Origin of the sequence: Allolucifera butyrica (assembly GCF_900476375.1) — a bacterium.
GTDB lineage: Bacteria > Bacillota > Negativicutes > Sporomusales > UPPP01 > Lucifera > Lucifera butyrica.
Genome location: NZ_UPPP01000134.1, coordinates 1 through 57671, shown reverse-complemented (window position 1 = coordinate 57671; position 57671 = coordinate 1). Strand labels below are relative to the sequence as shown.

The following is a 57671-nucleotide window of genomic DNA, read 5'->3' as shown; positions in this document are numbered from 1 at the left end:
CGTCTTACTGATAGCGGCCGCCGCTTTTCTGCTGCTAAACCCCAGCAAGAAAAAGAACGGAACCGGCGAAGTCAAAAAAAATTTCGTTACCCGGACGCTTGTGGACGCGGAAGGCATGGAATACATTTTTTCCTTTAACCCCGTAATCGGTGTGGTCCTCAGCGTATTTGTCGGCTATTTGTCCAGCCTGCTCGGCATCGGCGGTGGAATTATCCATGTACCGGCCCTGGTTCATCTGTTAAACTATCCCGTTCACATCGCCACGGCTACTTCCCACTTTATTTTGGCAATTATGGCCTTATCCGGAACCGCCGTTCATCTGGCGACCGGCGTGCTGGCCACCAGCGCCTTCCAAACCATCGCCTTGTCAATCGGCGTCTTGTTCGGTGCCCAGTTGGGCGCCAAATTGTCCCAGAAAGTGAAGGGAACGGCAATCATCCGCAGTCTGGCCATCGGCCTCGCTCTTGTCGGCGTCCGGATCTTCATGATGGCATTTTAACACCGGCCAACAGGGTATCGATCATGTGTGCCACGCCGTCCGCATCATTGGCAGGCGCTATATAGCGGCAAATTTTCTTCACGGCTTCCTCGGCATTGCCAATGGCCACACTGATCCCCACCCGGCTCAACATGGAAATATCGTTATAATTGTCACCGAAAGCCATAACCTCGCTCAGCCCGATACCCAGATAAGCGGCCAGCTTCTCGAGCGCGTTGCCTTTGGAAACAGCCGGAGCAATCATTTCAAAAATTTCACGGCCGGCAATCGTCATGGCCATCCCTTCATACTTGCCAAAAAAGTCCCGTCCCCGCTGTAATTTTTCCCGGTTGAACGTAATCGCGCTTACATTGCCAAAAATCAAATCCTGTTGGCGCCAAATCGCTTCAAAAGGCTCGGCGAAAACCACACCGTCCGCCGACAACAATCTATTGATTTCCTGCCGGGCCGTTTCGGCCGTTAATTCCCGCTCAATCGTTCCGGCCGCCGCCGCGCTTTCAAAATCCTGCAGCAGCACTTCCCGGGCGTTGGGCGGGATAAACATATGCCGGTCGGTACAAACATCATAAAAATAGCCGTTCCCCTGCAGCCATTCAACCGCCTGCAGGGCTTTTTTCTTATCCAGACCGGCTGCCTGGATTAACCGGCCGTCTTTGGTGTAAACAAAGGCGCCGTTGTTGGAAATAATATGCGGTGTCAATCCGGCCCGCCGGCAGACCGCCAGGGCATTGCCATAAATCCTTCCGGTGGCTACGGCAATTTCGATTCCCCGGCGCTGCGCCGCCAGCAGGGCCGCCGCATTCACCTTGCTGACCTCCCGCCGGGAATTCAGCAAAGTACCATCCAGATCGGAAACAATCAGCTTCACATTTCATTCACCCTTTTCCCTATAGAATTCCTCGCTTTAATTTATATTTAGCAAGATCAAAAACAAGATTTCCGTCCGCCCTGATTTCGATGCCCGTTGAACGGACCTGCGGAAACACCCTGGCCGTAAAAACAACGGTCCCGTCATTAATAAACACTTCGGCGATACTTTGATCAACGACTATTTTAACAGCCAGCCTTTCCGCCGGCATAAACAGCGCAGTCCTTACCGGGCCGACCGGGGCGGTAAAATTGTTGAGAAAGCTCCGCCGGTCAAGAGACACAACCCCGTTTACCTGGTCAAAACGAAGCAGCAGCCTTTCTTCCTCCGATTTAAATAATTCTATCATAATATCGCGGCTTTGAATATCCGTAAAATCGATATCCAATTCATAAAGATTGCCGTCATTGGCAATACTTACGGAGTTACCCGTCAAACAGCCCCGCAGGGAAAAGCAGTCCGTCCGCAGTACCTGGCACTCCCTGGCCGGCATTTGCCTTAATACCCCGTCCTGCAGCCGTAACTGCCGCGGTAAGGTCAGACAATGGGCCCACTGATTTTTATCGGAGGGATATTCCGTTTCGCTCATACCTGCCCAGCCCAGAAGCAATCTCCGTCCGGCAGGGTCCTGAAATGTCTGGGGCGCATAAAAATCGAAGCCTTTATCCAATTCCCGGACGCATTCCGTCTCAAAGGTCAGATTCGCCAAATCCAGTTTGCCGACGGCATAAATTACATTGTAGAGATTCTGGTAATCATGGCCGGCCGGTGCCAGACCCTGGGGACAAAACAGCAGGATATCCCGGCCGTCAAGCCGGAAGTAATCCGGACATTCCCACATATAGCCGAAGTTTATCATGGGCGTCTTTAATTCGCCCCGTAATTTCCATTGCAGCGCATCCTGGGATTCATAAACAAGCAGTGTTCCGGTGCGGTTTTTCCTTTGCGCTCCCAGAAAAATACAGTATTTTCCATCCTCGTCCTGCCAAATTTTCGGATCACGCACATGGCCGGTGTAGCCTGCCGGCACGCCTTCAATCAACGGATTCGCCACAGCCTTGGTTATGCCATAATTTTTATCCATTCTCGCCATACACAGATTGGCGCTTCTCGCTTCATCCGCATAGCGGATGTTACCGGTATAAAAAAGCAATAACTCCCCGTCCTTCTCCAGGGCACTGCCCGAATAAGCCCCGTGCGATTCATAGTCCTCCGTGGGAATGATGGCCACAGGCATTCTTTTCCAGTGAACCAGGTCCCCGGATTTAACATGAGCCCAGTGTTTCATGCCATGGATTACTCCGAAGGGATACCATTGATAAAAAACATGATATTCCCCGTTAAAATAGGCAAGCCCATTTGGGTCGTTCAGCAAGCCGCACTCGGGATGAATATGGCAAACCGGTTTCCATGGGTCCTTTTGAGCGAGCTCCTTTAAAGCTTCCAGTTCACCGGCCCTGGCGGTTAAAATGGTCCGGAATTTAGAGTCTCTTAGTTTTTCCAAATTTCTGCCCTCCCTGTTCCTTGTCTTAGACTTGTTTACCCCCTGGTTCCACACGGAGCCAGGGGGTATTGCTCAAATCCGGTAATTTTTCACTTCGCCTTACAGCGTCACTCCCTGGCCGGTTTCTTCCGTTTCCTTGCCGGTCGTTTCATATTTTCTGGCCAGCAGGAGGGTCAGGCTAAAAGCCACGGTGAAAGAAATCGCCATGCCAATTACGTAATGGAAAATGCCGTCCGGCCGGATGGAGATAATCCCCGGCAGCCCGGCCGCGCCCAACGCCACCGCCAGCGTTTTATACAGGCTGATATAGGCGGAAGCGATCGCCGAACCGGTTATGGCGGCCATAAACGGATATTTTAGCTTCAAATTAACCCCGAACATAGCCGGTTCAGTAATCCCCAACAAGGCGGAAATGCCGGCGGCCGAGGCAACCCCTTTCAGCTTCCGGTTGCGGGTAACAAAGAACACGGCCAGCGTAGCCGCCCCCTGGGCCACATTGGACATGGCCGCAATCGGAAAAATGAACGTCCCGCCCGTTTTCGCCATATTTGCCAGCAGCTGCGTTTCCACGGCAATAAAACTGTTATGCATGCCGGTAATAACAATGGGCGCATAAACCAGTCCGAACAGGCCGCCGCCGATAAATCCCGCCGAGCCGTACAGCCAGACGAGGCCGTCGGTCAGCAGATTGCCCGCCAGCCGGGTAACCGGGCCGACAAGCGTAAAGGTCAGTAACCCCGTAATAAAAATGGATAAAAGGGGAGTCAGTAGGATATCCAACGCCGCAGGCACGACCCGGCGCAAAAACTGCTCGATTTTGGCCAATAAGAAGCTCGCTGCCAAAACCGGCAGCACCGATCCCTGATAGCCCACCTTTTCAATGGTAAGACCGAAAATATTCCATACCGGAGCGGCCACCTTGCCGTAACTGTAGCCATTCAGCAAAGCAGGGTGGACCATCAGCATGCCCAGGGCCGCCCCCAGGAACGGATTGCCGCCAAACCGCTTCGCCGCGGAAAAACCGATCAGCACCGGCAGAAACACAAACGCAGCGTTGGCAAAGGTATTAATCATGTCCGCCAAATCCTTCGTCTGCGGATAGGCCTCTACCAGCGATTTTCCGGCAACAAGAAGATCTTTGGCGGTTAATACGTTATTCAGTCCCATCAATAAACCGCCGGCAACAATCGCGGGAATGATTGGCACAAAAATATCGGAAAGCATTTTGACAAACTGCTGCAGCACATTTAATTTTTTCGCGCCCGCCGCTTTTACCTCCTGGGTAGACATTTCCCGGATTCCCGCCAGGGCTGCCAGCGCCTCATACACCAAATTCACCGTTCCGGTTCCCAAAATCACCTGATATTGCCCGCCTGTGGAAAAAGTTCCTTTCACCGCCTCCATCCTGTCTAAAGCGGCCTGGTCCACTTTCGATTCATCCTGTAAAACAAGCCGCAGCCGGGTGGCGCAATGGGCCGCCGCCGACAGATTCTCCCTGCCCCCGACCGCCTCCAGGATCTCCTGGGCAACCTTTTTGTAATCCACGCTAAATCCTCCCCCTCTCATTTATGGGAACGGTTCCACACTGGATAAAAAAATAAATAATATTATCGCAATTGGCAAAATTCAACTTTATGGGAACGGTTCCACATCTTTATTATAGCTTTCAAAAATTCAATTTGTCAACGCTTTCCCGTTCGATGATTTGATAATCGCAAACAATTAACCGTTGAACCGTTTCTCCCTGGAGCAGCCTGACCAGATTGCCGGCGGCCGTAAACCCGGCCTGATAATAATCGAACCTGGCCGTAGTCAGTCCCGGATGAACCACCGCCGAAACATTATAGTCGCCAAAACCAACGACGGAAATGTCGGCAGGAATTTTCAGCCCCTGGGAAAACACACTCTTCATCGCCCCCAGGGCAATATTGTCGGTAGCGCAAAACAGGAGCGACGGCCTCGTTTCCCGGATAATCCGAGCGGCCGCGTCAATGGCGTCTTCAATCGCAAAACTGGTCGTATGATACGATATATCCAGTCCTTCCGCCTCACCGGCCGCTTTCCTGAACCCGGCTTTCCGCCTGACGCCTACGGCAATATCCGTTTCGGTCACGCCTAAATAGGCAATTTTTCTATGCCCTCTGGCAATTACATACCGGGCCAGTTCATAAGCCGCATTAAAATCGTCATAGGTGACGCAGTAATATTTCGAATGCTCCTGTCCCATCAGGACAACCGGAACTTTTATACTGTCTATAGCCGTTTGATGCCTGGCTGAGACCTCCGTGGCCAGCAGAATAATCCCCGCCACTTTCTGTTTAGCCAGACTGTAAAGACTCTCAATCTCCCGTTCCCGGCTCAGACCGGTATTGGCGATCAGCATTTGATAATTATGCTGTTTCAATTTTTCATCGATGCCGATCAGCGTTCTGGCTGCCGCGTACGAATCCAGCCGGGGCACAATTACGCCGATAAAATTCGATTGTTTGGCTTTCAAATTCTGGGCAAAGGCATTGGGCTCATAGCCGGTCCTGGCGATTACCGTTTCTATTTTTTCTTTCGCTTCGCTGCTGACATACCCGCCGTTTAAATGCCGGGAAACCGTACTTTTGGAAACGCCGGCCAACTTCGCAATATCGGAAATCGTCTTGATCATCGCCACCACCATGCCTTTACTCTATCCCCATTGTAGGGTAAAAAAAAAGGGGCGTCAAGAGAAGCACTCCGACACCCGCGTCAAGGCCCAGTCCAGCTCTTCCCGCCGGATAATCAGGGGCGGCGCAAAGCGGATAATATTCTTATGAGTCTCTTTACACAGAAGGCCCTTCCCTTTTAACCGTTCACAGTATGGCCGGGCCGCCTCATTCAGTTCCATGCCGATCAATAACCCCCGGCCCCGCACCTGGCGAATCACCGGGCTATGCAGTTGCTGCAGCCGGTCGAGAAAATAACGTCCCATCTTTAACGAATTCGCCGTCAACCCCTCTTCTTCCAATACCTCGAGCGCTGCAACGGCCACGGCGCAGGCCAGTGGATTGCCGCCAAAAGTTGAACCATGGGAACCCGGTTCAAAGACCCCCAGAATTTCCCGGTCCGCCGCCACCATGGAGATAGGCAGAACGCCGCCGCCCAGGGCTTTCCCCAGAATCAGCACATCGGGCGTAACATTTTCCCAGTCACAGGCAAACAATTTCCCCGTCCGGCCAAAACCGGTCTGAATTTCATCGGCCATGAACAACACCCTGTTTTGCCGGCACACGGCATAGGCATCCCGCAAAAAACCCTCATACGGAATGATAATGCCGGCCTCGCCCTGGATGGGTTCTACCAGGAAGCCGGCCGTATTGGGGGTAATCGCCCGCTCCAGGGTGCCAATATCGCCGTACGGTATCAGGGTAAATCCGGGAGTATAGGGGCCAAAACCGGCCTTATATTCCTCTTCGGAAGAAAAGGAAGTAATAGTCACCGTTCGGCCATGGAAATTCCCCCTACAGACAATGATTTCCGCCTGGTTGGCCGGCACCTTCTTCTGCCGGCAGGCCCAGCGGCGCACCGCTTTTATCGCCGTTTCCACCGCTTCCGCCCCGGTGTTCATCGGTAAAAACATGCTCTTGCCGGTAAGCTCCGCCAGCTTCTCATACAGACGATACAACTGGTCATTATGAAAAGCCCGTGACGTTAAGGTCACCTTATCAGCCTGTTCTTTCAACGCCCGGATAATTTTCGGGTGCCGGTGCCCCTGATTGAGAGCCGAGTAAGAACTGAGCATATCCATATACCGGTTTCCCTCGGGGTCTTCCACCCACACGCCTTCAGCCCTGGTAATCACAATCGGCAGCGGCCGGTAATTGTGCGCTCCCATGCGCTCGGTTTGTTCGATAATGGTATCCGACAAAGTCATACGATCCTCTCCTCTTCCCGGGCAGGCCTTACCGCGTTTCTCCCATTCCCGGCAAACAATACCGGATTAGCGCTCCGCCGGTTTATTTAAAATACCGTACTTTTTCAGACGGTACTGCAGCGCCTGCCGCTTCATTCCCAGCAGTTCCGCGGCTCTGGTAATATTGCCGTGGCTGCTTTGCATTGCTTCAATAATCAGCTTTTCTTCCTGCCGGCCAAAAGAGGCCTTAAAATAATTGCCTGCTTCCCCGCCGCCTGTTCCGGTCAGGTTTTGCCGCTCAATAAAGTTCTGGAACGCGCCGAAGCTGAGATATTTTAAGTGTTCGGCGGTAATCAGGCCGCTGTCGGTAAAATTAAGCAGCGCTTCCACCACGTGTTCCAATTCCCGCACATTACCGGGCCAGCCATAGCGCAGAAAAATCGCCATGACCTCCGGCGCCAGGCCGGTTACCCTTTTCTGAAACCGGCTGTTATATTTGTTGATAAAATAACCGGCCAGGCCGTAAATATCTTCCCGCCGCTCCCGCAGCGGAGGAATCTCCACGCAAATCACACTCAACCGGTAAAATAAATCCTCCCGCAGCTTACCGGCGGCTAAAAGCTCGGCCGGTTTTTCATTGGTTGCGGCAATAAATCGCACATCGACGGGAATATCCTCGCCGCCGCCCAAGCGGCGTACGGCCCCCTCCTGCAGCACTCGCAATATTTTAGCCTGCAGGGACAGGCTCATACTGTTGATTTCATCCAGAAAAACCGTACCGCCCTGAGCCTGCTCAAACAGACCTGCTTTATCCACCGCGCCGGTGAAACTTCCCTTCGTCGACCCGAAGAGCATTCCTTCCAGCAGACTTTCCGGCAAAGCGGCGCAGTTTTGCGCGATAAACGGCTGGTTGCGGCGCCTGCCTTCATTGTGCAGGCTCTGAGCGAACAGTTCCTTGCCCGTCCCGGTCTCGCCGTAAATGAGAACCGTCGAAGTGGTATGGGCCACTTTTTTTAACCGGTCGACAATCGCCCGGATTTTCGGGCTGTCGCCAACAATATTGGCAAAGGAAATGGGGGGTTTGCCGCCTTTGCCGGCGAACCGCTGTAAAAAAGAAACCTTTTCCGTCAGGCTGACCACCAGCGAAATATCGCGGGAAACTTCCAGCGCTCCCAGCATGGTTCCCTTGTCGATAATTGGAATGGTCGTATTCACCGTTTTGATCTGCTTTCCCTGATAATTAACGTATTCCTGCAGCCAGTCCCGGATGGGTTCGCCCGTTTCCATCACCTTACACAGGGTGCTCTCCTGCGGCGTAATGGACGGAAACACATCAAACAGCAATTTGCCGACCACCTCCTTCGCCGCCAGTCCCTCCAGCCGTGAAAGAGTCCCATTGTAAAAGACAATACGGCAGCCGGCGTCCACAATCAAAATTCCCTCTTCAATCGTATTTAGAACATATTTAACAATGTCGCTGCCCAAAATTCGCTCCAGTTTATTTGCCGCCATGGCGCTTTCCCTGCCTTTATCCGCCGCGAAACAACGCGCGGCTCCTGCTTCTACACCCATTGTATACAGGGAAAGAACGGAAAGTCAAACAGGAAAGACCGCGGCGCGGAAGACCTTCTTCTATTTTAATAATCGCTCCAGGGTCTGCTCCAGAATGAACGGCATGGCGTCCAGCGAATAGCGGCAGCTGAGCCGTTCCGACAGCTTATGGGCGTCCCGGCCGTAGGGACCGATATTGACCACCGGCATGCCGATGGACTGAAGCTCCCCGATAGGAAGAGTATAACTGCGGGACCAGGCCGGCATGTTCTCAACGAGCGCGGCGATCTGCCGTTCATCATGGGAAATATCGCAATAACTCAGATCGGAAATATAAGGATAAAACTTCTTCAGCACAATCTTATAATCATACAGCCGCTGCGCTTCTTCAATCACCTCGCCGATCAGGCCGAGCAGCCGCCGCTCCTTTTCGGAGCGGTCGCTGACAAAGATATGGGGATAATATGGCGGGGCCAGATAAACAATAATCTTCGAATTCTGATCCGAATAATTTTTATGCACCGCCTGCACAATCGCTAACGAGATTTCCCGGTCATCCGCTTTTTTCGCCTGCTGTTCCCGGACTGCCGCTTCAATAATCCGGTCCAGCCTGTCGCCGGTTTCCGCTTTCACCGCTTGGTACAATTCATCATAGGTCAATACTTGCACCCGCCAGGGAAGCGGCCGATAGGGAATGCGGCTCAGGCGGCAAAAGGTTTCATATTCCCGGTTCAACTTGTCGATTACCTGTTCAAAAGCTAAAATAGCCTGCTCCTTGTATTGTGCAAGCACCTCCGCCGGCTGGCTGGCATGGGTGGCATGATTGAAATACAGGCTCACCGCGTTGGCCGTCTGGACGGAATATTCCTGTTTTAAATCCCGCTGGTGCAGACTGACCGGCGGCAGGGTCACTTCCCCGTCGGCAATATCGCACAGTTCCGTATTAAAATCAATCTGGTTTAAAACCGCCGCTGCCAGGAGATTGGCGTTCAAACCGTTAAACGCCTCACCCACATGAGTTTCTTCCCCGTATACGTAAAAACTGGGCAGCAACTTGCCGACAGTGCCAACATAAACATATTTGTTTTCATCCCCCGGATACTGGCCGGTCATATAATCCGTGTTCAGCGCCACCGTAAATTCCCATCCCTTTTCCCGCGCCAGCCGTTCCAGTTCGGGCACCGCGGCCAGCATGCCCGCCGAATTGCCTTCTTCGTCGGGAACGGCGATAAAAACCAGATTACCCTGCAGTTCGGCCGCCTGTCCGGCGAACTTCTCCACCATTACCATCAGGGCGGCTACCCCGGTTTTCATGTCAAAAATACCCCGGCCGAAAATCCAATCAGGAGAATTTATCTCTGCCAGCGTCTCTTCACTGAATTGGATGAATTTCAACTTCTCCTGCAACACTTCGGGCCGCGTCGCATAGGGTTTCAATTCGCCGTAATCTTCGACGCCGACCGTGTCGATGTGTCCCAAACAAAGGACGGTCCTGGCTTTTTCACCTTCCCGGGCTGGCCGTTTCCCGCCTTCAATATACGCCAGAACCGTACAGCGTCCCCCCGGGTCACCCGGGACCGGCACCCAGCGCAAATGGTCTTTGTTTTTTTGAAAATAATCCAGCTTGGCCAAATAGGAATAAATTGCCCGGGCGGCCTGGACTTCCCCCTCCGTGCCGACAATACTGCTGATTCTGGTTAACTCTAACGCGATGGACTTAATTTTTTCTCCCGTTGACATAGACAACTCACTCCCTGTAGTAACTGATTAGGCCCTTTCCAGCGGAAAGGTCATACAATGAGGCCCGCCGCCGCTTTTGAGAATTTCAGACAAATCCACGGCGAGGACTTCCAGGCCCAGGGCCTGCAAATTCCGGTTCACTTTCTTATTATTGCTGAAGGAAAGAACTTTACCGCCGCCCAGGGCCTGAATATTGCAGGCATGCAAAAAAACTTCCCCCTGTGACACTTCAATCAATTCAAAGCCGCACTGTTCGAGCATTTTGACAAAATCTGCCGGCAAGGCTTCCCGGCAGATGACCGCGACCCCTTCGGCGGCAATATTAAAGCACATATCCAAATGCAGGTTATCCCGGGGGCAAATCACCGGCACGACCGTATACCCCCAATGCCGTACCTGCCTGGCGATATTGCGCAATCCGCGCCAGTCCGTCCGCTGCACCAGACCCACCGCCAGAGTGGATTCATCCAAAAAACAGAAGTCCCCGCCTTCAAAGTAACCCTCTGTACAGCGGGCAATACAGGGAATTTCCAGCCTTTCCATTTCTTTTACATAAAATGCCGTTTCTCCCTGCCGGACAGGTTCGCGGAATCGGCCGAGAATATACCCGTTAGCCAGGCAGGCGCCAAAATCCCGCGCATAGACTTGATTTACCAGACCTTTCACCGGATCGGCCAGCACAACCTCCACGCCGCTTTCCCGGTAAGCCTGAACCAATTCGGCATGCTCCTTCAGGCAGGCTTGCCGGTTGCTTTTCTCCCCCTTGGCCGCCCACTTTTTCGAAATATAGTCAATTGGTTCGATGCCGATATGCACGGGAGGGCAAAGCAGCACTTTTTTTAATAGGCCCGTAGAATTTCGCACATATACTTTCTCTATCACGCATTTTTCTTCCATCCTGTTTCACCCGCCCGAAACTCAGCTTTCAATTTGAATTTGGTAAAATAAAATTCAAATTGATATTTTAGCAATTTTTATGCCAAAACAAAAAAAGCGGCAAAATTCGCTGCTTGCCGCTGCCCCCTCCGGCCACTATACTGCAAAATTCATCGCCAAATTTTTAAAAAGTGCTAAAAATCGCAAAAAAGCGCAAACAGTTCTTAGTCACTTGCCGAAACGAAAGGTTCCGGCTCTAAGAAAGACCGCTGCGTAAACTTTCGGCTCAGGGTGCAGGGTTCAGGGCGTGGAAAAACCGGCCGGAATTTATTCCGGCCGGTCAGACTGTTAACAGTGTCGTTTTTGAAATTGCCGTGCTCCACTTCATTGCGAACGCAGTAAGCAATCTCGTTCCAGCCAGGATTAGACCAAGCCGAGCCAGTGCCAATACGTAAACATGAACAGGATCAGCACCGCGAAACCGATGATGGTCAGCGGAATCCCGACCTTGGCCATATCTTTCACTTCAAAGGTGTTTGTAGCGTAGGGAACCATTCCCTGCGGCGAATTCACCGGCAAAATAAAGGCAAAGTATACCGTCATAGTGGCAATGAAGGTCATCCCCCACATCGGCAGATTAGCATCCCCCAGACTGATCAGGAACCCGAGCACCGTGGGAACCAGCGCTGCGGTTGCCGAGGTAATGCTGGCAAAAGCGAAGCGGATAATTAAGAGAGCAACGGCAATCACAGTCATCATGACCGGCGCTGCCATGGAGCCAAGGCCCATTCCGCCCAAAGCCGTCTTGGCCAGCCAAATGGCCGCCCCGGATTTCAATAATGCCTCACCCAGAGAGATTCCCGCGCCAAACAAGAGGATCGTGCCCCAGTCCACCCGGCTGGACATTTCTTTCCAGCTGGCCACTCCCAAATAGGGCATCATCATTAAGGTAACCGACAAAATCGATACGGTGTTCGCGTCGATATGATGCCAAAAATCAGTGGCCCAAAGAAGAATCGTAATTATGAAAATGACAGCAATCCGCTTCTCCTTGCCGCTCATGGGTCCAAGCTCGGCCAGGGCTTTATCAATCGCCGCCCGGCCGCCGGGAATTTCGTCGAACTCAAATTTGTTTAAACGGGTCACCAGGAAATAAAAGATGACCATCAAAACAATACAAAACGGCATGCCGTAAATTAGCCATTCACCCCAGGTAATCGAATGTTTTAACTGGCTGGAAATAAAAGACACGGCTACCGGATTCGGCGCCCCCGCCGACAACAGGCCGATGCCGGAGATGGACGAAGCAATCGCTACCGTCACCAGCATATTGCGGGCAAAAACACTGCGGGGATCCACCCCGAACGCAGCGATCAGCCCCATGGCAATCGGCGTCATTGTGGCCGAACGGGCGGTAATTGACGGAATTAAAAAGCCCAGGACCAGCATAACAATCATCATACCGGCGAAAATAGCTTTCGTTTTCGCACCAACAATTTTTAGGATATTGAGAGCGATTCTTTTTTCCAGACCGGTACCCAAAATACCGGCCGCCATAAAAAGACCGGCGGCGACAAGTACCCAGCCTCCGTTGACAAAACCGCTGAGAGCGATAGGGATGGCTTTACCCGTTTTCAAAAGCGGCCCGGCGACTCCATGCACGGGGGCAAAACCCAGAAAAAGGATTAAAAACAGAATAATTGCCAGGGCGCTAAAAGGATAGGATACGGCTTCTGTCACCCACATAATGACTGCAAACGTGAGAACCGCCAGAACCCGCTGTCCGGCTACCGACAGGCCGGCCGGCGTAGGCATCATGACAATGCCCGCCATGATCGCCAAGCCAAGAAGAATCCAAATCATCTTTTTCCCATTTTTCACTGTAAAGCCTCCTTCATATTGGGGTTATCCCTAACTTCCCTTTGCAACATCGCCGGCGGCTGCCGGCCCGGATCATTGGATCACGCTCCTACTTCTTCAATCTTGCGGCTGTGTTAATCCTTACCGCTTCAGGATCCACCTTAACCCTGGCCACGCCTGTTTCCATGGCCGCCCGCGCCACCGCGGCGGCGATTGCCGGAGTTACCCGCGGATCAAAGACGTCCGGCACAACATAATCCTCTCTCAGCTCATTTTCCGGAATGAGGTTGGCAATTGCGTAAGCGGCGGCCAGCTTCATCTCCTCGTTAATTTGCCGGGCTCTGACATCCAGCGCCCCGCGGAAAATTCCCGGAAAGACCGAGGAATTATTTACCTGATTCGGTGCATCTGAACGGCCGGTGCCGACCACTTTCGCTCCGGCAGCTTTGGCGGCTTCATAGGAAGTTTCCGGCACCGGATTGGCCATGGCGATTACGATGGCGTCTTTGGCCATGCTGCCGATAATGTCGGCAGTAAATACGCCGGGCGCCGATACCCCCAGGAGAACATCGGCTCCTTTGGCCATCTGGGCAAGATTTCCCTGGCGTTTTTCCCTGTTGGTATTTTTCGCAAGCTCGGCCTGGATGCGGTTCAGCCCGGGCATGCCGTCATAAAGCGCCCCGTGGACATCAACCATCACCAGATTTTGCGCACCGGCAAAAACCAGCAGGCGCCCGATAGCGGTCCCCGCGGCGCCGGCGCCGTTAACGACGACCCTGGCGGTTTTCAGGTCCTTTTTGACAAATCGCAAAGCGCCGAGCACGCCGGACAGGGCGGCAATCGCCGTGCCGTGCTGATCATCATGGAATACGGGAATGCTCATTTCCTTTTTCAGGGCATCTTCGATATCGTAGCATTTAGGCGAAGCGAAATCTTCTAGATTGATCCCGGCAAAACTGGGTTCGAGCAGTTTTACCGTTTCGATGATTTTTTCCGGGTCTTTGGTTCCAAGACAGATTGGCACCGCGTCGATATCCCCGAAGGTTTTAAACAGCACGCTCTTTCCTTCCATAACCGGCATGGCGGCTTCCGGGCCAATGTCGCCGAGCCCCAGGACACGGGTTCCGTCGGAAACGACCGCCACCATATTGCCGCGGCAGGTATACTCAAAGGATAAGTCTTTGTTCTGCTTAATCTCTTTGCAAGGCTCCGCTACCCCCGGCGTATACGCTAAACTAAGATCGTGCCTGGTATTCAAAGGCACTTTGCTGGCAACCTTCAGTTTCCCCTGGTGCTCCTTATGAAATTTCAACGCTTCTTCTCTAAGATCCATAACTACACTCCTCTCAAATTCCCCACCATTTTTAAAAACGGGTGCTTACCACAATCCAAGCACTTTCCACCAAATCGATCCCAAACCAAGCCAAATAACCATATTGATAATCGATACGGCCAGGCCCAGTTTCCACCAGGTTCCCTGCTCGACATAGCCCGCCCCGAAATAAATTGGCGCCGGGCCGGCGGCATAGTGAGTCAGGGACATGCACAAGTTGGACATGAATGCCAAAGCCAGAGCAACCAGGAACGGCGGCGCGCCGGCGGCAACCGCAACGGCGGCGAATGCGGCATACATCGCAGTGATATGGGCAACCAGGCTGGCAAAACCATAATGCGCGTACATGTAAATAAGCAAGAGAGCCACAAAAGCCTGAAACCACGGTATGCCGACCATGCTGGCGCTAACCCCTTTGGCGAACCAGGAAATGAAACCCAGTTTGCCCAAATAATCGGCTAAGCCCATGAGACTGCCCATCCAAATCAATGTATCCCAGGCGCCCTTTTCTTCCAGTACGTCTTTCCATTCCAGGACTTTGGTCAGCATCATGACGGACACTCCCAGCATGGCGACCACCGTTGCATCCAGTTTGGTAAAATCGGAAGTACTCCATAGAATCAGCGCTCCGACAAACACCAAGCCGACAATTTTTTCTCCCAAACTGACCGGGCCGATCTTCGCCAGTTCCTGAGCAGCCAATTCTTTGGCCTGAGGCGCTTTGGTAATTTCCGGCGGATAAAACTTAAAAAGAAAATAAGGCACAACCAGCATGGAAATTACGCCGGGCACAATTGCCGCAGCAGCCCACAGGCCCCAGCTGATATTGATATGGAGCGTTTTTGCCGCTAATAGCGCAATCAAAGGATTCCCGGCCATTGATGTCATAAACATGGCCGACGTAATCGTGTTACCCTGATAGACTGTCTGCATCAGATACGCGCCAAACCGGCGGGCCGATACGCCCGGTTCGGAATCAAACGCCGCGGCCAGACTGCGTGCTATGGGAAATATAATTCCCCCCGCCCTGGCAGTATTGGACGGCGTGGCCGGACTGATCAAAAAATCGCTAAGAACCAAAGCATAACCAATCTTAAGCGTACTATCGCCGATTGCCCGGATAATTAAGTAAGAGATGCGGCGGCCCAGGCCGGTTTTGATAAAACCTTTGGCAAATAAGAAGGATGCAACAATCAGCCAAATGATCGTATTGCTAAAGCCGGAGAGAGCCTGCGCCGGTTTCAAAATACCGGCCAGGGCGGTAAACGTAATACTGACGAATGCCACCGAACCAATCGGCAGCGGTTGGAGGATAAAACCCAGAATTGTCGCAACAAAAACGGCAAATAGATGCCAGGCGTGCGGCTTGATACCGGCCGGTACCGGCAAAAACCAAATAATAATTCCGACAGCAACGGTAAGCAGTCCATGCATCAACTTTTTGTTCAAAATAGCCCCCCATTTCTTTTATGACCTGCAATCTTTGCATTAAGCATAAACTTTCCGGGGGGATGCAGCCAAGGTTATGGAATTATCTTAAAAGTTTTGTAATTAAAATAATTAAAACAAAACAAAGAGCCATGCAGACGCATGGCTCCAGGGGCCGGTTCTTATAAATATTGCTTGATAACTTCGCTTTCGGGCCTTAGACAGCGGTATTTGTATACGGGCCTGCCCACCGCCCCGTAAACAACCTCCCGGCTTATCAGGTCAATATATCTTAAAAAACCCAGATACTTACGCATCGACACCCGGGAAATACCTACCCGGTTCGCGATCTCTTCCGTGGTAAAAGGCGCTCCCTGCCCGCTCAGCACAGTCTCCCAAACCAGCTTGAGCGTAGTACGGTCCAAACCCTTGGGAAGGTCCTTTTGTTCCGCTTCCTCCCGGCTTAGAACATGCCGGTCTAATTCGGCCTGGCTCAAGGCATCCCGGCCGCGCATAAACAGTACCTTGTTGCGATACTGGGCAAGAGCGGCGTGCAATCTTTCAAATTCAAAAGGCTTTATTAAATAATCAACCGCTCCATTGCGCAAAGCGGTTTTAATCGTAGCACTGTCGCAGGCCGCCGATACAATCATCACATCCACGCCCTGACCCGTTTTCCGGATTTGGGCTAATAGTTCCAGACCATTAATACCGGGCATAAAGATATCAAGCAAAACAAGATCCACTTCGTGTTTTTTTAACAGCACCATTGCCACATCTGCCGAACGGGCTACGGCAACCAAGGTAAAGCCTTCAATTTGCTCCAGATATCGCTTGTTAAATTCGGCCACCATCGGGTCGTCTTCTACAATCAACACCTTGATCATGTCCTGTCTCCTTTGCTTTGATACGGTAAAACGACGATGAACCGGGCCCCTTCACCGGGTTTCGATTGCACTTCAACCGTTCCGCCGGCCCGTTCAAGACTTTGGCGAACGAGAAATAAACCCCAGCCACGGTTCGCCGCTTTGGTGGAATACCCTTTTGTAAACAGCGCTTCCTGTCGTCCTTCTTCCACTCCCGGTCCCGTATCGGCTACCTCGATCAACAAATTTCCCTCATCGTAGCGGCACGCTACATCAATCCGTTTCACAGGGGCGGCACCCACCGCATCCAGCGCATTATCCACCAGATTTCCCACAATCGTGACCAATTCCTGAATTTGCTTCGGATCGGCCGGTTCCGGTAAAAAACTATCGTCGGACAGAACCAAATCCACTCCGGATTCCCTGGCATAACTCAACTTTCCCAGCAAAAAGCCCGCTATCACCGGATCTTTGACCCGCCTCGCCACATAACCGACTTCCGTCTGATACTGCTGAGCCGTCTTGTTAATGTAGTCGGCAAGCTGGTCATAGCACTGCAGCCGGACCATGCCCAGAATCACATGCAGTTTATTCATAAACTCGTGGGTCTGCGCCCGGAGAGCCTCGGCGTAATTGCGCACTCCCGTGAGCTGTTCCGCCAATTGCTTGATTTCGGTCTTGTCCCGGAATGTCGCAATGACCCCCACAATTTCCCCGTCCACACAGACCGGAACCCGGTTGGTCAACAACTGGATGCCGTTCAAATCCTGTTCCTGATCCAACTCGGCTTGTCCCGTCTTTAACACATCGGATAAACGGGTATTGGGTACGAAGAACTCCACCTTTTTGCCTACCGGCTCGCCATGAATTCCGGCCTGTTTCAACAGCCGCAGCGCTTCCTCATTAACAAGGGTGATGCGGGCTGTTTCATCCACGGCCATAATTCCTTCCCGCACCGACTGCAGCATGGCGCTGCGCTCTTCCAACAACCTGGCAAAGGCAAGCGGTTCCAGTCCGGATAAAGCCTTTTTAATATTCCGGGCCAATAAGACGGCGCCGGCCACTCCCACCAGCAAGCCGAAAAAAACGGCCCAATAAATAACCAGCCGGTTCCGGTTTACCACGTGTTGTACCTTATCCAGCAGAATGCCTACGGATACGGCGCCGATCTGTTGGCCGCCGGGCGAATACACCGGCGTAAAGGCCCGCAGGGACGGCCCCAATGTCCCCGTTGCCTCGGAAATATATTCCCGTCCCGCCAGGACATCTTTCTCATCGCCGCCGACAAAATGCCGTCCAACCTCTTCCGGGTCGGGATGAGACAAGCGGATTCCCCGCATGTCCATTACAACAATAAATTCAACATGGGTCTCGCGGCGGATATCATTGGCCATAACCTGAATTTCAGCCGGGTTCCGCCGGGTGGACAAGGCTTCGGTTACCGCATTAGAGCGGGCAACAATTCTGGCGATGGTAAGTGCTTTATCGGCCAAACTTTGCTGTGTCTCAGTTGCAACAATGGAGTTAATAAATATTTCCGTAACCAGCAGCGCTATGGCAACAACCCCGCAGACCAGCAATGTGATTTTGGTTTGTAAACGAATCACTGATTTTTTTCTTTTCAACAGCTGATTCCTCCACCGTTTGTATCTATTATTTTATTCGCCTTGTCCGTGTTCAATCCTGGCGGCAATATTTTTTCTTTAGCCGATGTGATTATTTATCAGAATCGGGAAAAATTAAGAATCAGGACCGTTTAACTAGAATGTCAAGGTGGTAAAGTCGAAAATGAAACGAATACAAAAAGGAATTATCCTGCTGGGACTGCTGGCAACCATTGCGGTTTTCTGGCTGCTCTATCCGGAAAACAACGGCGTAATTGTTTTGGAATATCACAGCATCAGTCATTTAGGGGGGCTCTTTTGCCTTGCTCCCGACACTTTCGAACAGCAAATGGGGTATTTGGCGCAAAACGGCTACACTGCCATATCGCTGGACCAATTGAGCGCCGGACTAAACGATGAAGACGCTTTGCCGGCCAAACCGGTGCTCATTACTTTCGACGACGGCTACACCGATAATTATACTACCGCCCTGCCCATTTTGGAAAAATACGGTCTGCGGGCCACCGTATTCATTATTACCGGCAAAGTGGACCAGCCGGGCTATTTGACCTGGGCGCAAATCAAAGACATGCTCGCTCGCGGCATCGACATCGGTTCGCATACCGTCTCCCACCGCGACCTGTCCAAACTGAGTGCTGTGGAACAGGAAAAAGAATTGAAAGAATCCAAGAAAACCCTGGAAAAAGCATTATCCAGGCCGATTGATTACCTGGCCTATCCCTTTGGCGGTTTTAACGCCGCAACCCTGCGGCTCCTCGGCGAAACCGGCTATCTGGGCGCTTTCTCCGGCATCCCCGGCGTAAATACCGCCAATACCAACCCGTATATTTTGCACCGAATTCCCATGCTGAACACCAAAACCGGCATCTGGCGGTTTGAACTCTACTTGTGGAAGTTGCAGCTCAAGGACAAAATACGACAGCTTCGCGGCCTTGAATAAGAAAAAACCGCTTTAAAGCGGTCTTTCGGTCCATGGAGCTGGGCTCAGGCACAGGAAAATGCCTGATTATTTTAGGGAAGCCTCACTGTCTTCACTATCCTTTATATCAAATATTCCGGATTGTAAGATTTCAAAGGTAAGACGATAGGATCTTGCCGCACCTTTAAAATATAGGTCATCCCCATGCTTTTCCATGTCTTTGGCCATTGTATCCAGCCATTGGGTAAATCGCTGAATATTAATCCTCTTATCATCCATATTTGCTTCTCCTTCTGAAATGAGTATTCAGTTAAAATATTTTACTTCCAAATTTTAGATTTTCCCACTAATAAAAGGAACAGGAAAATCGAACGATTTCCCCTCAATTTTGAATGCAAAAGCCCCATAAAAGAACAGTCTGGATACCCGGGAAAAGGGCATCCAGACTGTTATCTATATTAAAGAGGGGGACCCTCATGTGCCCATCTTTCTATATTCAATCGGTGTATGTCCTGTATAGCCTTTAAATAGGCGGCAAAAGTAGTCGGGACTGCTATAACCAAGCCGGTCGCTTATTTCATAGTTTTTATACTCCCCTGTTGCCAGAAGGTATTTGGCATGTTCCATTTTTACCTTGGTAACATACTCGGCAAAACTGCATCCCGTTTTCTGTTTAAATAATTTGCCAATATAGTTTTTACTGATATATATTTCCCTGGCAAGAGAATCAAGGGTAATATCTTCTTCAACGTGAATCATGGCAAACCGGCAGGCTTTCCTTATTAAGCTGTCCGAGTGATGCAGCTCATACTTAAGAACGGTTTCCAGCATGATGGTTATACAATGAATAAACTGTTGTTTCAGTTCGTTACAAGACCGGCAATTCTCGAAAGGGTCATCAAAATTCAACGGTTCCAAGGCAGCAAGCCAGGAAAACATATTACCCATTTCTTCCCACACATTTTGCAGGATTCCTTCTAACAGCAGACTCATCTTATATAGATCGTAATTGGTTTGTCTGGATAACTCAGAACAAGTACTGGCTGCCTCATCCAAAACGGCATAGTTTCCTTCCAACAATAAACAAGCTAGCTTCTTAACCTGGCTTTTTGGAAAATAGAATCGCAGATTATCTTCGATGATCATTTTTTTCTCTTCCAGGCGGCAAGTATGTTGAACTCTTTTTTCATCCAGGTAGCGCTGAATTCTTTTTAAGGACTCACTTAGCACCTCGTTTTTAACAGGCTTGACTATATAGTCAAATACACCCAGCCGAATACCCTGTTGGGCATATTCAAAATCATTATACGTACTCATTAACATCAAACAACTGTCCAAATTTCTGGCTTTTATTTCACTTAAAAACCGGAGTCCGTCCATTCCGGGCATCCTAATATCGGAAACGATCAAGTCAAAGTATTTCGTGGAAAGTTTTTTTAAGGCATCTTTGCCGTCAAATGCCTCTTCTTCAATGAGGAAGCCGCACGATTTCCATTCCTTATATTGTCTAAGCCCGCATAACATTGCTTTATCATCATCAACGAGCAATACCTTATACAAAGCGCATCCCTCCACTTCAACATTTGTTCCGGGCAGGAATAGCTTGCTGCTCCAAAATAAGTTGAAATCAGCCCCCTCAATGACAGAAAAGCAGATGTCCTATGCTCCCTTAGCGGCTGCACCACCAAGAATGAAAGTTAATTCAAATAAATCGCCTGTATTTACGAATATGCCTTTACTATAAAATTACCACGTACACTTTGATCTTTCTATAGCCATTGTCTAAAAAGATGCTTTGCTTGTCTAAACGGGAGAAATTTGCTTTCTATTTCTTTAATAGCTCAAAATTTTTTACCGGAATAAAAAATTTGACATACTAGACAAATTATTGATAGCAATGTAAAATTTTTCTATAATTTTCAAATGCTTTCGTTTCTAATTTTATTAGAGGAGATAGTAAAGTGGATTATTTTCAAATGTCTAACCTTGCAATATTGCTAGGAACGATTTTGACGGCTCCTATGTATGCATACTTATATGCCATTTATCGCGAACGTTTTTTGGGCATATGGACCCTGTGTTGGATTATACTTTTTATCAGAGTCTTGCTCTTTGACTATGGATTAATTAATTGGCGTGAATCCGCGCTCGACATTTTTTTCTACCAAGCGTTCTATATTGTGGCATCATTTCTTCTTATTTATGGTACGCATAATTTTACTAGCCGGCCAGTAAAAAAATACTGGTTTTATTGTGTCACAATTATAACCGCCTTGAGCATTTTGTCTACAATAAACAAATTACCATTGGTCTATAAATTGATTCCCTCCGCTTTGCTCGCTGCTATTGCCCTTATCTATACCGGCTATATTATTTTAAATATTGAAACACAATTGTTTGGAAAATATATTACCGGAAGTTCTTTAATTTTATGGGGCATCCTTACCTTTGCAGTTACCTTCTTTTATGAACATATTCAAGTGGAGATTTTTACTATAATCGGCTTCGCCTGTGGACTATTACGTTTATTTACCGCTGGTGGCATTCTGTTAGTGTATTTTGAAAAAACAAGAGCGGATTTGGTTAGTCAAGAATATCTTCAACAAGTTAACTTTGAACTTCAGCAGGCCAATCAGGAACTTAACCATTTCTGTCATTCCGTAGCCCATGATTTCAAGGCTCCTTTACTCTCCATCAATCAGCTTGCCGGTTTTATTGTGCGGGATTATTACGATCAGCTTGACAGGAATGGTCAAGAAATTATTACCCACATTCAAAATAAATCGGCGGAAGTCGTTACCATTACCGATCATTTACTGGAACTCTCCCGAATGTCCCAAAAACCGTTAACCATGGAAAGCATCCATCTTGAGCCTCTGTTTCGGGAAGTTTATGATGAATTGATTCAACTTCAGCCGGAAAGAAACGTAGTGTTTAGAATAAAGCGTCTTCCGGTCATTTATGGAGATCCCATCATGATAAAGATCCTGGTAACCAATATTCTTTCCAACGCTCTAAAATACACCAGTAAACGGAAACAAGTGTTGATTGAAGTGGATTCCGTTGAAAACAAAAATGATTATATTATTTCCGTCAGAGATAATGGTGCCGGCTTTGATATGAGCGAGTCACACCGGCTTTTTAAGATTTTCGAGAGACTCCATAGCGTGAATGAATTCGAAGGAACGGGAGTAGGTCTTGCTGTTTGCCAAAAAATCCTCAAAAGGCATTACGGAAAAGCCTGGCTAACCGGAAAAGTCGATGCCGGAGCCACCTTCTCCTTTAGTTTTCCGAAGGATATGCCAAAACAAAACGTAAATACCGCAGCGAATTTATCCTATACAATATAGCTAGCATAGGGTCCCGCCCGTAAACTTACCATCCTCTGTAGCGCTCAACGCGCAGGCAACGGCTGTCTCCAGCCCGCGCAGCACCGTATCCAGTCCCATACTGGGCTGCCCCGGCTTATGGACCGCTTGTTCCGGTAAATAGGGGATATGGATAAACCCGCCGCGGCGTCGGCTGCCCTCCAGACTTAACAGATGCATCAAGCCGTAGAATAGATGGTTGCAAACAAAAGTCCCGGCAGTATTGGACACACTGGCAGGAATCCCCCCTTCCCGCATTACCGCGACCATTTTTTTAACCGGCAGCGTAGACCAATACGCCGCCGGCCCGTCCGGTTCAATGGGCTCATCAACCGGCTGCCGGCCTTCATTATCCTGAATGCGAAAGTCGTCGACATTAATGGCAATGCGTTCCACCTGTATCTCTGTCACAGACAAACCTTGCCCCACCGCGATAATAAGGTCCGGATTCACTTGGGTGATCGCCTCTTTCAGCGCAGTAATGGCTTTCCAGCGCACTACCGGCAGCGGGCGCGTTATCACGGCGGCACCGGCGATAATGCGGCCATTGAGTTGTTTGACTGCCTCTAACGCCGGGTTGACGGCTTCGCCGTCAAACGGTTCAAACCCGGTAATAAGAACTCGAGTTTTCATTACTTCACTCCCAATCCTATTTTGTACCGCTCATCATATTTTCGGAAACCCCGGACAGTTCTCCCGCCATGGCCGCCAGGCCCTGACTAGTCTGGGTCATAACCTGAATGGAATTGGCCTGGCTTTGCACCGTGGCATCGATCTTTACCGCCTTTTCATTCATCCTGACAATTGATTCCTGAGTTTTCTTCAAGGAATTACTAATATTCTTGACCGATTCCGCGCTGACCGCCGCCAGCTTCCGGACCTCTTCCGCGACGACCCCGAAACCCCGGCCCGCTTCCCCCACCCGGGCCGATTCGATCGCGGCGTTAAGCCCCAGCAGATTGGTCTGGTCCGATATATTCTTAATCAGCGCAACAATTTCATCGGTCTGACGGATGGTATCGGCTACCTCATTGCTTAGATTGCTCAACTCGCCGCTAATCTTCGCCAGCTCGCACGCCCCGGCCGCCAATTCCTCCATGCTGGCCGTGAATTCTTCCGAAGAAGCCGCCATATCCCCGGCGATGGCATTAATCTTCTCCTGATGCGTAACCGTCTGGGTTGTAATGACGCAACCCACCGTCTTATCGCCTTCTTTTACCGGAAAAGCGCAGGCAATATAGGGAATATCAAAGGCGGATTCCTTGCGGGATATGGTACGGATCACCCGCCTGCCGGTCTCGACACATTGCGCGCTGACCTGCCCTTTCATAGGTTCCCCGGCCTTAACCCCCAGATCAAAGGATTTTCCCGCTACATAGGCGGTATAGAAACCTTCTTTAATAACGGATATCCCCACATCCTCGACAAAAATTTCATTAAGATAAGGAGCCACCTCCGTAAATAGCCGTATAACTTCCTCTCCCGAGTGCTGCATACTCGTCTTCCTCCTAACTGGTTTATTTGCAATAAAGATCCGGGGGAAGACCCCCGGCGTATAACCGATTAAACGTCATGATTTTCTAAAAAGCCGGTATTAAAATTTCCCTGCACAAACGGTTCCTGTTCCAGCAAACGCCGGTGAAACGGAAGGGTCGTCCGGATTCCTTCAATCACAAACTCGTCCAGGGCCCGTTTCATCCGCTGAATGGCCTCATGCCGGTCCTTACCCCATACAATCAGCTTGGCCACCATCGAATCATAAAACGGTGAAACCTCATAACCGGGATAAACGGCGCTGTCCACTCTCACCCCAAACCCGCCCGGTGGCAAATATGCCGTTATCGTTCCCGGCGACGGCATAAAATTCCGGGCCGGATCTTCGGCGTTGATCCGGCATTCCAGCGCCCAACCGGTGATCTTCACCTCTTCCTGGCTGAACGAAAGAGGACAGCCGGCTGCCACCCGGATTTGCTCCTTAATAAGATCAATCCCGGTAACTAGTTCGGTAACCGGATGTTCCACCTGAATACGGGTATTCATCTCCATAAAGTAAAACCGGCCGGTGGAATCCAGCAAAAATTCCACCGTTCCCGCACCGTGATATTGTACAGCCTGGGCGGCCAGCACGGCAGCCCGGCCCATTTGCCGCCGCAATTTTTCGTCCAGCGCGGGCGATGGCGCTTCTTCCGCCAGTTTCTGATGACGTCGCTGAATGGAGCAGTCCCGTTCCCCCAGGTATACCAAATTCCGGTGCTGGTCACCCATAATTTGGATTTCAATATGCCGGGGCTCTGCGATATACTTTTCCAAATATACACCGGCGTTGCCAAAGGCGGTCTCCGCCTCTTGCCGGGCCTGCCGGATGGCGGTTCGTAATTCCGTCTCGCTCCGGGCTATCCGCATGCCTTTCCCGCCACCGCCGGCCGTGGCCTTCACAATCACCGGATAACCGGTCTCCCCGGCCACCCGGATTGCCTGTCCCGCCTCTTCAATGAGGCCGTCCGTACCGGGAACCGTCGGCACCCCGGCCTGTTTCATCGTTTCCCGGGCCGCCGCTTTCGCCCCCATCCTCCGGATGGCCTCTGCCGCCGGCCCGATAAAGACAAGGCCCCAGTCGGTGCACAGCTGAGCAAACGCGGCATTTTCCGCCAGAAAGCCGTAGCCGGGATGAATCGCGTCCGCCCGGGAAACCGCCGCTGCGGTCAGCAGCGCGGCGGCATTCAAATAACTGTCCCGGGCGGGAGCCGGTCCGATACAATAGGCTTCATCCGCCAGTTTTACGTGCAGGGCCTGCCGGTCTGCCGCTGAATACACGGCAACGGTTGCAATTCCCATTTCCCGGCAGGCTCTTATAATTCGTACGGCAATTTCCCCCCGGTTGGCAATCAATACTTTTTTCAACATGGCAAACTCCTTAATATACCAGGAAGTACATTAAAAATACGTTCACGGTCAACAAAATAAGCGCCGTTGGAATTTGAACCTTTATCACATCATATTTATCCGGCAAATCCAGCAGCGCCGCCGGCACAATATTGAAGTTGGCTGCCATAGGGGTCATCAGCGTGCCGCAATAACCGGAAAACATGCCGATAGCCGCCAGTACCGCCGGATCGCCGCCATGCAATTTCACAATCAACGGCAGTCCAACGCCGGCGGTCATAACCGGGAAAGCGGCAAAGGCATTGCCCATAATCATGGTAAACAGAGCCATCCCCACAGCATAGGCCAGCACCACCATAAACCGGTTATCCACAGGTATGGCGTCGCTTACCAGGTGAGAAACCACTTGCCCCACGCCCGCGGCAGCAAACAGAGCGCCAAGCGTTGCCAGCATCTGCGGCAAAACCGTGGCCCAGCCGATGGCATCGATTAATCGGCGGGATTCTTTAATGGGCTGCAGGCCCTTTTCCTTTGTCAAACCCATCGCCGTCAGCAAAGCGATTACACAAGCGACGCCTAAACTGACCAGCGTGATATTGGCCTTATCCAACAGCTGCAAACCGGCAAAAGTAAAATCTTTCAGGCCGATTGTGCCGATTACAGTGATTACCGGAATCAGTAAAGCCGGCATAAACAGCCAGTTTCCCAGCTTCCGGGAATGTTCCTCCCGTTCTTTCTGGGTCGATTCGTCATATTTCCCCATCCGTACACCGCCAAAACCGGCAATAACCGCCATGGAAATCGCAATGCCCCCCATGTAAACCGGGCTAATTACATCGCCGAATAGAAAGGAAATTGCATAAAGGCCCCAGAAGGTTCCCGTCAGCAGCCGTTTGGGATTCGCCCGGTCCTGGAACGTCAGTGCCGCAATCATTGCTAAAAAAGCACCCAATACATAATAAACATCATTCAGACTAATAAGCATGCTTATTCAGCTCCTTTCCCTGTTCCTTGCCGGCAGTGCCCTGCACTTCCCGTTGAATCATACGGTCAAGTAAAAACAGCCGGGTGCCGTGGATGACAAAAGCGGCAATCGCAGTGGGAATCCCCCACACAGCAATTTGCATCGGCTGCAAAATAATGCCGTTTTGTTCAAAAAACCCTTTCATTAGCAAAACAGCGCCAAAGGCAATGAAAATATCCTCGCCGAAGAACAGCCCGATATTATCGGCGGAAGCGGAAAATGCCTTGATCTTATTACGGGTGCCTTCCGGCAAAGGGCCGTAATTTTTTTCCGCCGCCGCTTCCGCCATAGGGGAAATCAGCGGCCGGACCATTTGGGGATGTCCGCCCAAAGCAGTTAGCCCTAAAGTGGAGGCAAGCTCACGGATAAACAGATACAGAATCAGCAGACGCCCGGTGGTCGCCGCTTCAATTTTACTGATTAAAGCCAGGGCCTGTTCCTTCAGGCCGTAGCGTTCCAAGAGCCCAATGACCGGTAATGTAAGAATGAATAAGGGAAGATAGCGGTTTGTAACAAACGCTTTACCAAAAATCGTGAGAATCTGGACGATTGACAAATGTCCCGCCAAACCGGTTACAATTCCCGCAACCACTACCACGAGCAGCGGATTAAACCGTAAGGCAAAGCCGGCAATAACTACCACAATACCAAGAAGAGTCATAACGTTTCGCTCCTTTTCCTATAATTTTGAGTTGTGTAATTTCAGTCTGGTCTTACCAAAAACAGCGGCTGTCCATATTCAACAAATTCTTCATCCTGTACCAGCACCTCGACGATCTCACCGCTCACTTCAGCCTCAATTTCATTGAATAATTTCATGGCCTCCAGAACGCAAACCACTGCGTCGGGCTGCACTTTCTGGCCGGCTTTTACAAAGGGCGCGGCGCCTGGTTCCGGAGCCGCATAAAAGGTCCCGATCATCGGGGCAACGATTTTCTGCAGGCAACCTTCGCCACTTTTTCCTTCCGCCCAGGCCGGTTCATTTGCCACCGGCGGCGTTGTTGCCGGCTCGGCTCTGAAATCATCGCCCCCAGCCTGCCGGACAAAACTGTCCTTGCTGCCGCCGGATTCCAATTCAGGCTGCAACGGTTCGAGCCGGTCCTTTTCAATCACAAGCCTGGCGTTCTCCTGTTCTAAGGCAAATTTGCGGATCGACGACTGGTCAATCGCTTTAATAATTGCCATTACTTCCTCGAGTTTAAACATGGCACCCACTCCTCAGTTCACTAATCAAACGCATCCTGTTCACAGACATGATTCCCATTGCCGGCGAATTGCGGTCCGGATCATTTGCATACTATGTTCCCGTTTTATATACAGTCTTTCGGCCTCAAGCAAAGAGATTTCCTGAAACCGGATTTTGCCGCCCGGTTTCATCTGGGCAACAAGCGGAACATCCGCCAGGGCGACCTGAGCAATCTTAGGATATCCGCCGGTAGTTTGCCGGTCCGCCATTAGCAGAATCGGATTTCCATCCGGCGGCACCTGAATGGTCCCCAGCGAAACCGCTTCCGAAATCATCTCCAGCGGCTCCGCCAAATGTAATCCTGGCCCGGTCAAGCGGTACCCCATGCGGTCTGATTTGGGCGTAACCTGAAATATGCTATGCCAGAACTGCTCCCGGCTGTCCGGGGTAAAGTTTTCATACTGTCCGCCGCGCATAGCCCGGACGGTAGCGGGCTGAGCCAGGGGGATATGTCCCCGGCCGGCATACCAGGAAGTAGCGGCCAGCGCTGTGTGGGGTGCTTTCCCGGCTAAACGCTTCATAAACCGCACGGACGCCGCCGGCGTCGGATTCGTCGCCAACATATCCCCCGGCTGCAGCGGGCGCCCTCGAAATCCCCCGATGCCGGCCCGCAAATAAGTGCTTTTGCTCCCCATCACTTCAGGCACCGTATAGCCGCCGGCAACCGCCAGATAAGACCGGCATCCTGTCCGGCAGGCGCCAAACTGTAAAACTGTTCCCTGTTTCAGGTAAACCGGCCGTCCCATCGGTACCGGCTCACCGGCGACGGTAGGAGATAGGTCCCCGCCGGTTATGGCCATAAGAACATCTCCCTCTATTTTTAACATCGGACCCGTCAGCGTAATTTCCAGCGCCGCCTCTCCCTCTTCATTGCCGACCAGAAGATTGGCCAGGCGCAGCGAATAGGAATCCATACCGCCGCCGACAATGACACCGTACTTTTGATAGCCCGTTCTCCCCAAATCCTGAATCGTAGTAAGCAGGCCCGGACGAACTACTGTTAGACTCATAACCGTTCCCCCTGCCTCAGATAGTCTTCATATTCCCTGCAGGAAATAGCCCGGAATTTGATCACGTCCCCCGCTTGCAGCAACGTCGGCGGATTGGTGCCGGGGCGGAACAGCGCCAGCGGCGTCCGGCCGATCAACTGCCAGCCGCCGGGCGTTGCAATTGGATACACCCCGGTCTGCATGCCGGCAATTCCTACCGAACCCGCCGGAATTGACATCCGGGGGGATTGGCGGCGGGGAGTGGCAATCCGTTCCGACATACCGCCCAAATAAGGAAAGCCTGGTGCAAACCCGAGCATATACACGAGATATTCACCGCCGGAGTGAATCTCAATGACCTCCGCCGCCGTCAGGCCGTTATGCTCCGCCACATAAGCAAGATCAGGCCCCATCTCTCCCCCGTAGCAAACGGGAATTTCAACAATTCTCGGCGTATCCTCCGCCGCATAATCGAGCTTGCTCACCATTTCCTGCAGCCGGGCCGCTATCATTTGACAGACAGACGGCCCGCTGTCTCCGCCGTGAATGATTTCCTGACTTTTCGCCTGGATTGGATCATAATACACCGTAACGCTGGCAAAGGCCGCCACATATTCGATCATTCCCGGAAACGGATGCTGCTCAAGATACGCAGTAAAGGTTTTCACTTTGCGATGGATCTCGGGCCGGATTTCTTGCCCAAACTCAACTAAAATTGCCGATTCTCCCAGTGGCTGCAGCCTAATGCCGGTTTCAGCGCCAACAATGATTCGCTCCAATTTTGTCACCTCGCTAGACTACGGTACCGATGAATTCGTATCGCTATTTATGTCCTGCCGCCTGAACCGAAACTCCCGAATTCTCCAGGACTTCCCGGATCCGGCGGGCAAACACCAGCGCGTGCGGACCGTCGCCGTGAATACAAACCGTATCGGCCTGAATCCGGATATCCACGCCCTGCCGCGACAGTACCACGCCTTCTTTGATCATGCGGACTACCTGCGAAACCGCCTGCTCCTGGACGGTAATCATAGAGTCCGGCTGGCTGCGGGGCGTCAGGGACCCGTCCTGCTGGTACGTCCTGTCGGCAAATACTTCATGGGCGGTACGAAGACCGAGCCGCTCCCCTTCCCGGACCAGTTCACTGCCGGATAAGCCGTATAAAATAAGCTGCGGGTCTACCTCATATACCGCCCGGGCAATGGCCGCCGCCAGTTCCCGGCGCCTGGCCGCCATATTATAGAGCGCGCCGTGGGGTTTCACATGCTGCATGGTTCCCCCGGCCGCCTTAACAAACCCGGCCAGCGCCCCCACCTGGTAAACCACCATATCGTAGGCTTCCTGCGGCGAAATTTCCATGGTTCGCCGGCCAAAACCGATTAAATCGGGCAGGCCCGGATGCGCGCCGATGGCCACGTTATTGGCCAGCGCTAACGCAACTGTCCGGCGCATCACCGACGGGTCCCCCCCGTGAAAGCCGCAGGCGATGTTCGCCGAAGTAACAAAACGCAGAATTTCCTCATCCAGACCGATTTTGTAAGCGCCAAAGCTTTCTCCCAGATCACAATTCAGATCAACCCAATTCACGTCTGTTCTTCCCCCCTTGTGATTCACAGTTTGTCCGGTTTCCGGCCGTCCCAGCCGGGGCCGGAAAATGCAAAAAGGCGCTCCAAACAAAGGATCTCTTTGTCTGAAGCGCCAGTGCTCCCGGAATAACCGATTTACTTTTTTCTCATCATATCATTGGCCCGGCCCAATGTAAATTTGAAAAATTAAATAGGCCCGTTCGATTTTATTGAAGCTGTTGGTTCCTTTTCGCTGTTTTTCCGGCACAGGGTTGCAATCTCCGAATAACATTGCCGCCTCTGCCGCAGCGCTGCCACCGCCCCGGCCTCGGTGACGGCGGCGAAGCGGATGGTATCGCCTGGCCGGGCCTGGGCCAGCCGCGTCAAATCCGCCCGAATTACATAGCCAATTTTGGCAAAACCGCCTGTAGTCTGGTGGTCGGCCATCATAATAAACGGCTGGCCGCCGGCCGGAATCTGAATCGCCCCCAGACAGGCGGCGTCGGAGATAATATCCGCCTTACCCATCGCCATGATTCTCGGTCCCTGCAGTTGGTAACCGGCCCGGTCCGCCCGGCCGGTTACCGTATACACGCCCGTCAGAAAGGTTTCCACCGTCTCCGGCGCAAACATGGTATCCTGCGGTCCCGGCAGCACCCGCAAGGTGACGGAATCCGGATAACAGGGAATATAAGGGCCGTCCAGAGCCTGCGGCCGGGCGGCAAAATTCCGCTCCCGGCCAATCTCCAGAACATCACCCGGCAGCAAAGCCCGTCCCTCATAGCCACCGATTTTAGCCCGGCTGTACGTTGACCGGCTGCCTAGCACCGGCGAAACGGCAATGCCTCCCTGGACGGCCAAATACGTCCGGCAACCGGCGGTTGCGGGCCCAAACCGGATTTCCCCGCCGGGGGGCACCCGGAATGAAGACCAGTTCCGTATGGCTTCGCCGTTTAGGGTTCCCTGCATATCGGCACCGCACACCGCCACCAGTTGCGCCGTGTCAAACTGGAACGCCGCCCCTTCTGCGGTCATCTCCAGCACTGCGGCCGAAACCGGATTGCCGGCCAAAAGATTGGCAACCCGGCAGGCATACCGGTCCATAGCACCGGCAATGGGCATGCCGAAGGCCTGGTACCCCCACCGGCCCTCATCCTGAACGGTTGTAAACTGACCTGACTGCAAGACGGTAATCACAAGCCTTCCCCTTCCGCTTTATAACTGATCCACGGCCGGTATGCTCCATCCGCCACCTGGCGGCGGATGGCAAAATACTCCTCCACCGGGATATCCTCAAAATGCAAATAGTCGCCGGCGGCAACCAGAAACGGCTGCACCCGGTCGGGATCAAACACTTTCAGGGGAGTGCGGCCGATCAGCCACCACTCCCCCGGACTTTCCACGGGATACAGCCCGGTCTGACTGCCGCCAATACCGACCGACCCGGCGGGAACTTTAGCCCGTGGCTTTTCCTGCCTCGGCACGACCAGTTCCGCCGGAAGCCCGCCCAGATAAGGAAACCCGGGCGTGAACCCCAGCATATAAACCAAATAAGGCCGGGATGTGTGCAGAGCGACCACTTCCCGGGCCGCCAGCCCGGTATAGCGGGCAACAAAATCCAGATCCGGTCCCAGCACGCCGCCGTAGTAAACCGGAACATGAATAATCCTGGCCGGAATGCCTTCTCCTGCCTGGGGCCTAACCTCGTCGAGCCGTTGCCGGACAAGGCGGATCAATTCCGTACGGCTCACCTGCAACGGGTCAAAATAAAGCGTCACCGCCCGGTATGTCGGCACTATTTCCAGTATCCCCTCAATGGGCCGGGCCGCCAACAACCGGTTCAGCTGCTGAACAATCCCGTTGACAGCCGGTGAAATGACCGCGCCGAATTCGACAACCAGCCCGCATTCCCCGGCCATAAGCATCTTGACGTCTTTCAGAGTGCCATTCATTGGCGGCCTCCCTTCCTGCTATTTCAGCAACCGTTCCTGAATTAATTTCATAAAAGCCCGAATAGCCTGGGAAAGCCATTTTTCCTTGTGATACACCAAATAGGCATTCATCGTGAGGTCCGGGCCCTGCCAGGACAGCGCCACCAAGCTTCCCGCCGCCAGCTCTTCTTTGACGACGGCCAGCGGCAACACAGTCAGGCCAATGCCGCTCATAACAAATTGCTTAATCGTTTGCAACTGGCAGATTTCCAAAACAGTGCGGGGATGAACAGCCGCTTTGGCCAGGGCCGCTTCCAGTACCGCCCGGTAACTGCTGCCGGATTCGGTAAAAATAAGAGTTTGTCCCTTTAAATCCTTTACGTCCACCCATCCCCGCTTCGCCAGGACATGACCCGGCGCCGTGATCAACGCAACCGGCTCGGGCCACAAAAACTTGCCGACCAGGTCGGCGTCATGCAGATTCTTTTCCAGAAAAAAAGCAAGATCCATCATATTCTTCCGCAGCAAAAAGCGGAAATCGCTGCTGATGCCGAATTTCAGCTTCAGCTCCACATCGGGATAAAGAGAGGCATATTCCTTCAATAAATCCGTTAAATAATACACGCATAACGACTCCGGCATGCCGATCAGGAGCGGCCCCCGCGGCACGTCGAAGTGGTCCAGTTCATTCTTGGCATCCTCGGCCAGTTTGGTAATCCGCTCGGCATAATCATAAAGCCGCTCCCCGTCGGCCGTCAGCATAAGCTGATGCCCGAACCGCTCAAAAAGGACCGTGCTCAGTTCCTTTTCCAGCAGTTGAATATGCGTTGTCACCGTGGATTGCGTATACCCCAGATGCTGAGCCGCCTGAGAAAAATTCCCCAGTTTTACAATACTCATAAAGGTCTTTAGTTGCCGGACTTCCAAAAGAATCAGCACCTCCCGTCATCACAGCCCGCTCTTTTTTCCCCATCTTATCCCAAAACCGGACAAAGATCAAGAAACGGTCTCCTGGCGTAAGGTGCTGTCAATCAGGATTGGGCCTGGTAATAAATAAGCAGTTGCGTGGAATTGCCGGCCGTAGAGGATTGGTAGGTAATCCGGGCATAATGGGCGAACATGGGCCAGACTTGGTTGTAATAATTATTCAGAATAATATTATTATTGGGTGCGGCCGTCTCCAACTGCACCCCATTTACCATAAACCAGTGCGTATTGTCCGGACTCAGTTCGCAATAAACATTCGCATTATTGTTCCCTAAGTTTTCCACAAAAAAAGCAAACTTTCCAATCAGGGATACATTCTGTGCCGCAATTCCTGTAAGCGTATCGGTCGTAGTCACGGTTTGGCTGAAATCCGTAAAGGAGGTTGTTAATGGCAATACGGGTTCCCCCTGCTCTTGTCTCACTCTGTTCTGTTTCCGGTTATGCCGTCGTTTCGACATTTCCGTCACTCTCCTGTCGTATTTAATGGGCCCGGTTAAGTCTGGGCTTGAAAAATTATGACGAGTGTCGCCGGAAATCCCGGGGTGCTGGACTGAAAAGCGACCCGGGCATATTGTAAAAAGGAACTCGGCGTCAGGACAGCCTGGCCGTTCCCCGCCACAGTTGTTCCGCCTAAATCAACCCAATTTACGCCGTCCGGACTTATCTGCACAGAAACCTCGGCAAAATTCGTCGCCGACGTATTTCCCACATAAAAAGAAACGGTGGGGAAATTTAACAGCGAGATATTCCGGGGAGTAGAGCCGGTAAGCGTATCGGAGGTGGTCACCGTTTCCGCAGCCTGGACAAAGCCTTTTGACGACACAGTTTGAATGTTGCCGCTGGCGTCGGTGCGTATCACCCGGTTCGTCGTCCCGTCATTGCCGTAGATCAGAATGCTGTCGGCCGTATTCGTAAGAGGATTGGCCAGGACAGTTTCCACGTTGCCGCTGGCATCCGTTCGAATCACGCGGTTCGTCGTCCCGTCATTGCCGTAGATCAGAATGCTGTCACTCGTACTCGTAAGGGGATTAGCCAGGACAGTTTCCACGTTGCCGCTGGCGTCGGTGCGTATCACCTGGTTGGACGTCCCGTTATTGCCGTAAACCAAAACGCTGTCGACCGTATTCGTAAGGGCGCGGGTGTTGGCCGTAACCGTTCCCTGAACCAAAATGCTATCGGTGCCGCTGGACAGCGGACGTATGTTCAGGCGTCCTGCCGGGTCGGCCAGGAGCGGCACCGGCGCGCCACCGGATATACCAAAAACCTGGGTCCTTAATCTAGCCGGATCGTGCTGCACCACTTCCCGGCCATGATGCCGTTCAAACATTTTCTTTCCTCCTATAAACGGATTTACTGTATTCTACGTCCAGCATCATGGATTTGCTACAGCAAGCAAAGAAAGACCGCTTAACGCGGCCTTTTTTTGCCGTTTCAGTAAGCGACAGTCCGCAGCAGATTTTACTAAAAAATAATATGGAATTAATAGAAATCCGGGCGAAATATGTAATGATTAAAGCAGAGGAACTAATTTTTCATCCCTTGTATTACTAGCGGGTGGTTTTATCCAGACGTAGGAAATCATCGAGGAGGAATCATGATGGAAATACGGGAAGGCAAATACCTTTTGAAACTGGCGGAAACCCCGGCGGAAAAAAATCAACTCTACCTGCTTCGCCACCGGGTCTATTGGAAAGAACTCAATTTCGCCGGCAAAAGTGAATACGAGGAAGAAACCGTCAAAGACCGGGATGCTTTCGATGAATTCTGTGACCACTTACTGATCCGCGATGAGGAACAAAACCGCTGCGTCGGCACATTCCGTTTTTTGCCCGGGGGCCGGCTGCCGCAAGGCAGTGGCTTTTACTCGGAACAATGGTTTGACCTTGGCAAACTAAGTACGCAGCGAAAGCACATCCTTGAATTGGGTCGGGCTTGCATTGATGCCCAGTATCGCAATACCAGCGTATTTCGCTTGCTCTTTGCCGGTTTGGGCGCCTATTTAAAAAGGTATCCCCATGACTATCTAATCGGACTAACCACCCTGCCGGCGGATGCCAAAGACAATATCGGCGATATCGCCCAATACCTGGTTGGCAATCATGCCGTCAATATTGCTTTCGGGATCAAACCAAAAAAACAGTTTCCCCTTTCTTTGCCGGAGTCCGGCGAATTCTCGGTGGCCCAAATTAATCACCGCGAAATCATTAAAAAGATGTCGACCCTCATGTTGGCCTATTATAAGTATGGCGCCGAATTTATCAGCGAACCGTCCGTGGATGTGGATTTTAATCCACCGGTCTATGATTTCTTCACCCTCTTTGAAACCCATAAATTTCCTTCCTGGGTATAAAAACGGAGCCGATAATGAAGCGAAAACTATTGGGGCTGCTGCAAATTGCCGCGGCCTATCTAATTGTGTATTGGATATCCGGCCGGTCGGGGCTCCGGGTCGACCGCAGCGGTATCAAGGGCCTGAAGCCGCCCTTTATTGTACTGGGAAATCACACCTCTAATCTGGACCCGGCTTTGGTGCAATTAGCCCTGGGGCTCCATCCCTGCCGCTTTCTCACCACCAACTTTTATTTTCGCCTCCCTATAATCGGCAAACTCCTGCGGCTGTTCGGCGCCATTCCCAAAATTCAGTTTCTGCCCGACATCCGCTCGACTCGGGGCGCGCTGGCGGCATTGGCCCGCGGCGAAAGTGTGGGCATTTTCCCGGAAGGACGCCGTTCGGTCGACGGCAGTTGCTGCCCCATCCCGGATTCCATTGCCCGCTTTATCAAAAAAGCGAACGTCCCGGTAGTTGCCGTTAAAACCAACGGGGGTTATTTTGTTTGGCCCCGCTGGTCTTCTTTCTGGCGTTCCGGGCGGTTAGAATCGGTGGCGAAACTGCTCCTTACCACTGCAGATCTTAGCGTGATGGATACCGCGCAAATTCAAGCCGTTGTCTGCCGGGCCATGGACTACAACGATTATGACTGGAACCGGCAGGCTAAGACGCGGTATCCTCACCGGCGCGGGGCCGAAGGACTTCATCGGATTTTGCACCAATGCCCGCGCTGCCTGGCCGAGCGAGCCATGCGCAGCCGGGAAAACCGGTTGTACTGCAGCGCCTGCGGCAATACGGCGCTTTATGACGCAACCGGTTTTTTACGGCCCCTTGACGAGAACTGTGTCATATGGGAAGATACCGTACAATGGGCCGCCTGGCAGCGGGAAAATCTGCTGGCGCAATTACAGGCGGAAAATTTTCAGCTACAGGCGGCAGTCAAAGAATTGCGGGTTGCCGATCCTTTTTACGGTCCCTATCGCCGCTGCGGCAGCGGCCAGGTAACCCTCCGGCCAGCAGGACTTTATTTTCACGGCTCTGTTGACGGACAACCGACGGACTTATTTTTCCCCATTGAACGCCTGCCGGCCATCTCCACCGAGTTCGGCTATGATTTTGAAATCTGCGATGATCAACATGCCTGGTGGGTCTTTTTGGTAGAAGAACAGCAGACTGTCCGCCTGGAAACCGCCATCTCCCTGCTATACCGGCTCAAGAAAGACTGCTAGTGAGGTCTTTCGGTAATTGGCAGTAAGAAATTGGCACTTGTGCCGCAGCCTCTTGCGAAATTAATCAAACTTTAAACTAAACTTAACCCCCAATACGGCCGGTCATAGGATAATAAACTTGAGACCGTTATTCCGTCAGAGGAGGGTTATAAATGAAGATTGCGATTTTTACGGATACCTATCTGCCGCAAATCAACGGTGTCGCCAGAACCTACCAGCGGCTGCTCACCTATCTAACCGGTCGTGGGATCGGCGTCAAACTGTTCGCCCCGTCCGGTGTTACCAACGCGGAAGAAGATACGGGCCACACGGTTACCCGTTTTTTGAGCTGCAACTTCTTTCTCTATCCCGAGTGCCAGATATCCTTTCCTAATTATTTAACCGTCCATCGTGAACTGGAGCAATTCCGGCCGGATCTGATTCATCTGGCCACGCCGTTCTTGCTCGGACTGACCGGACTGAAATACGCCAACAGCCACGCAGTGCCGAAGGTAGCGGTATTTCATACCGACTTCCCCCAATATCTTGACTATTACGGCGCTCCCTGGCTAAAAAAAGTAGCCTGGCGCTTCCTGCGCTGGTTTCACCGCCAGGCAGACCAGACCTTTTGTCCGTCTCATGACACCGTCCGGCTACTGACCCGGCACGGCATCGGCAACCTGAGCATCTGGCGCCGCGGGGTCGATGCGGATCAGTTCAGCCCGGCGTGGCGCAGTGCGGAATTTCGCTGGCGGCACGGCCTGGAACATAAAATCGTGCTCTTGTATGTAGGCCGTTTAGCCCCGGAAAAAAATGTCGATACATTGCTGCAAGCGCTTTCCATCGTCAACCGTTCCTGCGGCCATTTGCACCTGCTGATCGTGGGCGACGGCCCGCAGCGCCGGGAACTCGAGCTGTTGGCCCCGGCCAATACAACCTTTCTCGGTTACCGCTCCGGCACGGAACTTTCCCGGGTCTACGCTTCGGCGGACCTTTTTGTCTGTCCCTCCGTCACCGAGACCTTCGGTAATGTCGTTCTGGAGGCTATGGCGTCTTCCCTGCCGGTGATTGCCCCCTTGGCCGGCGGCATTAAGGAAAACCTATTTCCCGGAAATACCGGCCTCGACTGCCTGCCGCGCAACCCTTTCAGCATGGCTGCGGCCATCCTGCGGCTGATCGACGAAGACGGCCTGCGCCGAAGGCTGGCCCGTCAGGCTCTCGAACATGCCCGGAACCAGTCCTGGGATGCCGTGCTGGGGCGGCTGGTGGACAGCTATCAGGACGTAATCCACGGCAGCCGGTCCCGGCAGCTCGGCGCCGGCCGGGCCTGACTAGTGCTCTGTAAACCCAAGACCACTAACCCGCCGGCAAAAAATTCTCAACGGTAAAAATTATTTTTGATCAGCTCAAGCCAGGCCGAAGCCGAAAGCCTGGCTTCTGAATTGAAAACAGCCCCGGCCGATTTTAGCCAGCCCGAACGGTTGCTGCAGAATAGGCGCTGCAGCATTTGGGGCAGATAATAATACACGCTGGGGTCGCGAAAACACTGCCACATGCATTGGTTGCAGCGGGTAGCAGGAAAATCCCAGTCCGTAATTCCGAGGACGTGGCCGAAATTGTCCCGCAAAAAAGCGCAGCGGTATAAAATCAGGTCCCAGTCCAGGTAAAAAAATTTATGTCCACCCAGACAAGGGAACAGGGGCGGCTCCTGCCTGACAAAACGAATCATTTCATCAAGACCTGCCAACGGATTGACGATCCGGATCCCGGGAACGGCGGAGGCCTTTAATTTTTTGATTGCGGTCAATGCCTCAACCAGTTCCGCCGGAGAAAAATCCACCAGTGAACTGGCTGCCGCACCCCCATAGGAGGATTCCATGGCGGTCATAGGATAACAAAAGGCAATCGTATTAAGCCCCAAATCCCGTACATGGCGGGCGAAAGCGGTAAAATCGCCGATCAGCCGGTTCACCGGCGCGGCGATATTGACGCTGAGCCCCTGCCGCAGCATTAGGGGAATCATCTCCCGGACGTGAGCGGCAAGCCCCGGTATGCCGCGATTGCGGTCATGTTTCGCTTCATCTTCCGAGTCCAGGGAAATCCAGACGTTGCGGATTCCAGCAGCTTTTAACCGGGCAATACTCACGGGATTTAACATACTGCCGTTAGTTCCGGTCCGGGTAAGGAACCCCTTCCGGCCGGCATAGTCGATCATGGCGAAAAGGTCGGGATTCATAAGTGGTTCGCCGCCGGTAAACGAAATCATTTTCAAATTGCGCCGGTCCAATTCATCCAGAACTTGCCGTGCTTCCTCAAACGTTACGTAGCGGGCCGCGCCGGTTTTGTTTTTCGGATAAGAACAAAAACCACATTTTGCATTGCAAACGTTGGTAATAGCCCAAATTACCTGACCGGTGCCTCCACCGGCCCAATAACGGGGAAACCCATTGATTTTCATTGCTTCACCCTCCTAGGACCTGCCAATTCCATGATAGGCAAATCCGTGTATTTGGAGCGTCCGGGCATCAAACAAATTCCGTCCGTCAATGAACACCCGCCGGCGCATTCCGGCACCCGCCGTCTCCCAGGGTACGGCGGAAAACTCGCTCCATTCGGTTACTAAAATCAGAGCATCGCAGTTCTTGCTGAGTGTAAGAACATCCTGACAGTATTCCACTTCCAATTCGCCATGCTGTTCCTGAAACGCAGGCATTGCCAAAGGATCATAAACCTTGACCCGGGCTCCCAATTCCAGCAGTTTCGCGATAATGTCGACGGACGGAGCGTCGCGCAGATCCGCCGTGCCCGGCTTAAAGGCAAGCCCCAAAATGCCAATGATGCTTCCCCGGATTACTTTCAGCTCCTGCTGCAATTTTTCGATAACCACGTAGCGTTGACGGGTATTGGCCTCCAGGGCCGCCTGCAAGACGTTCATTGAATAACCGTACTGGCCGGCGTCGTTAATAATACTCTTCAGGTCTTTGCCAAAACAGCTACCACCCCAGCCAATGCCGGCTTCCAGATAACGCCGGCCGACTCGCGTGTCCAAGCCGACACCCAGAGCCACCTCTTTGATATCGGCCCCGACCTTCTCGGCCAGACCGGCAATCTCGTTAATAAAGGAAATCTTGGTCGCCAGGAAGGCGTTCGATGCGTACTTGATCAGTTCAGCACTGGCCGGATTAGTCGTGATAAACGCCGGCAGTTGATAATTCCGGGGCCGCGGCAAATGGGCCGGCGGGGTAAAGGTCTGATTGAGAACCGGCGAATACAGCTGGTGCAGCAGACCGACCGCCGCTTCGTCCTCAGCTCCTACTACAATACGGTCAGGATACAGGGTGTTGAAGACCGCCGCGCCTTCCTGTAAAAATTCCGGATTGGCGGCTACGCTATACTCACAGTCTATGCCGCGCTCCAGCAGCATATAGTCGATGATTGTTTTCACCCGCCGCGCCGAACCGACGGGCACGGTCGATTTATTGACAATCAATTGTTTCTTGCCGTCGGTCAGATGGGCGCCAATTTCCCGGGCTACCGCCTCCAAATAGGACATGTCCGTGGCGCCGTTCGGTTTGGCAGGCGTTCCCACGGCAATGATGACGATATCCGAGCCGTTCAGGACTTCGGCCAAGGCGGTCGTAAAATACAAGTTGGCCGGATTCTGCTGCATCAGCGCCGCAATCCCGGGTTCGGCAACCGGCACCTCCCCCTGGCGAAGTTGACGGATCACTGCGGCGTTAGAATCGACGCAGGCAACCTGATTGCCGAGATAAGCCAGACAAACGCCGGTTGTTAAGCCAACATAACCGGTTCCGATAATCACCACTTTGGTAAAAGTCTGTCTCACTCCTTTTTCCTTCCTTTCCTTCAAATCCTGCCGCTACTTGTATTGTAAAGCATCTCACCCCGCCTATCAGTGGCTTTAACAGAACCTTAACCGGAATATAATAATTGCCGTTTTAAAAAATAAGCAGGAAAGACCCAAAGGATCTTTAAGTGGAAGGAAAGTATTTTACTTTTCGGTTCTTAAGAAGAATATGTTAATTTTAGAAACAACCCGAAAAGTTATACTTTTCCGATTCCATTAAAAAATTCCCATTTTTCTTTTAAATCATTCTATCCCTTCCCTCTCCTTCTGGTGTATCATAAAAATAGGGTTGTCTGTGAATAAAGGAACTACAAGATTCAGGAGGGATTTGAATATGGATTTGCGTGTAGGCGTTATCGGCACCGGCGCCATCGGGGAAGATCATATCCGCCGGCTCACTCATACCGTGACCGGAGCCAACGTGGTGGCCTTGTCCGACATCAACGTGCAGAATGCCAGACGGATTGCGGACAAGTATGGAGCGAAGTTTTACGCTACCGGCGAAGAAGTCATTGCGGCGCCGGAAGTCGATGCCATTGTCATCGCGTCCTGGGACCCGACCCATGCGCATTATGTTCTGGCCGGCATTAAAGCGGGCAAGTTCGTTTTCTGTGAAAAACCTTTGGCTACGTCTGCAAACGATTGCAAAAATATTGTCGAGGCGGAAATAGCTGGCGGCAAGCAACTGGTGCAAGTCGGCTTTATGCGGCGCTTTGACCGGGGATACCGGCAAATCAAGGCCGCCATTGACAGCGGCCGGATCGGCGAGGTGCTCATGCTGCACTGCATGCACCGGAACCGGGTTCCCGGCCCCAAACATACCACCGAAATGAGCATTAAGAATTCAGTAATCCATGAAATCGACGTACTGCGCTGGCTCTTGGGAGAGGATTATAAAACGGCGCAGGTTTTGCTGCCGAAAAGCTCCCGCCTGGCCGAAGACGGCCTGCGGGACCCTCAGATTGTCCTGCTGGAAACTCAAAGCGGCGTCCGTATCGACGTCGAATCCTTCATCAACTGCCAATACGGCTATGACGTTCAGTGTGAGGTGGTCGGCGAAACCGGCACGGTCCGCCTGCCGGACCCGGCCAATATGGAGGTGCGCTCCGGCGGCGCTTTCTCTTACGAAATTTTTCCCGACTGGTCGGACCGGTTTATCGAAGCGTATGATACCGAGTTCCGGGAATGGGTGGACGCTACCAAACGCGGTATCGTCGCCGGCCCGAGCGCCTGGGACGGTTATGTCGCCTGCGTCACCGCCGACGCCTGCACCGAAGCCAGGGAAACCGGCGCCATTGTTCCCATCGCGATTCCCCGGCGGCCGGCGTTTTACAAGAAGTAAAAGGAGGAACCACCGATGAAGCTGTCTTTTATTCCCGATTCCCTGGGCTACCTGCCCTTTGAGGACATGCTGGACACGGCGCAGAGCCTGGGAATTCAGGCACTGGAAATTCCAACGGGCAACTGGTCCAAAGCACCCCATTGCAGCCTGGACGAGCTGGTGTCCAGCAACCTGGCCCGGGACAACTATCTGGAGGCCCTGAAAAAGCGGGGCCTGGAACTGATCGCCCTCAACTGCTCGGGCAATCCGCTGGCCTATGAAATGGACATGGCAGTCACCCAGAAGACCTTTCAACTGGCGGAACTGCTTGGCGTCCGCAAAATTGTCATGATGAGCGGCCTGCCGCCGGGCCGCAAGGGCGACGCCACCCCCGTATGGGTGACCACAAGCTGGCCGCCGGAAACCCAGGATGTGCTTAACTATCAGTGGGAAAATGTAGCCATTCCCGCCTGGCGCAAGCTGGTGAAAGACGCCAAAAACTGCGGCGTCGAGCGCATCGCCCTGGAAAACCACGGCTACCAGTTGGTCTACAATCCGGAAACTCTGTTCCGGCTGCGCCGCGAGGTTGGCAATCTGATCGGCATGAATCTCGATCCGGGGCATATGTTCTGGATGGGAGGCGACCCTATCGAAGCCGCGCGCGTCCTGGGCGAGGCCCTCTATCACATCCACGGCAAAGATTCTCGCCTGGAACGCCGTATGGTTGGAGCCAACGGCGTACTGGACACCAAAACCATCGACCGCTATGCGGAGCGATCCTGGAACTATGTCGCCGTAGGCTGCGGCCACGACCTCAAGTGGTGGAAAGAATTCTTCTCCGTCTGCCGCATGGCGGGCTATAACGATTACGTTTCCCTGGAAATGGAGGACATGACCATGCCGCCCCTGGCCGGCGTCAAAACCTCCCTGGATGTACTGCGCCTCGCAATATAAGAAAGACCGTCGGCGGGTCTTTCGGCTCGTAGCGCAGGGCTCAGGGCGCAGGAAACCCGTCTGGAGATTTTAGCAGCCATCCCGAATAGTCTTCAAACTAATAACCCCAGGATACCGCCAATTCGCGACAATCCTGGGGGTTGATTTTGGGGATTTTCTTCGTTTTATTTCTTTGTTGCTTGTTTTATGGACCTAAGTATATAATAAAAACAAAAAATATGAGGTGATTTTTTATGTTCGGCATTGAACGCCGTCGAAAAATCATGGAACAACTCACGCAGGACCGAAAAGTATATGTTGCCGAACTTAGTAAAAAATTCAACGTCACCGAAGAAACGGTCCGCCGCGATTTGGAAAAATTGGAACAGGAAAATTTGCTGCAGCGCAGTTATGGCGGCGCAGTTCTCAATGTAGGCACCAGTGAGGATCTCTCTTTTATAAAACGGACTTCCATCCATCATGCCGATAAAGAACTCATTGCCCAAAAAGCGGAATCTCTCATTAACGACGGCGATACACTTATGGTGGATGCCAGCACAACTTGTCTGGCCCTGTTGCGACATCTGAAAACAAGAAATGACTTAACCATTATCACCAATTCCATTCTCTTAGTCAATGAATTTGTCAACTCTTCTTTTACCGTCATTTCAAGCGGCGGAACCCTGCGATCCCGTTCGTATGCGCTCACCGGACCGGCTGCCACCGGCATATTGGAAAAATACTATGTGGACTTAGCGCTTATCAGCTGCAAGGGCCTGGACCGCAGCCGGGGCATTATGGAATCCAACGAACCGGAAAGTCTGATCAAACAAACGATGATCCGGCAAGCAAAAAAAACCATTTTGCTGGTTGACCATTCCAAGTTTGATAAAACAGCTTTTACGAAAACCTGTGATTTTACCCTGATCGACTACATTGTCACCAACCAGGAACCTTCCGCCGAATGGCTGGACTTTTTTAACCAGGAATTGATTAAAATCATTTATTAAAAAACGGCTCGTGGCTCAGGACTCAGGGCGCGAAAGACCCGTCTGAAAATCATTTTGGGCAGCCAATCCAGGCAGAAGGACCGCCTTGTCATAAGCGTAGGTTAAGTGGTAACGGCGGAGCGTTGATAAGGCGATTCTTCTGCCGTTAACAGATATTTATGTAATCTCAAAAAGTGATACTTTCTGATCCCATCAAAACAAACAAGCAAACGGTTTCCCTGTCGGGAAACCGTTTGCTTGTTTTGATTACAGCCCTTATTTTAAATAGAATACTTCGGTCATTTTCGGCTGGGCGCCCGTCTGGGGGTCCATGACCATGGTCATAACGTCTTTCATATATTCATTCCACTTATCGACCACCGGACTTGCCGCCTGGCACTTCTCCGCAAAGGCCACGCCTTTTTCACATTCAAAATAACCGAACAGTTCGTTGCCGATATTCCAAATGGAATAATTGCCAATGCCGGCATCCTTTAAGACTTGCTTCATTTCCGGCCAAATCTCGTCATGCCGCTTCTTATATTCCTCCAGTTTCCCTTCACGAACCATCGCCTTCCAGGCAAATCTCTCCATACGGTTTCGCTCTCCCTTCCGTTTCCATTTTAACCTTTTTATTTCCCTGTCAGCGCATAATCCCCTGCCGCTTTAGTGCCATAACGCTCTTCTTCGATCTGTTCCAGCGTCTTGCCGCTGGTATCCGGCGCCCCAATTGTCCCAATGATCCAGCTGGCGGCAGCAAAACCGACCATCAGCATAACGGCGTATTGAAAACCTAAACTTTCCATGATGATCGGAAAAGCAAACGCCCAGATGGCGGCGGCAAAGCGCGTCACAAAGAAAGTAAACCCTTGCGCCGTCGCACGGTAACGGGAAGGAAACAGTTCGCTGCACCACAGCTGATAAAAGGCCTGCTGCCCTGACCCGTTATTAATCCCCGCAAAAGCCGTGAAGGCGAAAACCATTCCCATGGTCATGGATGCCGGCGGCAAGAGCCACATAGCCCAGGCCAGCACATAAATGCCACCGATAACAAAATACATCAGCCGGCGGTTAACCCGGTCGCCCCAGCGCATAAAGATAAAGAACGTCGCCAGAATAGACATGACAAAGGATCCGACTTGCAGCGTATTGCTCATCGCATTGGAAAGATTGCCAACATGTTCGAAGATATACGGCATAAAGAAGCCCCAGGTGCTGGCGCATAAATTCCAGACCGAATAAACCCCGCAAAGGAATAATACCGTTTTAAAATTAATGCCGCTAAATAGTACACTATAGGAAGTCTTCGTCACGCGCCCGGCAGCCAGCAATTCATTTTCCTTCTTCTTGGCCTCCTGCCAATCCTTCGATTCCGGCATCTTCAGCCGCTGATACCAAACCCAGGCCGCGACCAGAATCAAGTGTCCAAAGACAAGACGGTTTCCCAATAAGCCCAGATTATTTACTAAAACCGATAAAATCAAAACGATGGCCGGCCCCAGCGCCCAGGCAAACTGGGCAGAACCGCAATGCTTGGCCCGGTTTTCCGCCGGCGCCTCTTCCGCAATCATGGTCCACGATGCCACGACATCCGCGCCCACGCCCAGGCCGACAATGATATAGCCGCCTAAGAGCATCGCGTAATTCACGCCGAAAACAATGAACAACATCCCGATAATGTAAACCAGCAAATCATAGGTATACACAAATTTACGGCCATATTTGTCGCAAATGCGTCCGCCGATTAAGGCTCCCACCGCGGCCGAGCCGGCATTGGAGCTCAGTGCCCCCAACAGCCCCAACTGGGCTCCGTCCATTCCCAGATACTTTTGCCATAAACTCAGGCCCGCAGCCCCGGCCACGATGGAACCGGCGTCGATATAACTCGTCATCGCGGCAATGATCGTCTTTTTCCAGGCGGAAGGTTCTTGCATTGTCATGTTGGTACCCCTTTCCCTTTAGCAAATATTTTTAATTTCTAATCAACTCGACCTATTCAAATAATTTAAAAAGTAGTATGCCCAACAGCGAGGATGACTGCGGCAGAAGACGGACCGTTCCGTCTCCGCCGCCTTTTCCTCAGTTCAGAAATTCTTTGCGCAAATCAATCCGGAAATCCCGGGCAAGGTCCTCAAAATTTTGACTGCTAATGGTTTGCTTCTTGCCACCCATCGAACGGACTTTGACGCAGATCTCCGCGGCTTTCTCCACCGTATCCATAAGCCCGAACGCCTCGTCAAAGCTGTCTCCCGCCACAAACATGCCATGATGCGCCCATACGACGGCGTCGTATTCCCGCATCAGTTTGCCCGTCGCGTCGGCAATCGCCTTACCGCCCGGGACCATCCACGGCACAACCCCGATTCCCCGCGGAAAAATGACCGGGTCTTCAGTAGCCATTTCCCACAACTCCCGTGTAAAGGCTTTATGCTCCAGCGGCAAAACAAAGGTCAGTGCGATGGTATTGGCCGGATGTGCGTGGTAAATCACCCGGTTGCCGCCCTGGGTCCCTTCTTTTTTGATCTCATGATTGGCAAGATGGGTCGCCAACTCGCTCGTCGGGCGCCCTCCCTGCACAAGCCCCCAGACAATACTATATTTTTCGCCGGTTTGGTCCAGCTTAATGATCGCAATATTCTCTTGGGGGCAAAGGCTGACATTGCGCATATACCGGCCGGTGCCGGTCACTAAGAAATATTCCCCCGCCAGCCCGGGTACCGCCACACCGATTGGAATCCACTCCGCCGGCGCTTTCAAGTCCGCCTTTACCGCCTCGATTTCTTCCGGCTTAATGCGGTAGCTTAAATTGCCGCCGTTTCTTTCATGCCAGCCCTTGCGAAAGGCATCTTCGGTCAGGCGAATAAACCCCTGTATAAATTTTGCGTTTTTTATATCCATTGTTTTAACCCCTTTAACGTCTCGCTAAAACCTCTGCTTCGTATTGTTGCACTTCTTTAAACCAGGTCTTTCCCCGGGGAACCCCTTGCTGCTCGCAGTAATGATCCCAGATATCACCGAAGGGAAGGGTTTTACATTCCTCCATGACGGCCATCAGTTCGGTAAAATTCTTCTCATCCTGCATTTTCTTTAATTCCCGGTGCGGCAGCAGCAGCGCATAGAGCAAAGCCTTTTCCATGTTGCGCATGCCCACAACCCAGGCGGAAATGCGATTGATGCTCGCATCAAAGAAATCCAGCCCGATGAAGACGCGGTCCAGCGCATCGCAGCGGACAATTTCTTTCGCAATTTCTTTAAGTTCCTCATCAAACAGGACAACATGGTCGCTGTCCCAGCGCACCGGGCGGCTGACATGAAGCGCCAGCCGGTCGGCAAACAGCAGCATCGAAGAAATCTTGTCCGAAACCACTTCCGTGGGATGGAAATGCCCCGTGTCCAACAGGCAGAGCAGATTATTCTTCGCCGCATAGTTCATGTAAAATTCGTGGGATCCCACCGTATAGGATTCTACGCCCAGTCCGAAAACTTTGGACTCCACACTGTCTGCCAGATACTTCTTATCATATTGTTCCCGGAAAATTTCGTCCAGGGAATCTTTCAGGCGCTGCCGCGGTCCCAGACGGTCGGCGGGAATATCTTTATAGCCATCCGGAATCCAGACATTGTTCAGGGACGTACAGCCCAGCTGTCTACCAAAATAAGCGGCGATTTTGCGGGTTGCCTTGCAGTGGTCGGTCCAGAATTTACGGATCGAAGCATCCGGCGAAGAAAGGGTCAAATTATCCGCCGCCTTGGCGTGGGAGAATAAGGTCGGATTAAAATCCAATCCCAGACCACGTTCTTTGGCAAAATCCACCCAGGCCTGAAAGTGTTCCGGTTCCAGCTTGTCCCGTTCCACTTTCTTTTCGGTAATAGCATAGGAAGCATGCAGATTAATCTTATGTTTTCCCGGAATCAGACTCAGGGCCTTGTCGATATCGGCCATAAGCTGCTGCGGGTTGGTGGCCTTGCCCGGATAATTGCCCGTGGCCGCGATCCCGCCGGTAAGTTCTTTCGCATCAAAACCGGTGACATCATCGCCCTGCCAGCAATGCATCGAAATTTTCACCTTTGACAGCTTGTCCAACGCCGCCTGGACATCGACCCCCATTTCCTGATACATTTTTTCGGCTTCACTAAATCTTGACATCTCGTTCATCCTCCCCTTTACCCCTCTACTTTTTTCACGTTGAACGATCTGGCGATGGTTTCCCGCGCTTCGACCAGGTCGGCAAAGGCCTGACTCTTCAGCATCTGCGCGACCAGATTCCCCAGCGCCGTCGCCTCCACCGGCCCGGCATAGACCTCTTTCCCCGTATATTCCGCCGTAAGCTTGTTCAGGAAATGATCCTGGCAGCCGCCGCCGACCACATGAATCCGCGGGTACTCTTTGCCGGTCACGCCTTCAATTTCCGCCACCGTAGCGGCATAACACTTCGCCAAACTGTTATAGACGCAGTAAAGCAGCTCACACTCCGTTTCCGGCTTTTCCTGCCCGGTTCTTTCGCAATACTCCTGCACCGCCCGGATCATGCTTTTCGGCGCCAGGAATGCTGCGTCGTTCACATCCAGTACGGAAGGAAAATAACTGCCGATCTCCGCCAGCGTATACAGCTCGTCAAAACTGTAGGCATGTTTGAACTCCTTGCGCAAGGACTGCATGATCCAAAGCCCCATAATATTCTTCAAATACCGGTAACGGTAATGATAACCGCCTTCATTCGTAAAGTTATGCTGCCGGCTTTCTTCCGTACAATCCGGTATCAAACGCTCGATACCCATGAGGGACCACGTGCCCGAACTCAAGTAAATAAAATGGTCGTCATTCGCCGGCACCGCTAACACGGCGGAACCCGTATCATGTGTCGCCGGCAGAACCACTTCGGCGTTGAACCCGACGCGTTTTTGGATTTCCGGCGCAAGATCCCCCACTGAAGCCTTCGGCATGTGCAGCTTACCGAAAATCCGTCGCGGCAATCCTAACCGCCCAATTAATTCTTCATCCCAATCCTGGGTTTGCGCATTGACCAGCTGCGTCGTCGTGGCATTGGTGTACTCGTTCTTCTTTTCCCCGGTCAGGCGAAAATTTAAATACTCCGGAATCATCAGAAAACTTTGCGCCTGATTTAAAAATTCGGGGTTCTGCCGCTGCAACGCCGCTAATTGATACACCGAATTAAAGAGCTGCTTCTGGATACCGTTGCGGTGATAAAGTTCCTCTTCCGAAATGACTTTATAAACCTCCGTATCCATCCCCTGTGTACGCCCGTCGCGATAGGCAATGCTGTTGCCCAGCACGTGGCCGGCCCCGTCCAGCAAAACAAAATCAACACCCCAGGTATCAATGCCGATACTCAGCGGGATCCGGTCAAGCTCTTTACAGCGCTCGAGTCCCTTGAGCACTTCCTGGAACAGCCTGTCCAGATCCCAGCACAGATGACCGTCCTTTTCCTCCAGGCGATTTTCAAACCGGTAGATCTCTTCAATGCGGACTTTTCCATTTTCGATCCAGCCCAAAATATGCCGGCCGCTGGAGGCACCAATATCGACAGCCAGATAGTACGTTCTTTTCATTTCCTGCTTCCTCTCCAACTACCAACCCACCTTGATTCATTAATTATTTGTTTTTGTCTGTTTTTTTGCTTTTTACCGGATTACACCCCTTTACCCTTTTATTTCGGGAAACTCTCTCATTGCAGCCTTTCACCGGAATCGTTAAAACTTCATACAAAACAACAAATTCCGGCAAATTGAAATGTTTTCATCTTTTATATTTTTATTATATTTCTGAAATCAACACAAGTCAACAGCAAAACAAAGATTAATACAGCAAGAAATTAGTAAAAACAGATAAAAAACAACATAATAAAAGTACTTTTAGAAAAGAACAAACCCCAGGCTACCGCAAAATCGCGGAAATCCCGGGGTTTATCCGTTAATTTTCTTTTTTGTCTTTAATTATCCAATCCTGCCTTTCTCCCATAAGCCATTGCTCAGGTCGCCGGCAATTTTTTCGTATTGTTTATCAGACAAACCATAGAAGAAGGCGATAAGAATGGCCGCAATACCCAAAGCAATACCGGGATATAAGGTCATAGCCGCTTTGATTCCGGTCAGAGTTTCTTGAGATTGTACGGCATTTGCTACATAGCCGGTGAGTGCGAGAATACCGGAACTAACAATCGCAGCAATAGCCTGGGCAATTTTGCGGGAGAAATTGAAGGCCGCGTAAGTAATGCCTTCTTTGCGAATCCCGCTATGCCATTCACTATAATCAATAACATCAGACACAAAAGCCCAGGTTATACCGTTGGGAATCGCCAACGCCGTATAACCAATCGTCACAAGAATAACAAATGTATAAAGATTGGTTGGAATCAAAAAATTAAGTAAATTAGCAATACAACCGATAACCAAACCAGCGACAGCGGTCTTCTTTTTGCCAAACCGGTTAACCAGCTTGGGAATCAGCAAGCTGCCCAATACGGCGCATCCCATCATGATCCCATTGACAATAGGTTGTAAACTCAGGTTTCCCAAATTATACTGGCAAAAGAAAATCATCATCTGCATGTTGGTATTCATCGCGGAAATAGTAAATAACGTCATCAAAACAATACAGATTAACGGTTTGTTGGTGAAAACGACTTTGAGGTAGTCGGCAAATCCGGCTTTCTTTTCCGCATTCGTATTTCGCTGTACCGGAACATGTTCCTTCGTATTAAAATAGCAGATAGCAAAACTAATCACACCGATGACAGCCATAATCGCCGAAGCAACAAAAAATCCGTGGTGGGGATTCGTAAACTGCAACAGAATCGGTACAAAAGCGATCCCTGTCAGAAGCTGGGCGCCGATGGAACCTACCTGCCGCGTCGTCGCCAATTGGCTGCGTTCATTTACATCCCGGGTCATAACACTGGCTAACGAAGCATAAGGAATATTGGTAAAGGAATAAACAAGACCCCAGGCCATATAGGCTCCGTATGCGAAGATAATCTTGCCACCCGTTGATATAGCAGGCATGGTAAAGGTGAGGACCGTCAAAACAGCCAAAATAACAGCGGAAATCATCATGACCGGGCGAAACTTACCGCGACGGCCAATATTTTTACGTTCATCAATCATGGATCCGGCAATCGCATCCATAAATGCATCGAAGAGCTTGGTAAAGGCAAAGATTCCGGCCACTGCTACCGCTGGAATTGTACAAACATCAATCCAGTATTTTGTCAAATAGGCCTGTCCAAGGTCAAACATGAACCCATTGCCAAAATCACCAAAACCATAACAAATTTTTTCCCGCCAGGATAACTTTTTCTGGTCCGCCGGAGAGCGGCCTGCCGGCATAACCCCCGTTTTTTGACTGGTACTTACTTGTTCATTCATAAAGCGTCCTCCCTTAGATATATAAATTTATCATGCAGCTCATTTTTTATAACGTCACGCCATCCTTGAAAATGGCCAGTTCATGCTTATCCAACGCTTCCGATTTGGCATGGGCCCGGCCGGACGCCACATCGAGGATAAAACGGAAGAACCGCTCCGCCGCTTCATCCATCCTTTCCCCGTGTACCAACGGTCCCGCATCGAAATCGATCCAGTTCTTTTTATACTCTGCCAGCCTGGAATTGCTGGCAATCTTGAGCGTCGGCACCGGACAGGCAAACGGCGTACCTCTGCCGGTCGTAAACAGTACCAGTTGCGCTCCTGCCGCCGCTAAGGTGTTGGCCGCCACCAGATCATTTCCCGGCGCCGCCAAAAGCACTAACCCTTTTTTCGTCACCCGGTCCCCGTATTCCAGTACATCTTCCACGATGGCCCGTCCGCCTTTTTGTACGCATCCCAGCGATTTGTCCTCCAGCGTCGTGATTCCGCCGGCCTTGTTTCCCGGCGAAGGATTTTCGTCCACCTTTTCTCCATATCGCAGGAAATAACTTTTAAAATTATTAATCAGCGCGACCGTCTTCGCAAATACTTTCTCGTTCCGGCTCCGGTTCATGAGCAGCGTCTCTGCGCCGAACATTTCCGGCACTTCCGTCAGGATGGACGTTCCGCCGGCTCCGATCAGCCGGTTCGAGATCTCTCCGACCAGCGGATTGGCCGTAATTCCCGAAAATCCGTCCGAGCCGCCGCATTTCAGTCCAATCGTCAAATGCGAGGCGTCACACCGTTCCCGTTGAAACTGTCCGGCATATCCGCACAGCTCCTTTACCAATTCCACGCCGGCCGCGATTTCATCTTCCACTTCCTGGCAAACCAAAAACTTGACCCGTTCCGGATCATAACTGCCAATCACTTCTTGCAGCAGCGAAATCTGGTTATTCTCGCATCCCAGCCCCACAACCAGCACGGCCCCGGCATTCGGACTGTGGACTAATCCGCTCAAAATCTTCTGCGTATGCAGCTGGTCGTCTCCCAACTGTGAGCAGCCGTGCGGATGGCTGTAGGCATAGATCCCGTCGATACTGCCTTCTTTATACCGCTGCGCCTGTTCTTCGATCGAACGGGCTATGCCGTTCACACAGCCTACGGTCGGAATAATCCATACCTCGTTGCGGATCCCCACGGCGCCGTCTTGCCGCTTATATCCTAAGAACTCATAGCGGGATTCGCTCTTCAGTTCCTCCCGTTCCGCGTGCTCCGGTTCATAGGCATATTCCAACAGATTCCCCAGTTTACTGCGTACATTGTGGGTATGGACCCAGCTCCCCGGGGCGATGGCTTCCCTGGCAGTACCAATCGGGAAGCCATATTTCACAATATCACCGCCGGCCGGAATGTCCCGCACGGCAATTTTATGCCCTGCCGGCACGTCGTCTTTTACCCGGATATTCTTGCCGTTAACCGGAATCACATCACCTTGCGCGATGTTCTCCACGGCGACTGCCACATTGTCTTTTTCATTGATTTTACAGAGGATTGCCATAACTCTCACCTTATACCCGGCGGCCTAATTCTTCGATATGAGCCTTGACGCCCACTTCCGCCATCCGGTCCAGGTGAACCGTCACCGCCTCGGCAAAACCCGCTATCTGCGTCAAATCTTCACCCCAAAAATCGCTGCGGCTCATAACCGCCTGCGCATAAGCCCCGTTGGACAGGCCGGCATGCTCGCGGAGGAACGCCAGCTTTTCCGCATCGTCATGGATTTCATAGGGTTGGTCCCCGCGAGTGCCTATCAGGCAATGTTCGCCTTCCTGTTTGGTCCGGTAGAACGCCAGGAGGGCCGCAAACGAATAGGTCAGCCATTTCGGCAGCTTGCCCTTCTGGGCCAGGCTGTCCTTAAAGCTCGGCAACACCCGCGCCCGCCACTTGGAAATCGAGTTCAGCGATATCGATAGGAGAGCATGGTTTACGAACGGGTTTTCAAACCGTTCAAACACGGCGTGGGCAAAGGATTCGGCCTTTTCTTGCGGCATATGGACCGTTGGCACGATTTCGCCGAACACCGATTGTTCCAGTTGGGTCCGGATCGCCGGATCCGCCATGCACTGGCCGACATAGTCCATTCCCGCCAAATACGCGCCCAGCACCATGGACGTATGGGCCCCGTTAAGAATGCGCACTTTCCGCTCCTTGAAAGTTTCCAGTTGATCCGTAAATTCCACATCCCATTTTGACGACGCAACCTTCAACTTATCCGCTACGCGAAGATCCCCAATGACCCAGAGACCAAACGGCTCCGCCTTGTCGAGCAGTTCGTCTTCATACCCCAGCGCCCGGCACATATCCGCCGCTTCCTGCCGCGGATATCCCGTAACAATCCGGTCCACCAGGGTACCGGCAAAAATGCAGGCTTGTTCCAGCCAAGACTTAAAGCCATCCGGGAGCTGCCACAGCTCCACATATTGGAAGACGCATTTCTTCAGGTTTTCCCCGTTCTTTTCAATCAGCTCTACCGGCAGCATTGTCAGGCCTTTGTCGTCAGCACCCTGAAAATGCTTGTACCGTTCATACAAAAATTTCGTCAATTTGGCCGGAAACGTCTTAGGCGGGCAATCTTCCAGTTTATCCCCATCTTCGAAGACGATGCCGGCTTCGGTCGTATTGGAAACGACAAATTCCAGCGTATCTAAATAAGCTAATTCCATAAACGCATCATAGTCTTCGTAAGCGCCGAGAACTTTTTCAATACACGTAACCACACGGTTTTCTTCATAGGGCTTGCCGTCTTTCTGTCCACGCAGGCAAACCGTATAGATGTTGTCCTGGTTCGCAAAACGGTCCGGTTTTCCCGGCAGGGGAACAATGACGGCAACATTGCTGTTGAATCCCAGTTCTTCATTCGCTACATCGATGCCGTAATCAACAAAGGCGCGCAGAAAGTTGCCTTCCCCAAACTGCATAACCTTGATCGGACGGGATGTTCTTTGATACAATTCATTTATTTTTTTCACCGTATAAGCCTCCAAATATCTATGTGTATTGGATTATTCCGCAAATTGGAAATAGTTTGCTGCGTTGTGATAGCAAATATCTTCCACCATTTTGCCTAAGGATTCCATATCCGCCGGATATTGACCATTTTCCACAAGATTGCCGATCCAGTTGCAAAGAATGCGGCGATAATATTCATGACGCGTATAGGACAAAAAGGACCGGGAGTCGGTAAGCATCCCCAAAATATTGCCGAACACAGACAAATTAGCAATACTGGTCATTTGGTCTATCATGCCTTGCTGCGTATCATTGAACCACCAGGCAGTTCCCTGCTGAATTTTCCCTTTTGCTTCCGGTCCCTGGAAAGAACCGATAATTGTGCCGATCAGCGCATTATCTGCCGGATTTCCGGAATATAGAACCGTTTTCGGCAAAATACCTTTTTGATTCAAACGGTCCAAAAGAGCTACCAGCCCTTCGCCGCAATCGCACGAAGCAATACAATCAAAACCCGTATCGGGACCAAGCTGCCTAAACAAATTGGTATTATTGTCGCGCAAGGTAGCATAATGGATTTGCATTACCCAGCCGCGCTTAGAATATTCACCGGCCAAAAAGGTAAGCAGCGCCGTTTTATAGGCTTCTTCCTCTTCCACGGAAACCGCCGCTCCAGCCAACGCTTTGGCGACAATTTGATCCAGGGCGGCTTCCTCCGCCTCCCGGCAGAAGACATATTTCAAGGCATGATCCGTAGCCCGGCAGCCCATTTCGGCAAAGAAAGCGATCCGGTTTGACAAAGCCTGACGAATATCGTCCATCGTTTTAATAGCTATACCCGACACCTCGGCCAAGCGGGTCATATATTCCGTAAATCCCGCCTTTTCAATTCCCATAGCCTTATCAGGACGCATAGCCGGAAATACTTTAGCCGCACAAGAACCTTCTTCTTTTAACTTTTTATGCCATTTTAAATCATCGACCGGATCATCGGTTGTACAGATTACCTTAACATTCGATTTGGCAATAATGCCTTGCACGCCCATATCCGCTGCCTGAAGCCTTTGATTGCACAAACGAAAGATTTCAGCTGCTGTTTTTTCATTTAAAGGCATATCGCAATGGAAATACCGTTTCAATTCCAAATGACTCCAATGATACAACGGATTGCCGATTGCTCGCGAAAGCGCTTTCACATATTCTAGGAACTTTTCCCAATCACTCGATTCCTTGCCGGTGATTTTCGATTCCGGCGTTCCGTTAGAACGAATGAGACGCCACTTATAATGATCTCCCCCCAGCCAAGCTTCCGTAATACTTTTAAACTTGTGGTTTTCCGCTATTTCTTGCGGTGAAATGTGGCAGTGATAGTCAATAATCGGCATTTTTTCGGCATATTCATGAAACAGCCTTTTTGCGGTTTCTGTTTCCAGCAAAAAGTCCTCATCCATAAATTTCCTCATGTTAGTCGCTTCCTTTCCGCGCTCCCCCTGATTAAAATAAACGCCATTTTTATGTAAGCGTTTACATGTTTCTTTTCAAGAATACTATACTATTCAAATTGCGTCAATATTTTAAACTAGATAAATATTTAAATTATGCAAACACCCGGAAAGAGGGCAAAAATAAAAAAGCCGGGCCTTTTATTGACCCCGGCTTAAAACGTATGAACGTATAATCAATATTTGTCCCTATTGGTTAACCGAAAAAACAAAACTTTCTCTTTCCGCTATCTGAGCTGAAAACACCGTTTTCGTCGGAACCGGAGCAGACCTGTCGCTCATTAGTTGTGTCACGGTATGAACGGCCATTGTGCAAAGATCTCCTAACCGATTATCCAAACTGGTAAGCGTAGGGGTAGAACATTCTGCTAAAATGGAATTATTGCAGCCGATGACGGGAATTGCCTTGCCGTTTTTCAGCGCAGCCCGTTGAGCGGCTACCGCTAACAAATCCTCAGACGTAACAATAGCATCGAAAAAAATGTCGTTGGCGATCAGTTTTCTTACTATATTTTCCGCCGCTTCTAAGGTGCGGGGAATTTTTTGCGCCAAAACAGGAGCCGCGTCAAGAAAGAAATCGTCAATACCGGCTCGATATCCGGCAAGCTTTTGTTTGCCGCTGTAGGTAAGAGAGTCATATAAATACAGGATGGAACTACAATTTTTCTCTGCCAGTTTTTTGACAATCGTTCGCATTCCTTCTTTTTCATCACAGACAATACTGAAAGCCGAAGGCGAATGATAATCGCTATTGATCGTGATAATCGGGATATCTGATGAGATCCTTTCCAATTCTGCTACATCGCGGCGGGAAGAGAAAGGGGTACCGACAATAATAATCGCATCTACATGCTTTTGGGTTAAATAGCGCAAATATTCAGCGCCTTTTCCGTCATCCGAACCGGTACAGCACAGCACGACATTCCAATCTTTTTGCCGGAGATCATTTTCAATCAAGGATACCGCTTTGGCATAAAAAGTATCGGCCACATCGGCACAGAGTACGCCGATCATTTTCATGGAATCTAAACCTAAGCCACGGGCAAACGGATTGGGGTTGTAATCCTCTTCCTTCATGACAGCCAATACTCTTTCTCTTGTTTCCGGGCTGACGCGTCTGCTGCCGTTCAATACACGGGATACCGTAGCAATCGACACGTTGCATTTCTTTGCAATATCATAAATCGTCATGGCATACCTCGATTGTGTGTTAGTCCTTTTACAATATTAACAATATTATGACATATCTCTGAGTAAAAGCAAAGGTACGAAATATATTATACCGCAATATTTGTTCCTCTTCCTCCCTTGGGATTATCTTTTAACGCCAATTCTTTTCCAACACCATTTAGGAAACTTATAAGAAAACAGTAAAAGTAACGAAAAATCAAGGGTCAGGCATTAGCTATCATGATAGCAATGTCTGACCCTCTTCTCTTTCTCCAAAGTGGGGGGTTTACTAAACCTTCCCTTTATGAATCAATTGAAAAATACTTTCTCATTTTATCAAATGACCTCTTTTTGTGAAAATACATCAGTTCAGCCAGCGCCTTATCGTTTCCTGTTTTAATATATTCAACCATTTTATGGTGTTCTTTGTTGGAGTCTAACATGACTTCCGGAAATATTTCAAACACCTTTCGCATTCTTTTTTCCGATTCAATCAAATCAAAAATAGTATTTATCAAAATTTGATTGCCGCAGCTGTTAATAATCACTATATGAAACTCTTTATTCAGTTTACTGTAGTGCTCAATATCATTCTTTTGATGGGCCTCATTTAAAGAATTGCAACATGTCTCAAGTTCGGTTATCGTCTGTTCTGTAGCATTCTTAGCAGCTAGTTGAGCAGCAAACGGCTCCAGATACTCCCGCATTTGCAGCATATCTTTAATATTTTTCAAAGAAATCCCGGTAACCTTCGAGCCAATATGAGGAATTGTTTTAACAAGCCCCTCCGCACTTAATTCTTTCAACGCTTCGCGCACGGGTATATCGCTTACGCCATATTCATTCGCGATTTGCTTAATTACCAAATGAGTGTCTGGCTCCAATACGCCATCCATTATTTTCTTCTTAATTTCATTATAAATTGACGCTGATTTTGTCATTGACAAAATTGCCATTTTTACACCTCAAACCAATTTATTTAAAAATGACACCTACTTTTCAATATATCAAATACAAAATATATAATATATT

53 protein-coding genes (1 of these 53 running past the window's edge) are annotated in these 57671 nt (G+C 51.2%); 11 read left to right on the top strand and 42 right to left on the bottom strand.

The annotated features are described in order from the left end of the window. On the top strand, positions 1–499 hold the 3' portion of the coding sequence (locus LUCIF_RS25350; RefSeq protein ID WP_122630679.1) for a sulfite exporter TauE/SafE family protein. 317 nt of this gene lie to the left of the window's left edge; only the last 499 of its 816 coding nucleotides appear in the window; its start codon lies beyond the left edge, outside the window; its stop codon occupies positions 497–499. On the opposite strand, the gene LUCIF_RS25345 is transcribed toward LUCIF_RS25350, so the two are convergent. From LUCIF_RS25345 to LUCIF_RS25310, 8 genes are all read right to left on the bottom strand, one after another. Next, complete coding sequence (locus tag LUCIF_RS25345; RefSeq protein WP_122630678.1) at positions 483–1367, bottom strand: HAD family hydrolase; 885 nt, start codon at positions 1365–1367, stop codon at positions 483–485. The two genes, LUCIF_RS25350 and LUCIF_RS25345, sit on opposite strands and share 17 nt — an antisense overlap. Before the next feature lie 19 nt (positions 1368–1386). After that, positions 1387–2871, bottom strand: a complete 1485-nt coding sequence (locus LUCIF_RS25340) for a glycoside hydrolase family 32 protein (RefSeq protein WP_122630677.1) — start codon at positions 2869–2871, stop codon at positions 1387–1389. Between the two features lie 99 nt (positions 2872–2970). Next, positions 2971–4416, bottom strand: coding sequence for a sucrose-specific PTS transporter subunit IIBC (locus tag LUCIF_RS25335; protein ID WP_122630676.1), 1446 nt, complete (start codon positions 4414–4416; stop codon positions 2971–2973). A gap of 121 nt (positions 4417–4537) precedes the next feature. Further along, a complete protein-coding gene (locus tag LUCIF_RS25330; protein ID WP_122630675.1) occupies positions 4538–5527 on the bottom strand; it encodes a LacI family DNA-binding transcriptional regulator in 990 nt (329 codons plus the stop codon). Positions 5528–5581: 54 nt separating this feature from the next. Continuing rightward, the gene (locus LUCIF_RS25325) at positions 5582–6772 is read right to left on the bottom strand and encodes an ornithine--oxo-acid transaminase (protein ID WP_122630674.1); all 1191 of its coding nucleotides are present in this window, start codon (positions 6770–6772) and stop codon (positions 5582–5584) included. 66 nt (positions 6773–6838) lie between these two features. Further along, positions 6839–8323, bottom strand: a complete 1485-nt coding sequence (locus LUCIF_RS25320; RefSeq protein WP_207858477.1) for a sigma-54 interaction domain-containing protein — start codon at positions 8321–8323, stop codon at positions 6839–6841. A 60-nt stretch (positions 8324–8383) separates the two neighbouring features. Continuing rightward, positions 8384–10042, bottom strand: a complete 1659-nt coding sequence (locus LUCIF_RS25315; protein WP_122630672.1) for a M20/M25/M40 family metallo-hydrolase — start codon at positions 10040–10042, stop codon at positions 8384–8386. 27 nt (positions 10043–10069) lie between these two features. After that, positions 10070–10939, bottom strand: coding sequence for a dimethylarginine dimethylaminohydrolase family protein (locus tag LUCIF_RS25310; protein WP_207858464.1), 870 nt, complete (start codon positions 10937–10939; stop codon positions 10070–10072). A 79-nt stretch (positions 10940–11018) separates the two neighbouring features. On the opposite strand from LUCIF_RS25310, the gene LUCIF_RS26345 reads away from it, so the two are divergent. After that, positions 11019–11195 carry a hypothetical protein gene (locus tag LUCIF_RS26345; RefSeq protein ID WP_165866172.1) on the top strand — a complete coding sequence of 59 codons (177 nt, stop codon included), beginning with the start codon at positions 11019–11021 and terminating at the stop codon, positions 11193–11195. A gap of 146 nt (positions 11196–11341) precedes the next feature. On the opposite strand, the gene LUCIF_RS25305 is transcribed toward LUCIF_RS26345, so the two are convergent. From LUCIF_RS25305 to dcuS, 5 genes are all read right to left on the bottom strand, one after another. Continuing rightward, positions 11342–12799 (bottom strand): SLC13 family permease, encoded by a 1458-nt coding sequence (locus tag LUCIF_RS25305; RefSeq protein ID WP_122630671.1) that lies wholly within the window; start codon positions 12797–12799, stop codon positions 11342–11344. An 88-nt stretch (positions 12800–12887) separates the two neighbouring features. Beyond that, the gene (locus tag LUCIF_RS25300) at positions 12888–14111 is read right to left on the bottom strand and encodes an NAD(P)-dependent malic enzyme (RefSeq protein ID WP_122630670.1); all 1224 of its coding nucleotides are present in this window, start codon (positions 14109–14111) and stop codon (positions 12888–12890) included. 45 nt (positions 14112–14156) lie between these two features. Further along, a complete protein-coding gene (locus LUCIF_RS25295; protein ID WP_122630757.1) occupies positions 14157–15545 on the bottom strand; it encodes an anion permease in 1389 nt (462 codons plus the stop codon). A 176-nt stretch (positions 15546–15721) separates the two neighbouring features. Beyond that, positions 15722–16426 (bottom strand): response regulator, encoded by a 705-nt coding sequence (locus tag LUCIF_RS25290; RefSeq protein ID WP_122630669.1) that lies wholly within the window; start codon positions 16424–16426, stop codon positions 15722–15724. Then, a complete protein-coding gene (dcuS, locus tag LUCIF_RS25285; RefSeq protein ID WP_122630668.1) occupies positions 16423–18030 on the bottom strand; it encodes a DcuS/MalK family sensor histidine kinase in 1608 nt (535 codons plus the stop codon). Before dcuS ends, LUCIF_RS25290 begins: the two co-directional genes overlap by 4 nt. 163 nt (positions 18031–18193) lie before the next feature. On the opposite strand from dcuS, the gene LUCIF_RS25280 reads away from it, so the two are divergent. Further along, positions 18194–18970, top strand: coding sequence for a polysaccharide deacetylase family protein (locus tag LUCIF_RS25280; protein ID WP_122630667.1), 777 nt, complete (start codon positions 18194–18196; stop codon positions 18968–18970). A 66-nt stretch (positions 18971–19036) separates the two neighbouring features. Here the strand turns inward: LUCIF_RS25280 and LUCIF_RS25275 are convergent, their stop codons facing one another. Both LUCIF_RS25275 and LUCIF_RS25270 read right to left on the bottom strand, forming a co-directional pair. Beyond that, complete coding sequence (locus LUCIF_RS25275) at positions 19037–19228, bottom strand: hypothetical protein (protein WP_122630666.1); 192 nt, start codon at positions 19226–19228, stop codon at positions 19037–19039. A gap of 195 nt (positions 19229–19423) precedes the next feature. Continuing rightward, positions 19424–20509: a response regulator transcription factor gene (locus tag LUCIF_RS25270; protein WP_122630665.1), complete on the bottom strand. Its 1086-nt coding sequence runs from the start codon at positions 20507–20509 to the stop codon at positions 19424–19426. Positions 20510–20910: 401 nt separating this feature from the next. Here LUCIF_RS25270 and LUCIF_RS25265 point away from each other — a divergent pair, with 401 nt between their 5' ends. Continuing rightward, positions 20911–22299, top strand: a complete 1389-nt coding sequence (locus LUCIF_RS25265) for a sensor histidine kinase (protein WP_207858460.1) — start codon at positions 20911–20913, stop codon at positions 22297–22299. Here the strand turns inward: LUCIF_RS25265 and pcp are convergent, their stop codons facing one another. From pcp to LUCIF_RS25195, 14 genes are all read right to left on the bottom strand, one after another. After that, a complete protein-coding gene (gene pcp / locus LUCIF_RS25260; protein WP_122630664.1) occupies positions 22300–22950 on the bottom strand; it encodes a pyroglutamyl-peptidase I in 651 nt (216 codons plus the stop codon). A 16-nt stretch (positions 22951–22966) separates the two neighbouring features. Next, positions 22967–23812, bottom strand: a complete 846-nt coding sequence (locus LUCIF_RS27190; protein WP_122630663.1) for a methyl-accepting chemotaxis protein — start codon at positions 23810–23812, stop codon at positions 22967–22969. 68 nt (positions 23813–23880) lie between these two features. Beyond that, positions 23881–25221, bottom strand: coding sequence for an acetyl-CoA carboxylase biotin carboxylase subunit (accC, locus tag LUCIF_RS25250; protein ID WP_122630662.1), 1341 nt, complete (start codon positions 25219–25221; stop codon positions 23881–23883). Positions 25222–25231: 10 nt separating this feature from the next. Next, entirely contained in the window at positions 25232–26185 is a 954-nt protein-coding gene (locus tag LUCIF_RS25245) for a DUF979 domain-containing protein (protein WP_122630661.1), read from the bottom strand. Continuing rightward, positions 26175–26885: a DUF969 domain-containing protein gene (locus LUCIF_RS25240; RefSeq protein WP_122630660.1), complete on the bottom strand. Its 711-nt coding sequence runs from the start codon at positions 26883–26885 to the stop codon at positions 26175–26177. The genes LUCIF_RS25245 and LUCIF_RS25240 overlap by 11 nt, the downstream gene beginning before the upstream one ends. Positions 26886–26926: 41 nt before the next feature. Beyond that, the gene (accB, locus tag LUCIF_RS25235; protein ID WP_122630659.1) at positions 26927–27430 is read right to left on the bottom strand and encodes an acetyl-CoA carboxylase biotin carboxyl carrier protein; all 504 of its coding nucleotides are present in this window, start codon (positions 27428–27430) and stop codon (positions 26927–26929) included. A gap of 39 nt (positions 27431–27469) precedes the next feature. Next, a complete protein-coding gene (locus LUCIF_RS25230; protein ID WP_122630658.1) occupies positions 27470–28480 on the bottom strand; it encodes a 5-oxoprolinase subunit C family protein in 1011 nt (336 codons plus the stop codon). Beyond that, a complete protein-coding gene (gene pxpB / locus LUCIF_RS25225; RefSeq protein ID WP_279386992.1) occupies positions 28477–29238 on the bottom strand; it encodes a 5-oxoprolinase subunit PxpB in 762 nt (253 codons plus the stop codon). Before pxpB (LUCIF_RS25225) ends, LUCIF_RS25230 begins: the two co-directional genes overlap by 4 nt. Before the next feature lie 43 nt (positions 29239–29281). Further along, a complete protein-coding gene (gene pxpA / locus LUCIF_RS25220) occupies positions 29282–30046 on the bottom strand; it encodes a 5-oxoprolinase subunit PpxA (RefSeq protein WP_122630754.1) in 765 nt (254 codons plus the stop codon). Between the two features lie 185 nt (positions 30047–30231). Then, positions 30232–31221 (bottom strand): 5-oxoprolinase subunit C family protein, encoded by a 990-nt coding sequence (locus LUCIF_RS25215; protein WP_122630657.1) that lies wholly within the window; start codon positions 31219–31221, stop codon positions 30232–30234. After that, entirely contained in the window at positions 31218–31976 is a 759-nt protein-coding gene (gene pxpB, locus LUCIF_RS25210; RefSeq protein WP_122630656.1) for a 5-oxoprolinase subunit PxpB, read from the bottom strand. Before pxpB (LUCIF_RS25210) ends, LUCIF_RS25215 begins: the two co-directional genes overlap by 4 nt. Before the next feature lie 18 nt (positions 31977–31994). Beyond that, positions 31995–32894 (bottom strand): LysR family transcriptional regulator, encoded by a 900-nt coding sequence (locus LUCIF_RS25205; RefSeq protein ID WP_207858458.1) that lies wholly within the window; start codon positions 32892–32894, stop codon positions 31995–31997. 92 nt (positions 32895–32986) lie between these two features. Beyond that, positions 32987–33400, bottom strand: a complete 414-nt coding sequence (locus LUCIF_RS25200; RefSeq protein WP_122630654.1) for a DUF6385 domain-containing protein — start codon at positions 33398–33400, stop codon at positions 32987–32989. A gap of 35 nt (positions 33401–33435) precedes the next feature. Next, positions 33436–34269: a DUF6385 domain-containing protein gene (locus LUCIF_RS25195; protein ID WP_122630653.1), complete on the bottom strand. Its 834-nt coding sequence runs from the start codon at positions 34267–34269 to the stop codon at positions 33436–33438. 47 nt (positions 34270–34316) lie between these two features. On the opposite strand from LUCIF_RS25195, the gene LUCIF_RS26340 reads away from it, so the two are divergent. From LUCIF_RS26340 to LUCIF_RS25180, 4 genes are all read left to right on the top strand, one after another. Next, complete coding sequence (locus LUCIF_RS26340) at positions 34317–34493, top strand: hypothetical protein (RefSeq protein WP_165866171.1); 177 nt, start codon at positions 34317–34319, stop codon at positions 34491–34493. Between the two features lie 43 nt (positions 34494–34536). Continuing rightward, entirely contained in the window at positions 34537–35292 is a 756-nt protein-coding gene (locus LUCIF_RS25190) for a GNAT family N-acetyltransferase (RefSeq protein ID WP_122630652.1), read from the top strand. A 14-nt stretch (positions 35293–35306) separates the two neighbouring features. Then, positions 35307–36500 (top strand): lysophospholipid acyltransferase family protein, encoded by a 1194-nt coding sequence (locus LUCIF_RS25185; RefSeq protein ID WP_122630651.1) that lies wholly within the window; start codon positions 35307–35309, stop codon positions 36498–36500. A 152-nt stretch (positions 36501–36652) separates the two neighbouring features. After that, positions 36653–37810: a glycosyltransferase family 4 protein gene (locus tag LUCIF_RS25180; protein ID WP_122630650.1), complete on the top strand. Its 1158-nt coding sequence runs from the start codon at positions 36653–36655 to the stop codon at positions 37808–37810. Between the two features lie 47 nt (positions 37811–37857). Here the strand turns inward: LUCIF_RS25180 and LUCIF_RS25175 are convergent, their stop codons facing one another. Beyond that, the gene (locus LUCIF_RS25175; protein WP_122630649.1) at positions 37858–38937 is read right to left on the bottom strand and encodes a radical SAM protein; all 1080 of its coding nucleotides are present in this window, start codon (positions 38935–38937) and stop codon (positions 37858–37860) included. Between the two features lie 12 nt (positions 38938–38949). Continuing rightward, positions 38950–40326: a UDP-glucose dehydrogenase family protein gene (locus LUCIF_RS25170; protein ID WP_122630648.1), complete on the bottom strand. Its 1377-nt coding sequence runs from the start codon at positions 40324–40326 to the stop codon at positions 38950–38952. 355 nt (positions 40327–40681) lie between these two features. Here LUCIF_RS25170 and LUCIF_RS25165 point away from each other — a divergent pair, with 355 nt between their 5' ends. The 3 genes from LUCIF_RS25165 to LUCIF_RS25155 all read left to right on the top strand — a co-directional run bounded on the left by LUCIF_RS25165 (position 40682) and on the right by LUCIF_RS25155 (position 43611). Next, on the top strand, positions 40682–41689 hold the full coding sequence (locus LUCIF_RS25165) for a Gfo/Idh/MocA family oxidoreductase (protein ID WP_122630647.1): 1008 nt from the start codon (positions 40682–40684) through the stop codon (positions 41687–41689). A 15-nt stretch (positions 41690–41704) separates the two neighbouring features. Next, positions 41705–42622 (top strand): sugar phosphate isomerase/epimerase family protein, encoded by a 918-nt coding sequence (locus LUCIF_RS25160; protein WP_122630646.1) that lies wholly within the window; start codon positions 41705–41707, stop codon positions 42620–42622. 233 nt (positions 42623–42855) lie between these two features. Then, positions 42856–43611 (top strand): DeoR/GlpR family DNA-binding transcription regulator, encoded by a 756-nt coding sequence (locus LUCIF_RS25155; RefSeq protein ID WP_165866170.1) that lies wholly within the window; start codon positions 42856–42858, stop codon positions 43609–43611. 255 nt (positions 43612–43866) lie between these two features. Here LUCIF_RS25155 and LUCIF_RS25150 read toward each other — a convergent pair whose 3' ends face one another. The 11 genes from LUCIF_RS25150 to LUCIF_RS25100 all read right to left on the bottom strand — a co-directional run bounded on the left by LUCIF_RS25150 (position 43867) and on the right by LUCIF_RS25100 (position 57595). After that, positions 43867–44184, bottom strand: a complete 318-nt coding sequence (locus LUCIF_RS25150; RefSeq protein ID WP_122630645.1) for an L-rhamnose mutarotase — start codon at positions 44182–44184, stop codon at positions 43867–43869. Between the two features lie 38 nt (positions 44185–44222). Continuing rightward, a complete protein-coding gene (locus LUCIF_RS25145) occupies positions 44223–45530 on the bottom strand; it encodes an MFS transporter (protein ID WP_122630644.1) in 1308 nt (435 codons plus the stop codon). Between the two features lie 139 nt (positions 45531–45669). Beyond that, positions 45670–46488: a rhamnulose-1-phosphate aldolase gene (gene rhaD / locus LUCIF_RS25140; protein WP_122630643.1), complete on the bottom strand. Its 819-nt coding sequence runs from the start codon at positions 46486–46488 to the stop codon at positions 45670–45672. Between the two features lie 13 nt (positions 46489–46501). Further along, a complete protein-coding gene (locus LUCIF_RS25135; RefSeq protein WP_243638792.1) occupies positions 46502–47737 on the bottom strand; it encodes an L-rhamnose isomerase in 1236 nt (411 codons plus the stop codon). 17 nt (positions 47738–47754) lie between these two features. Continuing rightward, positions 47755–49161, bottom strand: a complete 1407-nt coding sequence (gene rhaB, locus LUCIF_RS25130) for a rhamnulokinase (protein WP_122630641.1) — start codon at positions 49159–49161, stop codon at positions 47755–47757. Positions 49162–49545: 384 nt separating this feature from the next. Next, positions 49546–50976, bottom strand: a complete 1431-nt coding sequence (locus tag LUCIF_RS25125; RefSeq protein WP_122630640.1) for a glycoside-pentoside-hexuronide (GPH):cation symporter — start codon at positions 50974–50976, stop codon at positions 49546–49548. A gap of 46 nt (positions 50977–51022) precedes the next feature. Further along, complete coding sequence (locus LUCIF_RS25120; RefSeq protein ID WP_122630639.1) at positions 51023–52516, bottom strand: UxaA family hydrolase; 1494 nt, start codon at positions 52514–52516, stop codon at positions 51023–51025. A 10-nt stretch (positions 52517–52526) separates the two neighbouring features. Then, on the bottom strand, positions 52527–53987 hold the full coding sequence (locus LUCIF_RS25115) for a tagaturonate reductase (protein ID WP_122630638.1): 1461 nt from the start codon (positions 53985–53987) through the stop codon (positions 52527–52529). A gap of 33 nt (positions 53988–54020) precedes the next feature. Continuing rightward, on the bottom strand, positions 54021–55430 hold the full coding sequence (gene uxaC / locus LUCIF_RS25110; RefSeq protein WP_122630637.1) for a glucuronate isomerase: 1410 nt from the start codon (positions 55428–55430) through the stop codon (positions 54021–54023). Between the two features lie 228 nt (positions 55431–55658). Continuing rightward, positions 55659–56660 carry a LacI family DNA-binding transcriptional regulator gene (locus tag LUCIF_RS25105; RefSeq protein WP_122630636.1) on the bottom strand — a complete coding sequence of 334 codons (1002 nt, stop codon included), beginning with the start codon at positions 56658–56660 and terminating at the stop codon, positions 55659–55661. Positions 56661–56941: 281 nt separating this feature from the next. Further along, a complete protein-coding gene (locus LUCIF_RS25100) occupies positions 56942–57595 on the bottom strand; it encodes a GntR family transcriptional regulator (protein ID WP_122630635.1) in 654 nt (217 codons plus the stop codon). Positions 57596–57671 lie beyond the last annotated feature (76 nt).

Bases quoted from the DNA above. Each gene is read 5' to 3' on its own strand.
- LUCIF_RS25330 (WP_122630675.1), bottom strand. From the start codon at position 5,527: ATGATCAAGACGATTTCCGATATTGCGAAGTTGGCCGGCGTTTCCAAA.
- LUCIF_RS25325 (WP_122630674.1), bottom strand. From the start codon at position 6,772: ATGACTTTGTCGGATACCATTATCGAACAAACCGAGCGCATGGGAGCG.
- LUCIF_RS25320 (WP_207858477.1), bottom strand. From the start codon at position 8,323: ATGGGTGTAGAAGCAGGAGCCGCGCGTTGTTTCGCGGCGGATAAAGGC.
- LUCIF_RS25315 (WP_122630672.1), bottom strand. From the start codon at position 10,042: ATGTCAACGGGAGAAAAAATTAAGTCCATCGCGTTAGAGTTAACCAGA.
- LUCIF_RS25310 (WP_207858464.1), bottom strand. From the start codon at position 10,939: ATGGAAGAAAAATGCGTGATAGAGAAAGTATATGTGCGAAATTCTACG.
- LUCIF_RS26345 (WP_165866172.1), top strand. From the start codon at position 11,019: ATGCCAAAACAAAAAAAGCGGCAAAATTCGCTGCTTGCCGCTGCCCCC.
- LUCIF_RS25300 (WP_122630670.1), bottom strand. From the start codon at position 14,111: ATGGATCTTAGAGAAGAAGCGTTGAAATTTCATAAGGAGCACCAGGGG.
- LUCIF_RS25295 (WP_122630757.1), bottom strand. From the start codon at position 15,545: ATGCATGGACTGCTTACCGTTGCTGTCGGAATTATTATTTGGTTTTTG.
- LUCIF_RS25290 (WP_122630669.1), bottom strand. From the start codon at position 16,426: ATGATCAAGGTGTTGATTGTAGAAGACGACCCGATGGTGGCCGAATTT.
- LUCIF_RS25280 (WP_122630667.1), top strand. From the start codon at position 18,194: ATGAAACGAATACAAAAAGGAATTATCCTGCTGGGACTGCTGGCAACC.
- LUCIF_RS25275 (WP_122630666.1), bottom strand. From the start codon at position 19,228: ATGGATGATAAGAGGATTAATATTCAGCGATTTACCCAATGGCTGGAT.
- pcp (WP_122630664.1), bottom strand. From the start codon at position 22,950: ATGAAAACTCGAGTTCTTATTACCGGGTTTGAACCGTTTGACGGCGAA.
- LUCIF_RS27190 (WP_122630663.1), bottom strand. From the start codon at position 23,812: ATGCAGCACTCGGGAGAGGAAGTTATACGGCTATTTACGGAGGTGGCT.
- accC (WP_122630662.1), bottom strand. From the start codon at position 25,221: ATGTTGAAAAAAGTATTGATTGCCAACCGGGGGGAAATTGCCGTACGA.
- LUCIF_RS25245 (WP_122630661.1), bottom strand. From the start codon at position 26,185: ATGCTTATTAGTCTGAATGATGTTTATTATGTATTGGGTGCTTTTTTA.
- LUCIF_RS25240 (WP_122630660.1), bottom strand. From the start codon at position 26,885: ATGACTCTTCTTGGTATTGTGGTAGTTATTGCCGGCTTTGCCTTACGG.
- accB (WP_122630659.1), bottom strand. From the start codon at position 27,430: ATGTTTAAACTCGAGGAAGTAATGGCAATTATTAAAGCGATTGACCAG.
- LUCIF_RS25230 (WP_122630658.1), bottom strand. From the start codon at position 28,480: ATGAGTCTAACAGTAGTTCGTCCGGGCCTGCTTACTACGATTCAGGAT.
- pxpB (WP_122630656.1), bottom strand. From the start codon at position 31,976: ATGAATGGCACTCTGAAAGACGTCAAGATGCTTATGGCCGGGGAATGC.
- LUCIF_RS25200 (WP_122630654.1), bottom strand. From the start codon at position 33,400: ATGTCGAAACGACGGCATAACCGGAAACAGAACAGAGTGAGACAAGAG.
- LUCIF_RS25195 (WP_122630653.1), bottom strand. From the start codon at position 34,269: ATGTTTGAACGGCATCATGGCCGGGAAGTGGTGCAGCACGATCCGGCT.
- LUCIF_RS26340 (WP_165866171.1), top strand. From the start codon at position 34,317: ATGGATTTGCTACAGCAAGCAAAGAAAGACCGCTTAACGCGGCCTTTT.
- LUCIF_RS25190 (WP_122630652.1), top strand. From the start codon at position 34,537: ATGATGGAAATACGGGAAGGCAAATACCTTTTGAAACTGGCGGAAACC.
- LUCIF_RS25185 (WP_122630651.1), top strand. From the start codon at position 35,307: ATGAAGCGAAAACTATTGGGGCTGCTGCAAATTGCCGCGGCCTATCTA.
- LUCIF_RS25180 (WP_122630650.1), top strand. From the start codon at position 36,653: ATGAAGATTGCGATTTTTACGGATACCTATCTGCCGCAAATCAACGGT.
- LUCIF_RS25175 (WP_122630649.1), bottom strand. From the start codon at position 38,937: ATGAAAATCAATGGGTTTCCCCGTTATTGGGCCGGTGGAGGCACCGGT.
- LUCIF_RS25165 (WP_122630647.1), top strand. From the start codon at position 40,682: ATGGATTTGCGTGTAGGCGTTATCGGCACCGGCGCCATCGGGGAAGAT.
- LUCIF_RS25160 (WP_122630646.1), top strand. From the start codon at position 41,705: ATGAAGCTGTCTTTTATTCCCGATTCCCTGGGCTACCTGCCCTTTGAG.
- LUCIF_RS25155 (WP_165866170.1), top strand. From the start codon at position 42,856: ATGTTCGGCATTGAACGCCGTCGAAAAATCATGGAACAACTCACGCAG.
- LUCIF_RS25150 (WP_122630645.1), bottom strand. From the start codon at position 44,184: ATGGAGAGATTTGCCTGGAAGGCGATGGTTCGTGAAGGGAAACTGGAG.
- LUCIF_RS25145 (WP_122630644.1), bottom strand. From the start codon at position 45,530: ATGACAATGCAAGAACCTTCCGCCTGGAAAAAGACGATCATTGCCGCG.
- rhaD (WP_122630643.1), bottom strand. From the start codon at position 46,488: ATGGATATAAAAAACGCAAAATTTATACAGGGGTTTATTCGCCTGACC.
- LUCIF_RS25135 (WP_243638792.1), bottom strand. From the start codon at position 47,737: ATGTCAAGATTTAGTGAAGCCGAAAAAATGTATCAGGAAATGGGGGTC.
- rhaB (WP_122630641.1), bottom strand. From the start codon at position 49,161: ATGAAAAGAACGTACTATCTGGCTGTCGATATTGGTGCCTCCAGCGGC.
- LUCIF_RS25125 (WP_122630640.1), bottom strand. From the start codon at position 50,976: ATGAATGAACAAGTAAGTACCAGTCAAAAAACGGGGGTTATGCCGGCA.
- LUCIF_RS25120 (WP_122630639.1), bottom strand. From the start codon at position 52,516: ATGGCAATCCTCTGTAAAATCAATGAAAAAGACAATGTGGCAGTCGCC.
- uxaC (WP_122630637.1), bottom strand. From the start codon at position 55,430: ATGAGGAAATTTATGGATGAGGACTTTTTGCTGGAAACAGAAACCGCA.
- LUCIF_RS25105 (WP_122630636.1), bottom strand. From the start codon at position 56,660: ATGACGATTTATGATATTGCAAAGAAATGCAACGTGTCGATTGCTACG.
- LUCIF_RS25100 (WP_122630635.1), bottom strand. From the start codon at position 57,595: ATGGCAATTTTGTCAATGACAAAATCAGCGTCAATTTATAATGAAATT.